This is a genomic window from Bacteroides sp. CAG:633, from assembly GCF_000435115.1.
Lineage (GTDB): Bacteria > Bacteroidota > Bacteroidia > Bacteroidales > Bacteroidaceae > Bacteroides > Bacteroides ndongoniae.
Genome location: NZ_FR883109.1, coordinates 19,870 through 77,540, shown reverse-complemented (window position 1 = coordinate 77,540; position 57,671 = coordinate 19,870). Strand labels below are relative to the sequence as shown.

Annotated in this window: 61 protein-coding genes (1 of these 61 running past the window's edge); 30 read left to right on the top strand and 31 right to left on the bottom strand. The window is 36.4% G+C overall.

Features of this window, described 5'->3' with window-relative positions; all coding sequences use genetic code 11:
- From nrdD to QVP67_RS11265, 30 genes are all read right to left on the bottom strand, one after another.
- A protein-coding gene (gene nrdD, locus QVP67_RS11405) for an anaerobic ribonucleoside-triphosphate reductase (RefSeq protein WP_022163692.1) crosses the window boundary here: on the bottom strand, window positions 1–1,440 show its 5' portion. It extends 762 nt beyond the left edge of the window; 1,440 of the gene's 2,202 nt are visible here — the first part of the coding sequence; its start codon is at window positions 1,438–1,440; the stop codon falls past the left edge of the window.
- 8 nt (window positions 1,441–1,448) lie between these two features.
- A complete protein-coding gene (locus QVP67_RS11400) occupies window positions 1,449–2,312 on the bottom strand; it encodes an FAD-dependent thymidylate synthase (RefSeq protein ID WP_022163691.1) in 864 nt (287 codons plus the stop codon).
- A 7-nt stretch (window positions 2,313–2,319) separates the two neighbouring features.
- A complete protein-coding gene (locus QVP67_RS15690) occupies window positions 2,320–2,676 on the bottom strand; it encodes a GIY-YIG nuclease family protein (RefSeq protein ID WP_022163690.1) in 357 nt (118 codons plus the stop codon).
- A 127-nt stretch (window positions 2,677–2,803) separates the two neighbouring features.
- Complete coding sequence (locus QVP67_RS11395; protein ID WP_288180145.1) at window positions 2,804–3,154, bottom strand: hypothetical protein; 351 nt, start codon at window positions 3,152–3,154, stop codon at window positions 2,804–2,806.
- 80 nt (window positions 3,155–3,234) lie between these two features.
- Window positions 3,235–5,334, bottom strand: coding sequence for a hypothetical protein (locus tag QVP67_RS11390; protein WP_022163688.1), 2,100 nt, complete (start codon window positions 5,332–5,334; stop codon window positions 3,235–3,237).
- Between the two features lies 1 nt (window position 5,335).
- Window positions 5,336–5,863, bottom strand: a complete 528-nt coding sequence (locus tag QVP67_RS11385) for a hypothetical protein (protein ID WP_288180144.1) — start codon at window positions 5,861–5,863, stop codon at window positions 5,336–5,338.
- The gene (locus QVP67_RS11380; RefSeq protein WP_022163686.1) at window positions 5,860–6,750 is read right to left on the bottom strand and encodes a hypothetical protein; all 891 of its coding nucleotides are present in this window, start codon (window positions 6,748–6,750) and stop codon (window positions 5,860–5,862) included. Before QVP67_RS11380 ends, QVP67_RS11385 begins: the two co-directional genes overlap by 4 nt.
- Window positions 6,751–6,762: 12 nt before the next feature.
- A complete protein-coding gene (locus tag QVP67_RS11375) occupies window positions 6,763–7,725 on the bottom strand; it encodes a hypothetical protein (protein WP_022163685.1) in 963 nt (320 codons plus the stop codon).
- Entirely contained in the window at window positions 7,712–8,392 is a 681-nt protein-coding gene (locus QVP67_RS11370) for a hypothetical protein (protein WP_022163684.1), read from the bottom strand. Before QVP67_RS11370 ends, QVP67_RS11375 begins: the two co-directional genes overlap by 14 nt.
- A gap of 4 nt (window positions 8,393–8,396) precedes the next feature.
- Complete coding sequence (locus QVP67_RS11365) at window positions 8,397–13,031, bottom strand: hypothetical protein (protein ID WP_022163683.1); 4,635 nt, start codon at window positions 13,029–13,031, stop codon at window positions 8,397–8,399.
- Between the two features lie 52 nt (window positions 13,032–13,083).
- Window positions 13,084–13,449, bottom strand: coding sequence for a hypothetical protein (locus QVP67_RS11360; protein ID WP_022163682.1), 366 nt, complete (start codon window positions 13,447–13,449; stop codon window positions 13,084–13,086).
- 81 nt (window positions 13,450–13,530) lie between these two features.
- A complete protein-coding gene (locus QVP67_RS11355) occupies window positions 13,531–14,628 on the bottom strand; it encodes an RNA-directed DNA polymerase (protein ID WP_288180143.1) in 1,098 nt (365 codons plus the stop codon).
- A gap of 368 nt (window positions 14,629–14,996) precedes the next feature.
- Window positions 14,997–16,265 (bottom strand): hypothetical protein, encoded by a 1,269-nt coding sequence (locus QVP67_RS11350; RefSeq protein ID WP_022163680.1) that lies wholly within the window; start codon window positions 16,263–16,265, stop codon window positions 14,997–14,999.
- Window positions 16,266–16,277: 12 nt separating this feature from the next.
- Window positions 16,278–18,578: a hypothetical protein gene (locus QVP67_RS11345; RefSeq protein WP_022163679.1), complete on the bottom strand. Its 2,301-nt coding sequence runs from the start codon at window positions 18,576–18,578 to the stop codon at window positions 16,278–16,280.
- Window positions 18,578–20,335, bottom strand: coding sequence for a hypothetical protein (locus tag QVP67_RS11340; protein WP_022163678.1), 1,758 nt, complete (start codon window positions 20,333–20,335; stop codon window positions 18,578–18,580). Before QVP67_RS11340 ends, QVP67_RS11345 begins: the two co-directional genes overlap by 1 nt.
- 1 nt (window position 20,336) lies before the next feature.
- Complete coding sequence (locus QVP67_RS11335; protein ID WP_022163677.1) at window positions 20,337–21,254, bottom strand: hypothetical protein; 918 nt, start codon at window positions 21,252–21,254, stop codon at window positions 20,337–20,339.
- 12 nt (window positions 21,255–21,266) lie between these two features.
- Entirely contained in the window at window positions 21,267–22,691 is a 1,425-nt protein-coding gene (locus tag QVP67_RS11330) for a hypothetical protein (protein WP_022163676.1), read from the bottom strand.
- A 5-nt stretch (window positions 22,692–22,696) separates the two neighbouring features.
- On the bottom strand, window positions 22,697–23,737 hold the full coding sequence (locus tag QVP67_RS11325) for a DUF6046 domain-containing protein (protein WP_022163675.1): 1,041 nt from the start codon (window positions 23,735–23,737) through the stop codon (window positions 22,697–22,699).
- A 6-nt stretch (window positions 23,738–23,743) separates the two neighbouring features.
- The gene (locus tag QVP67_RS11320) at window positions 23,744–27,520 is read right to left on the bottom strand and encodes a phage tail tape measure protein (protein WP_022163674.1); all 3,777 of its coding nucleotides are present in this window, start codon (window positions 27,518–27,520) and stop codon (window positions 23,744–23,746) included.
- Between the two features lie 108 nt (window positions 27,521–27,628).
- On the bottom strand, window positions 27,629–27,769 hold the full coding sequence (locus QVP67_RS11315) for a hypothetical protein (protein WP_288180142.1): 141 nt from the start codon (window positions 27,767–27,769) through the stop codon (window positions 27,629–27,631).
- A 32-nt stretch (window positions 27,770–27,801) separates the two neighbouring features.
- Complete coding sequence (locus tag QVP67_RS11310) at window positions 27,802–28,188, bottom strand: hypothetical protein (protein WP_288180141.1); 387 nt, start codon at window positions 28,186–28,188, stop codon at window positions 27,802–27,804.
- A 140-nt stretch (window positions 28,189–28,328) separates the two neighbouring features.
- The gene (locus QVP67_RS11305) at window positions 28,329–28,790 is read right to left on the bottom strand and encodes a hypothetical protein (RefSeq protein ID WP_022163672.1); all 462 of its coding nucleotides are present in this window, start codon (window positions 28,788–28,790) and stop codon (window positions 28,329–28,331) included.
- 8 nt (window positions 28,791–28,798) lie between these two features.
- A complete protein-coding gene (locus QVP67_RS11300; RefSeq protein WP_022163671.1) occupies window positions 28,799–30,109 on the bottom strand; it encodes a DUF2586 family protein in 1,311 nt (436 codons plus the stop codon).
- Between the two features lie 13 nt (window positions 30,110–30,122).
- Window positions 30,123–30,488, bottom strand: coding sequence for a hypothetical protein (locus tag QVP67_RS11295; RefSeq protein WP_288180140.1), 366 nt, complete (start codon window positions 30,486–30,488; stop codon window positions 30,123–30,125).
- A gap of 72 nt (window positions 30,489–30,560) precedes the next feature.
- Window positions 30,561–31,634, bottom strand: a complete 1,074-nt coding sequence (locus QVP67_RS11290) for a hypothetical protein (protein ID WP_022163669.1) — start codon at window positions 31,632–31,634, stop codon at window positions 30,561–30,563.
- A 15-nt stretch (window positions 31,635–31,649) separates the two neighbouring features.
- Window positions 31,650–32,921, bottom strand: coding sequence for an ATP-dependent Clp protease proteolytic subunit (locus QVP67_RS11285; RefSeq protein WP_022163668.1), 1,272 nt, complete (start codon window positions 32,919–32,921; stop codon window positions 31,650–31,652).
- Between the two features lie 47 nt (window positions 32,922–32,968).
- Complete coding sequence (locus QVP67_RS11280; RefSeq protein ID WP_288180151.1) at window positions 32,969–33,682, bottom strand: hypothetical protein; 714 nt, start codon at window positions 33,680–33,682, stop codon at window positions 32,969–32,971.
- 80 nt (window positions 33,683–33,762) lie between these two features.
- Window positions 33,763–34,311, bottom strand: a complete 549-nt coding sequence (locus tag QVP67_RS11275; protein ID WP_022163666.1) for a hypothetical protein — start codon at window positions 34,309–34,311, stop codon at window positions 33,763–33,765.
- A complete protein-coding gene (locus tag QVP67_RS11270) occupies window positions 34,293–35,012 on the bottom strand; it encodes a hypothetical protein (RefSeq protein WP_288180139.1) in 720 nt (239 codons plus the stop codon). Before QVP67_RS11270 ends, QVP67_RS11275 begins: the two co-directional genes overlap by 19 nt.
- 149 nt (window positions 35,013–35,161) lie before the next feature.
- Window positions 35,162–36,493: a phage portal protein family protein gene (locus QVP67_RS11265; protein ID WP_369677353.1), complete on the bottom strand. Its 1,332-nt coding sequence runs from the start codon at window positions 36,491–36,493 to the stop codon at window positions 35,162–35,164.
- A gap of 239 nt (window positions 36,494–36,732) precedes the next feature.
- On the opposite strand from QVP67_RS11265, the gene QVP67_RS11260 reads away from it, so the two are divergent.
- From QVP67_RS11260 to QVP67_RS11210, 11 genes are all read left to right on the top strand, one after another.
- On the top strand, window positions 36,733–37,266 hold the full coding sequence (locus QVP67_RS11260; protein ID WP_022163663.1) for a DUF4494 domain-containing protein: 534 nt from the start codon (window positions 36,733–36,735) through the stop codon (window positions 37,264–37,266).
- A gap of 1 nt (window position 37,267) precedes the next feature.
- Window positions 37,268–37,732, top strand: a complete 465-nt coding sequence (locus QVP67_RS11255; protein ID WP_022163662.1) for a hypothetical protein — start codon at window positions 37,268–37,270, stop codon at window positions 37,730–37,732.
- The gene (locus QVP67_RS11250; RefSeq protein ID WP_022163661.1) at window positions 37,710–38,051 is read left to right on the top strand and encodes a hypothetical protein; all 342 of its coding nucleotides are present in this window, start codon (window positions 37,710–37,712) and stop codon (window positions 38,049–38,051) included. The genes QVP67_RS11255 and QVP67_RS11250 overlap by 23 nt, the downstream gene beginning before the upstream one ends.
- On the top strand, window positions 38,032–38,475 hold the full coding sequence (gene dut, locus QVP67_RS11245) for a dUTP diphosphatase (protein WP_022163660.1): 444 nt from the start codon (window positions 38,032–38,034) through the stop codon (window positions 38,473–38,475). Before QVP67_RS11250 ends, dut begins: the two co-directional genes overlap by 20 nt.
- A gap of 65 nt (window positions 38,476–38,540) precedes the next feature.
- Window positions 38,541–40,496, top strand: a complete 1,956-nt coding sequence (locus tag QVP67_RS11240; RefSeq protein WP_022163659.1) for a BRCT domain-containing protein — start codon at window positions 38,541–38,543, stop codon at window positions 40,494–40,496.
- Window positions 40,497–40,613: 117 nt separating this feature from the next.
- Complete coding sequence (locus QVP67_RS11235; protein ID WP_022163658.1) at window positions 40,614–41,201, top strand: tyrosine-type recombinase/integrase; 588 nt, start codon at window positions 40,614–40,616, stop codon at window positions 41,199–41,201.
- Window positions 41,202–41,318: 117 nt separating this feature from the next.
- The gene (locus QVP67_RS11230) at window positions 41,319–41,900 is read left to right on the top strand and encodes a hypothetical protein (protein WP_022163657.1); all 582 of its coding nucleotides are present in this window, start codon (window positions 41,319–41,321) and stop codon (window positions 41,898–41,900) included.
- Complete coding sequence (locus tag QVP67_RS11225; protein ID WP_022163656.1) at window positions 41,897–42,214, top strand: hypothetical protein; 318 nt, start codon at window positions 41,897–41,899, stop codon at window positions 42,212–42,214. The genes QVP67_RS11230 and QVP67_RS11225 overlap by 4 nt, the downstream gene beginning before the upstream one ends.
- On the top strand, window positions 42,201–42,935 hold the full coding sequence (locus QVP67_RS11220) for a TIGR02757 family protein (protein WP_022163655.1): 735 nt from the start codon (window positions 42,201–42,203) through the stop codon (window positions 42,933–42,935). The genes QVP67_RS11225 and QVP67_RS11220 overlap by 14 nt, the downstream gene beginning before the upstream one ends.
- Before the next feature lie 347 nt (window positions 42,936–43,282).
- Window positions 43,283–43,471 (top strand): hypothetical protein, encoded by a 189-nt coding sequence (locus QVP67_RS11215; RefSeq protein ID WP_022163652.1) that lies wholly within the window; start codon window positions 43,283–43,285, stop codon window positions 43,469–43,471.
- 22 nt (window positions 43,472–43,493) lie between these two features.
- Complete coding sequence (locus QVP67_RS11210) at window positions 43,494–45,341, top strand: hypothetical protein (RefSeq protein WP_022163651.1); 1,848 nt, start codon at window positions 43,494–43,496, stop codon at window positions 45,339–45,341.
- A 19-nt stretch (window positions 45,342–45,360) separates the two neighbouring features.
- Here QVP67_RS11210 and QVP67_RS11205 read toward each other — a convergent pair whose 3' ends face one another.
- The gene (locus tag QVP67_RS11205) at window positions 45,361–46,266 is read right to left on the bottom strand and encodes a hypothetical protein (protein WP_022163650.1); all 906 of its coding nucleotides are present in this window, start codon (window positions 46,264–46,266) and stop codon (window positions 45,361–45,363) included.
- 1,751 nt (window positions 46,267–48,017) lie between these two features.
- On the opposite strand from QVP67_RS11205, the gene QVP67_RS11200 reads away from it, so the two are divergent.
- The 19 genes from QVP67_RS11200 to QVP67_RS11110 all read left to right on the top strand — a co-directional run.
- The gene (locus tag QVP67_RS11200; protein ID WP_022163647.1) at window positions 48,018–48,710 is read left to right on the top strand and encodes a J domain-containing protein; all 693 of its coding nucleotides are present in this window, start codon (window positions 48,018–48,020) and stop codon (window positions 48,708–48,710) included.
- Window positions 48,711–48,778: 68 nt separating this feature from the next.
- Window positions 48,779–48,958: a hypothetical protein gene (locus QVP67_RS11195; protein ID WP_022163646.1), complete on the top strand. Its 180-nt coding sequence runs from the start codon at window positions 48,779–48,781 to the stop codon at window positions 48,956–48,958.
- A gap of 384 nt (window positions 48,959–49,342) precedes the next feature.
- Window positions 49,343–49,483 (top strand): hypothetical protein, encoded by a 141-nt coding sequence (locus QVP67_RS11190; RefSeq protein WP_288180138.1) that lies wholly within the window; start codon window positions 49,343–49,345, stop codon window positions 49,481–49,483.
- 8 nt (window positions 49,484–49,491) lie between these two features.
- Window positions 49,492–49,884, top strand: a complete 393-nt coding sequence (locus tag QVP67_RS11185; RefSeq protein ID WP_022163643.1) for a hypothetical protein — start codon at window positions 49,492–49,494, stop codon at window positions 49,882–49,884.
- The gene (locus tag QVP67_RS11180; RefSeq protein WP_022163642.1) at window positions 49,881–50,144 is read left to right on the top strand and encodes a hypothetical protein; all 264 of its coding nucleotides are present in this window, start codon (window positions 49,881–49,883) and stop codon (window positions 50,142–50,144) included. The genes QVP67_RS11185 and QVP67_RS11180 overlap by 4 nt, the downstream gene beginning before the upstream one ends.
- The gene (locus tag QVP67_RS11175) at window positions 50,128–50,409 is read left to right on the top strand and encodes a hypothetical protein (RefSeq protein ID WP_022163641.1); all 282 of its coding nucleotides are present in this window, start codon (window positions 50,128–50,130) and stop codon (window positions 50,407–50,409) included. The genes QVP67_RS11180 and QVP67_RS11175 overlap by 17 nt, the downstream gene beginning before the upstream one ends.
- 4 nt (window positions 50,410–50,413) lie before the next feature.
- Entirely contained in the window at window positions 50,414–50,908 is a 495-nt protein-coding gene (locus tag QVP67_RS11170; protein WP_288180137.1) for a hypothetical protein, read from the top strand.
- Window positions 50,909–50,911: 3 nt separating this feature from the next.
- Window positions 50,912–51,172 carry a hypothetical protein gene (locus tag QVP67_RS11165; RefSeq protein ID WP_022163639.1) on the top strand — a complete coding sequence of 87 codons (261 nt, stop codon included), beginning with the start codon at window positions 50,912–50,914 and terminating at the stop codon, window positions 51,170–51,172.
- A gap of 30 nt (window positions 51,173–51,202) precedes the next feature.
- Entirely contained in the window at window positions 51,203–51,403 is a 201-nt protein-coding gene (locus tag QVP67_RS11160; RefSeq protein WP_288180136.1) for a hypothetical protein, read from the top strand.
- Window positions 51,396–51,791 carry a hypothetical protein gene (locus tag QVP67_RS11155; RefSeq protein ID WP_022163637.1) on the top strand — a complete coding sequence of 132 codons (396 nt, stop codon included), beginning with the start codon at window positions 51,396–51,398 and terminating at the stop codon, window positions 51,789–51,791. The genes QVP67_RS11160 and QVP67_RS11155 overlap by 8 nt, the downstream gene beginning before the upstream one ends.
- A 1-nt stretch (window position 51,792) precedes the next feature.
- The gene (locus QVP67_RS11150) at window positions 51,793–52,413 is read left to right on the top strand and encodes a DUF6926 domain-containing protein (protein ID WP_022163636.1); all 621 of its coding nucleotides are present in this window, start codon (window positions 51,793–51,795) and stop codon (window positions 52,411–52,413) included.
- A 19-nt stretch (window positions 52,414–52,432) separates the two neighbouring features.
- Window positions 52,433–53,569, top strand: coding sequence for a hypothetical protein (locus QVP67_RS11145; RefSeq protein WP_022163635.1), 1,137 nt, complete (start codon window positions 52,433–52,435; stop codon window positions 53,567–53,569).
- A gap of 10 nt (window positions 53,570–53,579) precedes the next feature.
- Window positions 53,580–54,122, top strand: a complete 543-nt coding sequence (locus QVP67_RS11140; protein WP_022163634.1) for a hypothetical protein — start codon at window positions 53,580–53,582, stop codon at window positions 54,120–54,122.
- A gap of 8 nt (window positions 54,123–54,130) precedes the next feature.
- Complete coding sequence (locus tag QVP67_RS11135) at window positions 54,131–54,466, top strand: hypothetical protein (RefSeq protein WP_022163633.1); 336 nt, start codon at window positions 54,131–54,133, stop codon at window positions 54,464–54,466.
- A gap of 1 nt (window position 54,467) precedes the next feature.
- The gene (locus QVP67_RS11130) at window positions 54,468–54,821 is read left to right on the top strand and encodes a hypothetical protein (RefSeq protein WP_022163632.1); all 354 of its coding nucleotides are present in this window, start codon (window positions 54,468–54,470) and stop codon (window positions 54,819–54,821) included.
- Window positions 54,822–54,834: 13 nt separating this feature from the next.
- The gene (locus tag QVP67_RS11125) at window positions 54,835–55,689 is read left to right on the top strand and encodes a hypothetical protein (protein WP_022163631.1); all 855 of its coding nucleotides are present in this window, start codon (window positions 54,835–54,837) and stop codon (window positions 55,687–55,689) included.
- Window positions 55,682–56,365: a hypothetical protein gene (locus tag QVP67_RS11120; protein ID WP_022163630.1), complete on the top strand. Its 684-nt coding sequence runs from the start codon at window positions 55,682–55,684 to the stop codon at window positions 56,363–56,365. Before QVP67_RS11125 ends, QVP67_RS11120 begins: the two co-directional genes overlap by 8 nt.
- Window positions 56,362–56,538, top strand: coding sequence for a hypothetical protein (locus QVP67_RS11115; RefSeq protein WP_022163629.1), 177 nt, complete (start codon window positions 56,362–56,364; stop codon window positions 56,536–56,538). The genes QVP67_RS11120 and QVP67_RS11115 overlap by 4 nt, the downstream gene beginning before the upstream one ends.
- A gap of 140 nt (window positions 56,539–56,678) precedes the next feature.
- Window positions 56,679–57,671, top strand: a 993-nt coding sequence (locus tag QVP67_RS11110) for a hypothetical protein (protein WP_288180135.1), incomplete at its 3' end; no start/stop codon positions are given.

Here is a 57,671-nt window from a genome sequence, read left to right as displayed (position 1 = left end):
GATTGTTGTGAGATACTGCACAAAATCTTGTTCCAAATGGACACAATTCAATGGATTAGTCTGCAATGGCTGTCCTTTAACAAGAGAATGGCCCTCAAACGGATGTTGTAACGCCCAGTCCTGTACAATACGATTGATGTTCAAGGTAATCACATTACAACTTCCGGTCATAACTCCTGTTAATCCTGAAGTGGGGCTAAATGTGTTTTCGGCCAATTCATTGCGTAACCTACAACAACTGGCTAGACTGTCCGCGCTGTCTGAGATATAAGTAAAGAACGAGTGTCCCTCAGCATACATCTCAGCACATAAGTTTTTATACTCTTGGTCAATTATATCGTGATTATTATGCACCATTGCAAAGGTTTCAACTGGGAAAGTCAATACTTGTTTAAGTCGGACTTGATTGAACCATTTCATAAACATTCGTTGCAATGTGTCCACAGCTTTCCACTCCGGGCGAGTGCCATCGGGATAGTAAAATTCACCAAATAATGACTCGAAGTATGTTTTATCGTAATATGAAATATTGGTAAAAGGCGATTGATAACTTCGGTTGCCGGCAGGTTGGTTAACGCCCCACACAAATTGTTTGAATGCCTTTAAAATATGGTCTTTAACGGTTCTACGAATTAAACAATGGGGTGTTGTTGCCTCGCAATCCAACTTGTCATACCATTTTGGACCAAATTCTTTTACCACATAATAATTGAGTGCGATAAAATATTCACCTACAGCTACCGCTCCTTTGCATTGTGCCGACAATAAAAATATCAGATTGGTAATTTGTCCGCTAAACGATTGTAAATCATTCGGTTCTGAAGGAGTAACCCCATCAATGTTGCCTACACCTTCAGTCATCAATGGGTATAAGCTGACCGCCATGCAATATTGTTTAAGCACCGGCGTAGACGCTTCATCGTGCGTATAAACGATATGATGATTCAAATCGGCTTCGTATTGTTTGGCAATTTCTGGGAATAACAGATTCAATTCATCTTTCATCCGTTGACGTTGGATAATGCGATTGGTTACTTTATACACTTCGCCTTCCAGATTTGCTACATTTTTCACAGTCACGTTAGCATTAGCGTCTGTTTCTGAAGAGCTGGCAGCGTTATCTGTTGACAAGCTGTACTGATTCATGTAATCTATTCGTTCTTTAATAAATCTGGATTGCTTGCGTTGTTCACGATATAGAATAAATGCTTTGGCTACATTATAATATCCAAATTGCATCAATGCGTTTTCTACACAATCTTGAATGGCTTCAACTTCAACAGTTCCTTCTGGATAAGAGGTCTGTATCACTTGCTTGATGTGTTCAACTACATTTGAATCATAATTAATTGATTGGCTTTCAAATACTTTTGATATTGCATTTTCAATTTTACAAATGTCAAATGCTACAATTTGACCGTTTCTTTTTTGTACTTTCATACGTTGAATTAAATAAGTTTTTGATTTAAAAATTCGTCATATAAAGGAATAGCCAACTCTCTGGCTTGTGGGTGAGCGTTAGATGCACACCGTAATTCAAAAAAATGTGGCCAATCAGTTGCAAAACCTGTCATTACAAGTTCAGTCTTTAGGGCATTAGGCAATACTGCTCTAGCTTCTTGTGCTTTCCAACCTGATTCAATAAGCGTCAAATAATCTTTTTCAGCATTATTAAGACTACAAATAAATATGCTTTCAGGTGATTTATTTCTGCTGACAAGATGATAAGGCCCGTATTGAGCTAACTCTGCCTCATTTAAATAACAAGGTTGGATAAAGGTTAATTCATTGCCAAATTTATCTTTAGAATAATTGCAATATCTGGTGGATTCCTGAGCAAAACTAAAAACACGATGTCTTACAAATTCATGTGATACACCTCGGTCACAGATAAACCGGACAGTGATTCTTTTTTCGTGATATTTTGTAGGTTCACAAATATATTGCAAATCATCCAACCAGCCGTTTTCCACTAACACTCTAAGATTAGTGGTTATAGCAACTCTTTTTTCACCATTAATAGAGCAAACAACACCTCCTTTAGAGTATTTATTAGATTCATATTTCCCCCAACCATTAGCTTCTATGGGAATAATTGTTTCTATAGGCATACCTAAATATACTGTGCCATGCTCTAACATTGCACCATGTCCGGAATTTATCATTCGTTCTACAAACGCTTTAGCGGAATCTGGTGTAATCTTATCTTCTGACTTATAACAAGTACGGCCAGCCAATTCTATTTGTTTATATACTCCTTCTAATCCAGGAGCTTGATGTAAAATTGTAAAAGATGGTTTGATTAATTTCATATCTTCTTTACGTTAAACTTTCGATAAAAGATTCAATAGTCTTGATAAGACTTGATTCATCACTTGTGTACTGAAACCATTCCAAATGTCCGTTGCGATAAAAAGGATGTGACACTCGAATACGTTCAAATGCTGAAAGAATATATCGTTCGCAAAAGCCGCATTTATCCCAGATTTTGATAATCTCAATAGTACGTTGATCTGTATGACTATTGTAATACAGTTTGCTGATACGGGTTTGAACTTTTTCGTGAGTTGAGCCAATTTTATACAACCCGGTAGATTTACATCGTAAAAGATAAAGACTTTTTGGGGTGGGTGTTGGACATGGTAACGGCTTGAAAAAGCGCGATACCTTACGCATAAAATTACGGTATTAAGTAAATGTTATAGATAGAAATCATCAATTGCAAATGCAAAACTAACAATTATATTCTAAATCACAATGAATTAGAATAGAAAAAGTATCTAATATGATACATATTGATTAATCATAATAGATACTTTTTAATACGTATTCTAATGTAATACAGCTCTTTATTTACATTTGTTTTAATGGCGTATGGCGGTCTTAATCCATATTTTTTATAATCCATCAAACAACGCCAAAATTTTGTTTTGCGAAAAAAAGGGTCATTTGAAGCATAAGCTATAGCTTCGATAAGTTCTGCTGATGGAGAACTTAATTTTAATGATTTTACGGTCTCCATCAGCAGTTTGTATTCAATTGGCACCTCGTGAGCTAACAAAAAACCTATTCGTGTCTGATCAAATCTCTTCAGACTGTACCCTTTTGGTCTTCCTGGTTTTCTTAGATGTTTCTTGCGTTTCTTGTTTTTCACTGGAGGATGATTTGACAAAAGCACGCTGTGCATTGTTTTTTTGACTTTGAATGTCTTTGCTTACATCAATGATTTTCATATTATACAATATAAGTCATTAAAAATCCGATATATTCAGAGCAACCGCTACTGCAATAATCAACTTTACAATCACGTGACCCTCCTTCAATAACACAATGCCATCGCCCTGCTTTGTTGTGAGAATAGCCAATTTCATATTTCGGAGGATCAATAGTATTAGGAAGTGTAAAAATAATGCCACTATGATGAGTATGTAATTGTCCTTGAATAGAAACTACATGCCCCACTTGCCGTACATATAATTTAGTAGTAATACCACAATTTTGGACAGTCATTGCAATCCACCCAGTATCTTTAGGCGGCACTCCTAAATCACTGGCATAAGCCGCTCCAATAGCTGTACACAAAGTACGCTTTCTGGCATCTAGTTTTGTTGAATAAGAAGGATCTCCAACATTGGGTAGTCCGTATGACACAATATCTTGAAATCCCTGAGATTTCAACACTGCGTCAGCAAACGCACTAACCGTACAAGCCCCAATAGTATTGCATACAGAAGCTTGTCCAACAGTACCACCGCCAGCACCAGATACAAATATTGAAATACTGTCAGAACGTTTTATATAGCGTTGGTCAATATCTGTATAGAAAGCGGCCCCCAATGTGTTACATAAGGCACGTTTACGACTTTCTAATTTGGTTGCATAACCAGATTCACTAGAGGCTGGAAGCCCGTATGATACAATATCTTGAAAACCCTGATCTAAATGCAATGCGCCATTAAAATCTGCAATAGAACTGGCTCCTATAGCAGCTCTTACTGCGGCCTTGCCCGGCTCTCCACCTCCGGCTTGTGTAACAAAAACTGTAATACTATCGGTTAATTTGACATAACGTTTGTCTGATTCATTTTTAGTATATACATCAGCAGCGTTAGCTTTTTTATTAATGGCTGTATTAAATGTGCTGTTGCTAACTAAGGATTCCAAGACATTTGTTCCTTTAACATATAAAGAACCGGTAATATATACGTCATTATCAATTTGTACAGAACCGATGTAATTCTTAATATGCCAATGAAAATCAGTATTGGTGGTATAACCCATAACCCCAAGGCTATCCCCACTTTTATCACGCCATAAACAATAATGTGTTAAGGTCTTGTCTGTTTTGCTAAGAGTGGGGTGAGAAAAGGTGAGTGGGATATTAGCATAAGCAATATTGACAGGACCATTAAAAATCACATTTTTATTAGCCCCAGTAACAGACATAATGATGTTACCCTTACCATCACCAATATTAGTATTGCGATAATAAGTCACCCCACCATTATACCCCCATACATTAATATTGATTGCAGCATCATTAGAAGCAAAGCCACCATTATATAAATGATTGTTGGTCAAAACAAGGTTGCCTCCTTTAGTAATGTCAGATGCAATTGCGATTTTAAGCGAAGTGCCCTGCGAATTAATAGTTCCCAGTAAAACATTGTTTGCGTAAAACTGGAATTCTCCGTCTTCAGTAATTGTTAGTTTGTGGGTTTTGTTAGATACTACTGATTGTATGGTTAAAGCTCCAGAAGCGTTATAAGACAATGTGGCTTTAGCGGAACCTCGTATCAAATCAATATTACTTTTAGAACTTACTCCAGCATTGGCAGTTAATATTCCATTGAAAGTAACCGATTTGTTGACAGATTGTGATGTTTTACTGGGATTCAATAAAAGACCATATTTACCAATAAAAGCATCTTGTAAACGTGTGGCACTGCCATCAGAACTAATACTTATAGATTGTGGAGGTACACCGGTCAACGAATCATTAACTGTAGGCACACTGGAAGCAAGGGCGCATCCATACACATTACGCCCTACTTTATCGGCAGAATCTGCATACGGCACCTTTTCAAAGTAATTGCTTTCATATATATACATGGGCCATTTAGACGCACTGGAAATACCAGAACAGTAACGGATCTTACCATTAATATATACATATCCGGCACTGATGGTATTGCCTGTGACTTGACACCCACTAATGATAAAATTGTCACAATCATTAAATATACTTGCAAAAGCTAATGCTAAATCTTGCAAGTTCATCATATCATCAATATAGGTGTATCGGCCACCTGTTTGGGATGTAAACTCTTTCATATTAACTATATATTACAATAAATTTTTTACCTGCAATACGATATAAGCCCACATAATAGCTAATCATAGCTGTCAATTCTTCTTCAGAAATTTTTTGTGTATTAATAGGTGGGCAACTCACTGTAAAACTATAATCAGTTGTAATCATCTTTTCATCTTTCCATCGTAACACGGGGTTTTTGCTCGAATTTTCATTTTTAGCGTATAATATCATATCTGAAATATCAGATAAAGCAGCCTCCCAATACAATGGAACACCAGGCGTATCACCATCAGAAATAACAATGCGCTGGGATGGGTCTAATAAATATTGGTTGAATTTGCGATTCAAAAAATACTCCAGCATAATTACTTGTGAAGTCATAGCAGCTTCAATACGCTTGTTTGTAGCCCAATCTTCCCATATCGTACCTAGACTTTTTAAAGGAGCTAATAAAGATTGTAGAAATAACACCAATCTTCTACCTCCTAAATAATGAGGAACCAACTGATTCACCATTTTATCTGTATCTATTTTATAACTTCTCATTGTTCTGAATCTAATTTTAATGCAATTGCTTCACGAAAAGTAGGCAACAGATTTTCTTCATTTTCTTTGGTGCTTTGTTTAGCATAACCGCTGGATGTATAACATTTTCGTACAATCTTTTGCAATGGGCCTAAGCCATCGTTATCATCATATTGTGCGATAAATATACCTTGCTCAACCGCTGCGTTGGGGTCAATATATACGTCAGTTACATGCTCTACACTTTGAATGGCATCTATCACCTTTTGTGCATAAATCAAAGAATCAAATTTCATATCCGCGATAAATTGAGTCAATGCTTCGTCTATTTTGTCATATAGTTCTTCTTTGCTTACTGCACCATCATAATATACTGTAACACGCGGTACTAATACATCTCCTTTGCGACTAACAACATTACATTTAACTCCAGCAAATTTAATCTGATTAAGATAGGCTCTAGCGGCAATCAATTCTTCATCGGTCAGACGACTTAAATTACTTCCGGTACCAGTAGCTACTTTTAAAATCAGTACATTGTCCTTAAATTCAGAACTATAATATTCCTGATAAGACACATGTGTAATGATACGCTTTGCTTCGTCTATAGTTGGATAATGAAAAGCGGTACCTTCTTCATTTACAACCAAATCATCGCCATATTGCCATTTCAACAAAGCATTGGCATAATACGCTGGAGTGCCATTAATTCGATTGCTAAAAACCGTAGCAATATCCAGCATAAACACATCCATCAGTTTTTCAAATGAAAATATGGCAGCAGACGTAACCCATGTAAAAGCATTGATAATAGACATTTTGGAATTATTGGTTAATTCAGTTAATTCCAAATATTGATTACGGGCTTCGACCGCTTCATTATATATTTCTGTTAATGTTCTACTCATATTTAGTTATCGTTATTCCATAATCAATGATAAAGTATAGTTAAACGTCAAATTGTCAGCAGCATATTCGATACCCTTAATATCAAAAACCCAAGGGCCAGCTTCATTCCAGGCAGGCTCATGGAGAATCACATAAATAGCTTGCATACCGGTTGTAATAATATAATTACCATGCTCATCTTTAGGTGGTTCACCGTATGTGCCGGAAGGCTGTACATCTAACACAATTTTACAATTACGTCTTTGATTATTATGTGTAGCTAAATAAATCAAATAAGCATCTATACAAGATTCATCTGCATATTTGTTATCTGTCAATTGTAAATAACTCAAACTCATATCTTGTATGGGTGTTAGAGATTCAATATCCATACCCGACAAAATCACAGAGTATGTACCCTTAAATAAAAATAGGCCCTGCAAAGAAATTTTGTTCTTCTGAGATATGAATTCATCGACAACGAGTGGCATGGTGGGCATAATTAATCCATTGATAGAAGACACATCCCATGTTTTAAGGTTAAAATCACCATATAACCGAATGTATCTTTCAGATACCACATTATCAAAATAGTGAATATACTGCTGCACATCAGACTGGAGAGTTATAGTTTCTAAAGGCGTATTGTCTCCCCAATCTACAATCATAGAATGGTCTCCAGACACATGTAAAGTTAAAGACACGCTATTATTAGGTATTTGGATATAACAACGTAATTCTGCATCAGTAGATTTGTAGTAAATGTTTCTTGTAGCATTTGCCGGAACAATATGTGTAGTATAGAATTCATTTACAATACTTTGATGTATAATAGTTTGCTCATCCCAATACAATTCGTCTCCTTCTTTTAATTCTGTATCATACGACAATTCAGGATTGTTAGCCATTAATTCAAAAATACCCTCAATGCTGCCAAATAAATATAAGGCAACATCATATATATTTTGATTCTTTTGTACTTTATACACTTGCATCGGCTTCTGTAAAATCTAAATCCAACTCCAGATCTCCTGTATAAGAGTTAAAGGCAGCATTTTTTACTGTTACTTTGTCAGCTTTAAATTCTGATTGCAATCTATCAGCTAAATCTGATTGACTTAAATTACTATGTAAATATCGTACTAACCCCACGCCCGACACTGGATAGCGATAAGCATTAGAGGGAACGCATTGCAACATTAAATTACGATTCTGAAAGTTGGCATTAACATTAATCAAATCAGAATTCTGGTTAGACCATATCCACGCGTCACCATTAATAATTTGGATTAAATAATCCGTGGTACTGACCATAAGTAATTGAGATGCACAAATTTGTTTTTGTGTCTTATTATATAATTTGGTCAATATATTAAACCATTCTGTTCGGTTCACTGGGTTTATCATGGTTTGTAAAGAACCGTTTTCCAATTCTCTTACAATCCGAATAGTTATAGGCTTATAAATTGGGGTATAAGGAATAGACACCCTTACCCCCGTTTCTTCTAACATACGAGTTGACACATATTCTGGTATGGTTATTTGTCCATATAAATATGTATCTCCCTCTTGAACCCATTCAAATGGATAAGTAGCTACTAAGTTTTTATCATGTAGCACTATATCGTGTGTGGAAGTATTTATTTGAATATCTTTACGCATAATTTTATATATACATCCAATCGTTTAGATTGCTAATATAAAACATAAATGAGCCATCATTTCTACTAGAGTCATCACTTGTATCTACAATAATACTAGTAGTGTTTCTACTAGTCAAAGTTGCTTTGATGGGAGCTGTAGACGAACCTGAAGAGTAACCATACCCTGTCAACATAACCAAACAATCTGAAGCACTGGAAAACCAGGTACTTGAAAATGAAATCTGATACCTGCCTTCTGATAAACGAGTTACTGACATTGAGCTGCCGTCAAAAGTTTTATAACTAATACTTGCTCCACTGCTATAACCAGACACCATACCTTGTGCCAACACTTTTAGTCCTCTACCATATCTTTTAGTTGAACCTAAATCAATTCTACGAACGACAATCCAACCATAAAAAGTGCGATCATCTCCATATCCTATTAATTCAACCATTTCTCTTGAAACAGTTAAAGTTGATTTAGAAAGACCATCTTCAAAAAAGTATTTACCAGAAGGGGCTGATACTGTGGCTTTACCGGTAAATGTTTCTCCATTAAACTTCCAGTTAGCTATTCGCATAATACGACCACTATCATTTAACGTCCACGATAGCATACTATTTAAACTACCGTCTTCCCACCCTCCAGATGCACCTCCTGCAACATTATCAAATGTAAGTGTTTCACTAGAATTACCACCAATATTGACATATATTCCAGAACGTGCCCAAGGTTGTCTGACTGTACCGGTTATTTTAACATTTTTCAATACACTAGACTCTATATTGGCTGTTTTTATCGTCATCACGCCAGTATTGGTCCAAGTGATATTACCTTTTGCCACAAAACCGGAACCATCATTTTTCAAAGACCAATATGAGCCATTACTTATTGTCCCATCACTACCTAGCGATACGCTGTTTTTTGTAATACTGTTTGCTCCAATAGTCCAACCGCCAATTTTACCTTTAGTAAATGTACAACTTAAACCATTTATATAGTTGGTATTAATAATGTTAGCTTTAATACTGTCACCATCAATCTGAGCGGACGTAATGGTATTAGCGGCAATCTTATCTGCTGTAATGCTTTTTGCACCAATGCGGTCAGCATCAATTGTACCTGCTGTAATCTGATTAGCATTGAGTGTTGCTGTGTATATACCATTTGCATCAATAGTAGTTGTGTAACGCTCTGATGTTGTTACGTCAAACACGGTGGCATACGCTAAATACCAGGTAACATTATAAGCACCGGTAATTGCAAAAAAATGGGTTGATGAAAAATTGGATGTACCACAATATACTTTACAAATATATTCTTGCCAATCACCAGTACCTTTAGTTGGAGTAAGCCATTTTTGTGTGCCTCCAGTTCCCATACTGTTAGTATGAAAAGTAATATCTCTTCCTACAGGAATTTTAGCAATAATTCTTGTAATAAAGATTTTTCTATATCCACATTGAGTAGTAAATGAAAAACCCCCACAATAAGGCGAAGCTGTACCGGTATTTTTAATAGTCAACATTTTTCCGCTATCATTAGGTACAGTCGAGCTACTGGTACGAGTGATTGTAACTGTACCATTGCCACTATTATTATATACACTAATGCCATTGCCTCCTTCTACAAATGTAGGATCACGATATAACATTTTCCCAAATGCCATTGCAGACGCAAGTTCTTTAGCGGCTGCTTCAGCTGCCTCGGCTGCTTTTTGTGCCTCATCAATAGCCTCATCTTTGGCTGCATCAGCTGCTTCTTGAGCGGCATTGGTCCAATTGAGAATCACACTGGCACCAAAAGTAACATTGCCGGCAGCATCCCATTTAATATTACCATCTGCTAACGATCCTGACCCATCAGAATTAAGCCCCCATTTAAAGCCACGGATTCCTTTTGTTCCAATCGTAATAGATCCAGACGCATTCGTGAATTGCCCTGATGTATTGTTTTTATTTCCCAAATACAAAGATTCAGAATCAAATTTCCATCCGGCAATCAAAGCCCCTTGATTATCTATAGAGAATATAATGGTACTATCTTTATAGCCATAGATACCTGCCTCCGCTTCACTTAAAGTAAATGGAAGGGTTTGGCCTAAATATCCGCTCAGTTTACCTAAATACACACCGGTCAATTTGCCGGCAGAAGTTTTCATACCAGCAAAAATACGAGGGGTCACTACATAATTAGATCCTATTTGAGTGTATGACCCTTCCCATTCATCTAAAAAGGCTAGTTCTTTAGGGTTTCTTACCATTGCAAAGCTAAAGCGCACTGACATTTCAAAATTATCTTGCGTTTTAATAACAATAGTCAGAAAACCAGACTGAACATTAGCTGCAACATTAGTTAATGCTACTCTCCATGAATAATCACCGGCATTTTCATACGAATATTTAATGCCATCCGCACTAGGGAATACATTTAAAATGGTAAATTTGACAGGTGTTTTACCAGACCACACAGAGATTGTTGTATAAGCATCTGACAAATCTGCATTATTGCCATCATTATCAGTAGCACATACTACAGAGGGAGTAGTCATTGATACAGTATAACTACCTACTGCCAACACATCTTTCCATGCTAATATTACATCATTGGAAAATTGCACATTGCCATCTTGGTCCCAAGAAATATTGCCGTTTGCCAACGAACCGGAGCCATCTTGATTTAAGAACCACCTGTTGTTTGCTTGTTTAATATTGGCAGTTGAAATCGTGCCAGAAATAATTTGATCGGCTGCTAAAGTACCGGTATATATACCTTTTTGGTCGATATAAGTTAAATAGGTACCAATCAATTGGCCGTATTTATTGCCAGCCGCCTTCGCCGCTTCCTGTGCTTCGTTTGCAGCAGAAAGGGCAGCGTCAGAATATCCTTTCAGGTTATCCTGGATTTTCTTGTTTGCTGTTTCTACGGCTGTGTTAAAAGCTGACAAAGCGGAATTGAACGCTGTAAATTTAGCATTCACATTATTCTTTTCTTCCGTTGTTACCTTTCCATCAGAAATAGCTGTATTGATACATGCAATTAAATTACTGATAGCTCCAAACAACGATACTTTAGTATTCAGTAGGGTAGTCTTTTCGGTACCGTCTAAATAAGTGTTCGCATACAACTTTGTATAAGTAGCTTCGACACCAGCTTTTGTATTATTGACTATATTGATATATTTCTCTATAGCCTGCGCTTCAGTGCTGGAAATGATTCCGTCTGAGAATGCTCCATCCACATATCCTTTTAGAGAATCAAAATTACTTTGAGCTAAGTCGGCTGCATCCTTAGCCGCCTTCGCCGCTTCCTGTGCTTCGTTTGCAGCAGAAAGGGCAGCGTTTTGTGCATTTTCAATTCCAACACTCCATTGAAGCGTAACATCTTTAGAAAATGTGACTTTACCAGTTTCGTCCCATACAATATTGCCTCCGGCCAACGCACCGGCACCATTTTTGTCCAAATAAAATTTATAGCCGCGAATACCATTAGTACCAATCGTAATACTGGAAGCGTCTTTGGTAAATTGCCCCATATTATTATTCTTGGTGCCAAGCCAAAAAGCAGATTCATCAAAACTCCATCCGGCAATATAATTTTTAGAACCGGCTGAAAACATAAGTTTATCTCCTTTATATCCGATAAACCCATAATCGGCGTTACTGATATAATACATTGCAGCACCGCCATATTGTTTTACCCAATCAAACTGATCACCTTCTAATTCTGAAGTTATGACATTTGCGGCAGCAATAAATCGTCTGGAAGAATTGATGGCTACACCTACTTTATAAATACTTTGTTCACCGATAGTCCAACCAGCTAATTCTCCAGAACGTGCAATAATATGTCCGTCAAAAGACGCATTGCCTTTTGCGTCCATCGTTACCTTTCCATTGGCAAACGAGGCACTTCCGTCTTTTTTCAAAGCCCAATGTTCTATTCCGTCACTTTGCGAAGAAATAGCACCTTCAGACTTAATGGTTAAAGTACCATCAAGACACTGGATAGAATCTGGGGTAATATCCCACCCTCCAATCCTGGCTCCATTATTGTCGATGTAAAATACTATTTTGTTGTCTCGATAACCGTACAAACCTTCTTCAGCATCCGACAATGTAAATGGAAAAACTTCACCGATAAATCCTTTGAGTTTTCCTAAATAAATACCTGTAATTTTACCTTCACTAGTCTTATGTCCAGCAAATAATTTGGGGGTAATAACATAGTTAGAGCCAATCTGGGTGTGCGTACCGTTCCATTCTTCAATCCAATCAAGATTGGTAGTATTACGAACAACAGAAAAATTAAATCTTGCTGATGTTTGATACCCATCGGGTGTACGCACAATAATATCCAAAGACCCAGAAGTAATATCAGAAGCTAATCCAATAATAGAAACTTTCCAATTATATGGACCAGCAGGCACATAAGTATATTGAATACCATTAGTGCTGGGAATGACATTAATTATTTCAATGGGTTGGCTTACATTGCCTTTAGACAATGACACATTGGTATAAGCACAACTCAAATCTGGGTCAGAACCATCGTGATTGGCAGGTATAGATACAGAAGAGGTGGTAAGCGATAGGCTGTACCCATCGTTTACCACCGCAATTGTTATATATCCTTGTGCTAATAAATCTGCCATATTCTCAATTTTTTAATTAAGAATAGGCTTTCTCGAACAGGAGTGTTGCTATTTATACGACTTTTCCCAATGCCTTCATTACTTGCGAAGCCACATTACGGGCCATAGATCTCCAAGCTACCAAATCATCATATTCATCCTCAATACGACCTTCAACATGATTACATAAAATAGCTTCTACATCGTCTTGCGAATATTTACTGCGTACAATGCTGGAGATAATATGACTATAATCTGGGGTTACATCTACATGCCAAGCTGTATATTCTGTAGCTTGCTGAGGCTCTGCGTCTTCATCCATTAAAGGCACAGTTACTTCTTTTGATTGCTCATTAAAATACACCTTGATTAACCCCTGTCCTAAATCTGCATACAAAGGTGCTGGAGTATAAGCCCGATACAATTCTACTTCGTTCATACTAAAACAATTAAACAATATCAGTATAATAACTAAGTCGAGCGTGATTAATCGCCGAAATCATTATGTCTTCACATTCATCTAAACGTGCAAAGTAAGCACGTCTACGCTTGATAGCGCGAGATGAAGCTGATGTTGATTGACATTGAGTTGTAGTTTGTGTAGGCTTAGGTGATTGTAATTGAGATGGCAATTGGTATGTTTTAAGACCGGTTTGTAAAAACCATAAACGACGACAATTACCATGTTGACACCATCCTTTAATGCAGCTAACACCTCTTGTTTACGTTGAGGGGTCATCGCTCGCTTCATGTATCGGCAAAATTGTTTTTTGATAGATTTACGCAATAATCTGTGTTTATGATAAAAGCGATAACCTAAAAAATCTATGCCGACTTTTTCAACTTCAAAAAGTTGTACAGTGTCTTTTACAACTAAATTTAAACGTTCTGATGCAAATTTTTTAATCTCACGTAGAATCCATTTCAAATACCCCTTATGGTCGCTAAGTACCACTATATCATCACAATATCTGTAATAAAATTTTACACCTAATTGATCTTTGACATAATGGTCTAATGGAGATAAATAAACATTGCTCATTAATTGACTAGTTAAAGAGCCGATCGGTAATCCTTTTGGCGTACTAAAAATAATGTCATCCATGAGTGCTAAAAACGCTTTGTCCTTATACAATCTATGGAATTCACGACTCATAATTGCCGGAGTTACAGACGGAAAGAACTTCTTTAAATCAATTTTTAAACAAAATTTAGTTGCATCAGGGTACCGCCTCAAAGCTCTTTGCAATCGGTTGGTACCGTCCATCAAACCACGCCCTTTAATACAACAAAATGTATCACGTATGAAGCTACGTACACGTCTAGGCTCGATAACGTTAACGATTGCGTGATGCACAATACGATCAGGAAAATAAGGCAATTTAGAAATATCGCGCAATTTGCCCTGATCTGCACGAATGGTAAATGTTTTATACGGACTTGTATGAAAAGTTCCGTTCACTAACATTTCTTTTAATGCCAAAAAATTTTCTTTACGGTGTTTATTGTATTTAATACAACCGTATTTCTTCTTTTTACCTAATTGCGATTTATGCACCGCTTTTTTGAGATTTTTCACCGAATGAATTCGGCACATCACATGACCTTCTTTTTTCACAATTTTAATTGTTTTTAATACTTAAAGTCTCCTTTAAGCCGCATACAGCTACTTCGGATTAACAAATCCTACCATACCATTGTACACTGTTAGACATCTTCTCCAAGTAAGTATTTCGTTACTCAGAAATGGTGTGAGATTCCTTCAAACAGAAATATTTTAGCTTGTAGGCCATAAAGGTTAGCTGAGGCACGATGTTCCAATTCGAGTTCCCGAAAGAGTTATTCGCGTTCACGTAACCGGGGGCGCAATTCGAGCCGTTGTTCGCGTTCCCACCACCGTGCAGAAGGTTTTTAGAAACCTCACCACCATAATTTACTTATTCACTATACAAGATTAGTATTCCCTAATAAAAAGAGTTTGGAAAATTAGCCAGCAGCAGCTACTAATTCTTTTCCATTAACAAAATTCAACTTACCGTAGTAGGAGAGCCGAGGCACGACGGACCAATGCGAGTCCCCGAAAGAGTAACCCGCGTCCACGTAACCGGGGGCGCAATTCGAGCCGTGGTTCGCGCACCCACCACCGCGCAGAATTTCACCACCACCATTCATATACCACATTGCAGCATAATTTAAGGTAGTATTATTAGTTGTTTGAAAAGCTGTAGGTAACAAATCTGCTTTCTCTCCAAAAGCCATCTTGGTAGGGCATTTACCATTACTATTGGTATCATTGTTAAAATAGGCAGTGCGATAATTAACTCCAGATGGAGGGTTGCCATTCACTACTTTATTATCATCCCAAATATAAATGGTACTACCATTATGGATATTTCCGGCAATAAATTGCCACTTTTTGCCCCAAGCTGACTCTTTACCAAATAAAGAAACTTCCGAGAATTGTTCAGAAGTATCAGGCGCAGTAACCGAAACTTTACCGCTTGCATTGCCTAAAGACAAAGTACATCCAGACGGAATTGTATAAGCTACACCTGATGCTGACCCTGAGTTGGTGCCTCCAATAATACCAGAGCCTAAAGTGGGGCGTACATTACGATTTTTACAAAAATCGTGAGCAAGTAAATTGTCCGCATTCCAAGCGGTCCAATTCATTAACCCCCAATCTTTACCATAATTTTGTGCATATCCCCAGGCTGTTGACATGCTAATACTATCTTTAGGTAAAGTATTGGCCAAACTCATTAAACAGATTTGCCCATCAATAGTTTCTACAGAACCCAAAAACGCCCCCTCAACAATAGTATCATACAATAAAGTAAATCCCTGCATAGGGGTTGGGCTTTTATAAACTCGTACAACAGTAGATGACAAACGAACTACTTTGCCATACAAAGGTGGTCTGTATGCCATTGTTTGTCCATAACTACCATCATGTTTTGCAGCTGTACCATCTTCAAAATAGTTACTGTCTGTGGCATTAAGCCTAGCAGCATCACCATTTCGATTAACAATGATACGGCCACACATATCAAAATAATTCTGGCGAACTTCCATATTTCCACCAACAGCTAATGCAGTATTGTTGCCTTCATCGTAATCAACAAACCAATACATCATGCTACTGCGCAATTCTGCAATATCATTAGTATTTTGGTCGATAGCTGCTCCAATCTGATTAACTTCTGCGGCTGTAAATGTATCGCCGGTCTTTTTGTTTAAATTTAATAATCCCATAATAAACAATGATTAATCTTTAGCAACTTTACAGCCAAATTTGGCTGTATTAATCAAATCGGTTAATCGGACGGTTAAATTTCTTCCGTACCCCTCATGTTGCTGGGCAAATTCTGTGTCGCTTTCACTGTTGCCACTTTCCTTTACCCAACTAAACATATTGTCGGGAATTAAATTTGTCACCTCTTCATTGCCATAATATACGCTGGCTGTCAATGTGGTTTCTTCAACACCGTCCTTTAAAATAGTGCCACGCGAAGCAGTTATCAACACGCTATATACGTTTTCACCATTTTTTGTTTTTTGTATAGTAATAGTATCTGAGTATTCTGAAGAGTTTATTGTAACAACACATTTTATAGTTAATATTGTTTTTTCCTGCCAATAACTTGCTGTAGGTAAAATTGTTAAAGTGCGTCCGTTCTCACCTTCTAACAATACATAATCCCCTGAAGAAGAGAGATAATACCATTTTCTACCACTTGATGTGGACACAAAATTGGTTTCGCTTATCTGAAGAGTAATACTGGTGGGGGCATAAGTGTCATTTTCTTGCACAAATACGGTAGGTCCAAGAATCCTGATTGATTTTGGTTTAATAGCCTCTTGGGTGGTTTCATCCAAATCCTCCCACTTGATTGTGACATCTTGTAATAATATTTTATCTTTTGTCCATTTAAACCGTCCATTGGCAAACTGTCCTGTCCCGTCATTATTAATAATAAACGAATTGTCTCTACTGGAGATGGAGCCGTCATCATTCAGTTTAAGTAATGGATTCTGAATAGTTCCACCGATGCCCCCTTTGTTAAACCAGGCTCCATAATCTTCTACGTATGACAACACATCATCAGTTGGTTGGTATTGGGTGGCGTATTTGCCTTTTTCAATTTGCGGTGCGGTAAAATAAATAGTGCCTTCAGACTGTTGCAAAGACATTTGTAGAGGCACATCTTGATTGGGGTCTTGTATGATAAAAGCCACAGAATAGCGTTGCCATGTCCCGTTTCCTTCCACAATAATAGTACGGATGGAATATCCGTTTTGTGAGATTAGAATATCGCAATCGGTATCTGTTTTCAACCAAAAAGAAAAACAATATTGTTTACCTAATTTCCCCAATATCCAAGCATTTGTTTGGGCATTTAATATAATGGTACGGTCTGAACTATATACTTCACCCACGCCGACAGGATTGTCACTAGTAGCGACAATACTGGTTGCAGAATCAAAGTCGCACGCAACACTATTTATAACCACGTTTTTATGTATCTTTCCGGCATAGAATGTACATCCGAACCCGTTCTCGTCACCGGCTGTTAACGTACCGGAAATGTTGACTTGCTGGGTGGCGTACAAACGTTGCATATAGGCTCCATAATTATCCAACGTGCCGAAAACCGGGTCGTTGATACCGTTAAGCTTTCCTAAACGCATCTTTAAACCTCCGGCAAAATTGGCGACAGAGGACAACAATACAATATTCAAATCAGAAATTTCCACTGTATCTCCTTCAGATAGATTATCGTTCACGTTCAAAGAAAACATACGTTGATAGCGGTCTGAAAAATCTACAGTAATAGCATGAAGTTGATAAGTCCATTCGGTTGTTGAGGTAACATTTAAAGTACCGTCTATTCTGGAACCGTCTGTATATCCCAACGAAGCGATAATATTGTTTAATGTGCGGTTGGACTTTATTTTATAGGAAATCAATACACGATCTGGATTGCCCAAAGTTTTTTCAATGTGTTGTTGCAAACCGATAAAAGTACCGGTGTTGGCTGTAACCGAATTACGTACAAATGAGCATATTCGGTAATTATCCAGATAACTTTTTTGATAAGTCGCTGTCACATACGCACGACCGACTATTGTATATTGGGAAAAATAATCAGTCCACGACACATTGTTAATACTGGATGGATAGCATAAACTCTGTTCAACAGGAATACCGTCTATAACATCTATATATGGTGACTGTTCATCGCTGGCGGTCATATAAATGGCTCCCAATCGGTTGGCGTCCCATAAATTAGTAACACGTACAAAATCTAACAATTCTCCGGACATTGGGGCATCGCCTTCCAGCAATGCTCCAATAAACCACGGACGTTCTTTTTGCACAGATTCTCCATTTTCAATTACAGTAACAGTATCTGTTCCGGTTTCTAACACACACATGAGCGAATAAATAAGATTAGGAGAATCGAAATACTGCCTACGTACAATATCTCCTACATGTAACCCTTGTGTTTTTTTAGAATCTTCACTAATACTGACTTTAAATTTTCGATATGAATATACTGCCATTATAATATTTCTTCTACAATATCTCCACTACAAGAATCGCTAACCCACATAGAGCCATTTGTAGCAGAATTTTTTTGAACTTCTAATTCGTATATGCGCATTTTTTTACGCACGGTTACTTCATCAAATGTTGCACAAATATTTCCGGTTAATCCATTTTTATAGATTTTCCACCCACTACCGGCAAAGCCAGCAGAAAAAGTAACGGAGCCTATATCATCTACAAAATAAGCATGGCCATAATGTTTTACACCATCACTGATAGCTAACCAATAAATATTGTCATTAAAGAATAGCGTATTCTCCAAGATACGGGTTTTGCTACCGGAAATTCCAAGAGATGTTTTTCCTTCTAACGGTTTGTCAAAAACGTAAAAATCTGCATCTGTGGCAAACATCAAGCTGGCAGATACACGATTGGCCGGCGCATATAAACTAGTCGAAACCTTATATCCAAACGAAGTATTATATCTTTCAGTTAATTGTACTGTACTGGCTTCACTGGTATCGTTATATCGGAATGGTCCTTCAAAAATAACTAATTCACCATCGCTATAAAATCCAGGTCCTCCTGTATCTACAAATTTCAAATAACGATGAAAAACCACGCCGGAATTTTCAGTAGATACTTTATAGGTGGTCATTAGTGTGTTACCTAATCCATGACCAGCTTTAAATGATTCTGGGAAATAAGCGGATCCGAATTTAGAGATGAGTTCATATTCGCCATCATCATCATATAATCCTGATTGTAAGGTGATTTTTTGTGTGCCGTCATCTCCCAAATTCAAAATCTTATTTGCAGCAGAAAAAGAAATCACATTGTCATTTTTAACATGAATAATATAATTCCCATCAAATTGTACGCCGCCTGTAATAATATTAAGGTCTCCGGTAAGTTGTGCTAATTTGGCTTTAGTAATGGCAAATACACCTGTATTGTTATAACCTAAAGTCACACCATTTAATGCGGAAACAGTTGATTTAAAAGTGCTGGAATTTTCTACTGTAAATGTGCCATATACATGGCTATTACGCATTGTCCAATCTACTTCTTTTCTATTTGCATTTCCGGAATGATAAAACTCCAGACCGTTATAATTGATACCATCTTTAGAAATAGTCAAATCACCTAAACGGATCACTCCAGAACAAGTTACGTCACCATTTAAAGCAATATTGCTGGCATCAAGTGATAAAATATCATTGTCATAGCTAATAACATTATAGCCATTAATATATAAACCATGTGCATTAAGGTGTAATTCACCATCTATGCTGACTATGCTTTTTCTGGCAGCCGGATCTTCTTCTGTAGTCTGATAAACATCTAAGATTTTAATTCCATTAGCTCCGGATGAAAATCCATACAAAGTATTTAATTTGCCCAACATGGAGTCACCGTTTAATGAAACGGCACCGCTAATTCCACCACTATCTCCAACTCCTAAGCTAGTCACTGTAGCGTTGGCAAATAAATAAGCAGCGTTTTTACGGGTAATGTCTTCATGCTCTTTAATAGTAGCGTTAATTTTAGCCTCATCAACAATGCTAGTTTCAAAAGTAATGGGAAAAACAGCTTTATCGAGTTGTAATAAACCGCTTCCGTCTTCTGACACATGTACATAATCCGGTCCGGTCAGGTCTGGAAGAGTTTCTTTAGAAGCTTCCTCCAGACCTGCTACCAAACGATTATACATATCTTCTAAAGCACTGCCTTCAGGGATATTAGCGATACCTTCATTTAATTGCGCCATATTATTCTGCAACTTTTACAGTTTTTGATAAGATACCGGATGTAGCAGCTTTATATGATTGCACCTTTGCTTGCAAAGAAATAAATTGAGCTACATTGGCCGGCGGTTGAGGTCCCATCATAGTGGGAGTCATCATTTGTGACAATGCACTTAACCAATCTATTAACAGTGTAGCCAATTGATTGCCCAACACAGCAGGTTCTTTGGCATTTCCACTACCTAAATACACGCCATCGCTTTTAATAATAATTTCTTTTGCGTCATACTTTGCTAATAACTGTTGTGCATCCAATAATAGCTCGGTCTTATCATGTTTTGATAATATTTGGTCAGCAGTAACTTCTATACTGCTCTTGTCTGCATCGCTTTCGCCTTTTGCAACTTCCGTTAATGCAGACTTGGGGGTATAAACAGTATGTGCATATACACCTGTTTTTTCAAGCTCATGGACATCTGGGCCATCTTCAGAGTCTTCCCATTCTTTTGTTTCAGTAGCACCGATTGTAACCTGATTATGAGCATCAATCTGTACTGTATCTGCGTGAGAATATTGAATCACATATTCACGTAATGTATCAGGGTCCGTAGTAATGACCACATCTGAATACAAATAAGGAATAATCACTAATCCGTTTTCATTATTTTGAATAGCCGAAAGATATACTCCTTCATGCAAACCTACTGGTAAACCATTGTCTAAATATTGTTTTTCAGACAAATCTGATAAATATTCCTGCACATCTACTGTACCACATAACTCATCGCTGGCATCTGTATGTACTTTAACTACAAATCCAGAAACTTTAGAAGTATTTTTAATCACATTAGTATGTGGATTGACCAGTTTATGTAATGCAATTTGCCTGATTGCTTCATAAATGGTTTCGTTTGCATTTAAATTGCTTATATCCTTTTTCATACTCATACGTTTTTAATCTTGTTCGGGTTTTGCGATACAATAAGGTAGTTTTAAAGTTTGTCGAAAACCATTGACTCCAAATTGAGTGTTCACTTCTTCTACGCGATACCAACCGTTTTTTTCTGGGTTTCGTAAACTTAACAATTCAACTTTTGCAGCAGATCGGATATGTAAATCTCCGAATATGGTTAAAGTGCCTTCAACGCCATTACGGTTATAATTTTCAAAATACTCTTCTGCTTCTTCTACCAATTCGTCTTCCGAAATATCAATTTTTCTGGATATGTAAGGTATAATGTGGTATTGACTTAAATCAACCTTATCACTAGATTTTGATTTGCTGACTGCGCCCATCTTCATTGCTTTTCTGCTCAATTTGGTTTCATTCAACAATTGAAATTTTTTATGCTCTGTATCGCTTGTGCCGGTCCATTGAGGGTTCAAACGAATAGTAACACTATATTTGATTTGTTTGTCTCCTTCCATCTTAAATCCCTCTGCTGAAACCGCTAAATATGCAGGGTCTACATTCATTAAAGTGAGATTGTCAGTCGCTACATGATAATCGAATTGAATAAGTGTGCCGTTAGCTGGTTCATTGCTATTAGCTATAGCCATTGTCTTTTTTTTAGAATATGGCATACCTACTTTAATATATGGCTTATTATCTTCGTAACATATAAAACAATATAATCCATACTTACTCCATTCTGTTAAAACATCAGCAACAGTTAAATCATCACTTAACTTGATTTTCCCTATATCGGTTTGTTCTTTAAGCGTATCTGGATGAATTTCTAACCCAGTGCCATCCAACAATTTATATTTGCCGTCTGATTTTAACAAATCTACAACTGTAGCCTTATTAATAATCACATTTGGACACGTCTTCCTTTTTAAATTACTGGCTATATTTTCACATTTGATTTCTAAGGGTGTGGACACACTGCATTTTACAATATAACCATCAAAATTAGCGGTATGATTTAACGCCTCTTCTTCCATAACCTTTCTGCGTTCTTCAGCGTTAGCAAACACCCGCCCCTTATCATGATAATACCCTAAATAAATCCGAATACGTTGACCAACTTTAAAATCTGAAGGTTGGGCTAAAGAAGATCCGGAACGGGCCTCTGTAATTGTTCCGTCATTTAAACGTTCTGTATAAACAATAGAGGCTCCATTCTTTTCTAAATCTTCTGCGGTTTGTGTGCGCTTGATGATAGTTCCTTTTGGAAATTTAACTAATGCTGTTCCTATTAGCTTTTTATATGATTCTTCTATCTCAATACTTGCGCACTCTCTAATAACCAAACACTTATCTTCAGATGGGTCATCTGTATCAATTGTATTTTTATCGGCTGGTTCCCAAATCAGTATTTTGCAAACCAATATATCTAATCCATCTGGATATACTACCGGAGTCGAACTTTTCATATTAACTAAATTACATTAGAAGTAAGTGATTCCAACATTTGTGCAGCCTGTGAAGCAGCTGCTTTTTTAACATTGTCTAACAATACTTTTGCCCAACCCTTTTTCTGCATTTGAGCAATTTCCAAATTAGTAGCGTTAATAGTATCTTCAACTACTGTAACGGCATCATCAGGTTCAACAGCTACACAAGTAAAACTATAAGGTTGTACATTTTTAAAACCTTCATTTTGACCCATTTGAAAATCCTTTATTAAGATCTGGGTCACGTTAAACTGTTGAAATAACAGATTACATACCTGAATAACTCCTTTATGTTGCATTAACGTAATGAATTTAGATACTTCCGCATAAGGATATACATCTGGGTAATTGCTCACAATTTTCCCTGTTACAGTAAAATTAACATCACCGCCAGAAATTAATTCTTTACGAGAATAGTCACGTCCTTGTACTTTGGTTAATACCAAATTATTAGAACTTTGTGCTTGTACAATAGCTCCTAAATCTAAGAACACGGGGTCTCCCGGCACCTTTACTTCTGTAGATGAATTAAGCAAAGAAGCGGATGCTGCTTCATTGCTTAACCCTTTAATTTTATCCCAATATGTATTAAAGGTCACGGATTGTGCTTGCCCACTTTCGTTTTTAATCCATAACAACAACCCCTCGTTGGCTGGTTTTCCTTGATATTTTAATACAACCCCTTGCTTATTGAAAGTGTCTGCATCAGCATTTTGCCCATCTTTAATGATTGTTTGTAATTCTTTTCCCTGATTGGCTTGATAAGCTGCGGCAGTATTTTTTTGATCCAACTGCCTTAAATATTTAGGATAAAGATCATTGATAGTTGCAAATGTCATTTGCATCATAGTACGTTTAGCTGCATACACAAACACACTTTCATATCCACGAGGGGAATAAAATTTCAATTTTCCATCTCTTTTTCTATAGTTTGCCGTAGAAAAGACTGCGTTAACTCCAGTATTAGCCAGCCCTTTGTACGTATTCATCGTTAAATTAGAAAATGCAGAACTTATAAAACTCATAATTGTTTACGCCATATTTGCATTAAAATCTTGAACTACATCTAACAAAGCTGTGGCCAATTCTTGCTTAATATTATTAATAGCTGCCACTTGCTTATCATCTGTCATATCAATTGTTTGGTGGTCCACGCGCATAAGGTTTTCAATACGTACAATCACCTGTTTAGGGGCCGCTGTAGTATTGTCATAATGGCTACGATAACGAGATTGGTCAGAACCATTATGTAAATTAGTAGACAAATCATTGTTGGTTGTAGTTGGAGTCCACTTGAAGGTATTTTTTGCATCCATAGGAGTATAAATGCGTCCCTCTTTATCTCTCCAATGTGGAGTTAATTCTGGAGCTAATTGACTCCATGTATAGGTAACTCCATTAACAGTCATTTGATCGCCTATCTTTTTGCCCCCATCTACACCACCATCAGGTAAATTATATCCCATTGGAAGCACACTGCTATATGCAGAACGATTTAAAAATGAAGCAAATAATGGTTTATATCGTGAGTCTAATAAATTATACCATGAAATTAATTGGTCAAATGTATTAGTAATATATCCAGTTGCTTCTTTTACAGAATCAAATTTATATTTAGTAGGATTATCTACTATATCTTGCATATATGCCAGCCAACTATTTGTACCAAACAAACCATGTGCGGTATCAAACAAAAGTCCAAATCGCTCTTGTAAAATTTGTTGCAATCTAATTGGTGCTATGTCCTTTCCAGCGTCTGCATCCGCAAGTATCTGAGAGAAAACCTTCCATTCATTAAACACCTGTTCCATATTTTGTCTAAGAGCCAAAACATACGCTTGTGATGATTGAATGTCTTTCAAAGTCATCTCTTCCGCTGTCTCACTACTAATATTATTCCATTTGGAATTAAAAGTAGAAGGCATATAATTTTTACGGGCACCCGACAAAATATTAAGATAATCTTGATAACTATGTGCAGACGTTAAAGCTGTTTGAAGATATTTTTCTAACGCAATACGCTGTTTATTATTAGGATCTGCGCCCATTTGTGCTAAGATTAATTGCACTGCTGCATTTTCATTTAATTGTCCACCAGACGCAATTGAGATAGAACGGCCATTTAATTGTAAATAATTTGACAATGAAGACGTGCCATCTGCAAACACAGTACGGTTACTAGTGAATTGTCCACCTAAACTATTCACCAAAGGCATAAAGGCTCTATGTACACCAAACCAAGCATCGGCAGCTTGTAACTGTTGTTTCCATACTTTACCTTCAGAGGTTTCAATATATTTGGTTTGGTCTTCCTGTTGAGGTTGTGGTCCATTTTTTTCTATCCAATAACGATGCCATAATTCAGCAGATTGAGCAATACGTTCATTTTGAGTCAACAACTCATTATTAAACGCTCGCATATTGCCAATCATTAGAGCATCAGGGTCAGTTAAATTCAATTTATCTAAACCTAATTGTCTATAGCTTTCTCCCCAAGCTTCATTTGCTAATCTGGCAACTTCTGTAATTTTATAGGTTTGATACACTTGATAACCAATATATCCAATAGCACTTGCGGCCATTACCCCCCAACCAATTGGATTAGTTAACAAGAACGATCCGATAGAACCTAATACACCAACTAAGGTGGTACCGCCTGTTGCGCCGCCTGCGGTAATTGTTTGAGCAGCGGTAGATACACCTGCACCAGCCCCTAATAAACCTGTACTACTAAAAATACCACGTCCTACAGCCTGGCCAATTGAGGCCATTCGTCCTAATCCGGCAAATCGACTAAAAGCATATAATTGAGTTACATATTGTACAGCCTTGCTTAATGTTGATACATATTTGCTAATACCTACCAACCAGCTACCAAATAATATACCTCTAATCATAATAAAGGTACTCATAATGCTTTGTAAAATACTAGAAATTATGCCTAAGTGCATTTGTAGCTTTACAAATCCAACCAAACCATCTTTGGCCCATTGTGGCAACAAATTCCATATTCCTATAATATTTTTAAAAGCTCCAACAATTGAGTCAACCACTCGGACAAACACATCCAACATGTCTTTTAATGCGGTAGCAAAATCTGGCGATTGCATAAGTTGAATCATACGCTGCAAGAAATCTCTAATTACTCCCTGCATCTGCTCAAACCCTTGCATTCCCGTCTCTGTAAAAGCAGAAGTCATTTGATACCATAATCCTTGTATAGTATTCTTTTTTTCACCTGCTAAATCAGAAGACAATCCCATTGAAGAATAATTCTTATCTACAACGTCTTTGAGTTTATCCACATGACTTATCAAAGCTAAAGCACCTGGAGCAGCTGTAATACGGAACATTTGTCCAACCAAAGTGGTAAAGTCTCCGTTACTCATTCGTTTGCTAGCTTCATTCAAATCTGAAAGAATATCAGCAAAATTGCGCAAATTTCCATATTCGTCTTTAGTTTTAATACCCATTGCCTCCCAAGCAGCAGATTGCTTCTTGGTGGGGTTCATCATGTTGTTAATCATCATACGCAAAGTGGTACCGGCATGTGATCCTTTGATACCAGCATCTCCAAGCACACCAAACGCTGCGGATGAAGTTTCAAAAGACAATCCGGCCTGATGAGCAATAGTACCTGCATATTTAAAGGATTCTGCCAATTCCATCAATGTAGTATTGGTTTTGGTAAACGTCATAGTTAAAACATCAGCTGCATTATTCATTCGATTGGCTGGAATTTCATAAGCAGTCATAATGTTGGTTACAACATCGGCAGTCTCACCTAAATCAGTATCACCAACCAAAGCAATATCGGCAATAGGACGAATAGAATGCTTGATTTGATCTACATTCATACCAGCCATTGCTAAAAATTTTCCTGCTTCAGCAACTTGTGGTGCAGTATATTTGGTTTCAACACCTACTTGACGCATCAAATTATTCATCTCGTTAAATCTGGCATCAAAACCAACACCATGATCGTGAGTTGCCAAAATATTGCGTGTGGTCTGCGCTATATTGTTATAATCTGAGGCATCTCTAAATACACTGGTTACTCCAGTAAACAATGAACTCAATCCATACGCAATACCCATTCCCTTAATCATCTCACCGGCTACATTAGCACCAGTATTTGCATACGTTGGACCTAACACTTGACGAGTCGAAGGGTATAAATAAGTGCTATGACCGGCACCACCACTTGTACGGGACGTTCTAGAACTTGTACCAGCAGGAACAGCGGCTGGATTAACTGTTCTGGAAGCTCCAGAAGCGGTAGCGGTTATGGTAATATTACTTTGAGATTTTACTTGCTGTATCTTACGGATTAAAGCATCAAGACTATTAATAGCGGTTTTAGTATTGGCTTTCGGATGAATATATCGTTTATTGATATTATCAATAGAAGTCTGTGTACTCTTTATTTTTTTCGCCAAATTAGTCAAATCTACTGCTGCACTCCTGGTGTTTAATGTAGAGGTTCCACCAATAGTTGTTGCGCCACGCCCAACCTGTACCCGGTTATTAGACATGGTGGTTTGTGCTTGTGCTTTTACTTGCGATAATAGATTTAACACACGTCTTAAACCTGCCTCTGCACGAGAAGTATCAAGCCTAATTTCCACTCGCCCCTTATTCAATGAAGCCAATGCAGAATTAACCCTGCCGATACCTTTAGTAATCGTATCAAAACGCCTGGAGAGTGCTTCCATTTGTGCGGTTGCCTCTTGAAACTTTCTGATAGACTCTAAAGCTGGGTCAGAATTAACATTTATTTGATAATTAACTACATAATTTTCTGCCATCCTTTTAAAAATTTATTTTTAAAGAATAGCCTTTTGATTAGTCTAAAGATTGAAAAAGCCCCTTATCCTTAACTGGATAAAGGGCTAAAAACGGAAAGAGAAGAAATTTTATGCAAGCATTCCCAAAGCATTAGCTTGCTGGGTAATTAACATTTTGCTATGCAGCCAATAAGCTTCTTCCGAGAGCATAGCAAAACTTTCATCATCTAATTCATCTAAATTTACGCCGGGAAAATAATGGCGAATCATTATTAAACGATGTCTAAAATATTGATCGTCTTTTACTTCCCAGCTTTTGATAAATTTACGACTTTACCCTGTCGCATTTCAATCAATTGGGCCAGATGAGGCATTAGACCATACAGAAACAAAGATTCATCTTTAATAAGCTCTTTGTCTCCATCCAAAAAACAATCTTTAGCCAACTCACGCATGGCACCGGCCTGGTCTTTTTGAGAAAGCGACAAATATTTACTAAACGCCGGAAATGGCGGCTGCTTGAAATATCCAATATAATACGGCTTTTCCCCGGCTTCTACATCTCCAAGCACCATAATGGGGTAAATACGTTTCAACTTATGGTCGTTTTGTTTCAATGTTGTAATCTTGTTTTCAATCTCACTCTGGACCTTCTCAGAAGAGAAATAATCTTCGTTCATATTTTCCATAACTTTAATATTAATGTTTTATCAAGAATAGCGTTTGATAGTAATTGAAGTTTTGTGTTGACTGTATTTTATATGTTAAATTGATAAGAAAAAAAGAGGTGGATATATTACCCACCTCTCAAAACACACCATATTAGAAGTTATAGCCACGAACTAGTACCTTCACCGGTAATAATATCAAAAGGATTCAATTGGAATTCTTTTGTGATATTGGTGTCATCTTGTTTACTTTCAAAACCATCTTCATTAAAAATACAGCCTTTTAAAGTGACGGTCTCGGCAGTCCAATCTTCCCCGGCATACGCATTGGTAAATGAGATAATCAAGTCAAATTCTCCCAAATCCATTAATGAACCTGCCAATGCTCGAAGTTGAGATACAGTATTGTAATCCATAACAATAGATGCTGTACAAGTTTTGTTTCCAAAACCGCGATTAATAGGATTACCACCAATACCATAATTGTTTTCTACTTTACGTGTCTTGTTCCATTTGATTTCCGATACTCCCTGCATAATAGTAGAATCTTCCGACACATCTAATGCAGGAATGGAAATACGAATCATGGACCAACTATACGCGACATTATTAATTATAGCCATTTTGTCGATTATTTGTTAGTTAATGCCAAACCTTCAACTACTTCAATACGCGCTGCTACACCTACAGGAACTAACGAGTATTTAATAATCAATGTGTCGTTTTTCAACACATTTTGATTCTTGTCAATTGTTACTGAGAATCCAGAAATTTCTTCATTATTCTGCATTGTGGTCAGAATATCAGAAACAATATTCTGGAACATGGTAATTTTTGCAGTAGACAAATATCCCGTACTAGGATCAACTTTTAATGGCGAGTTAACATAAGGCAACAAAGCGTTACGAACAGCACGTCTTGACTTATGAATAGTACGGTTACGAGCAATGGTACGATAATCACCATCCGAACAAGTTTGGTCTTTCGAGAAATACACTCCGCTTTCTAAACCGGAATATTTACACAAAAAGACATATCCTTTGTCATCCAAATCATCCAACTGGATTTTATTCAGTGAAGAATATTTTAATGAACTGGTCAGTTTATCATCTGCAACAGTTGCGTCACCGAATCCCATTTCAATATCAGGGAAATAACCAATCAAATTAAATTTATTAACCCACGCGATTGATTCTTGCACATTAGCATTTGCCAAACATCCCAAAGCTGCGCCAATATTACCAACTGGTGTCACATTAGGGTTGGCTACCTGCATGGCTGTAACATCTGCATCAAGCCCTTGACCTAACAAAACTGTCACAAAACGTGCGCCAATTATACAAGATGGAATCTTGCTTAACTCAACTTGTTTTTTAGGTTCATCAGCAGTTGCAATAACGGCAGGGTTTGCACTAAGCACGATAGAGAGTGGAGCGTTTTCATCTGCCAATGATGCTGCTTTAGATTGTAATCCTGTAACCAAATCAATGCTGTATGTTTCTGCCATCTCATCGGTTTGCTTCCACAAAGACTGTTCGGTCCACACACCAAGCTGATTAATCATACCATGTGCTGCTCGCTGCATCTGGTCGATTGCACTCCAGTCTGTACTACAGTCAGCAAACATAATAAATAGTCTGCCACTATCACCTTGAATACCAAAGAAATGCTTGATATGATAATACGGAATACCAAACAACAAATCTACATTGCTATCAGCACTATATGGGGTAATACCCAAATCTTTTAAATCATCCATTGAGTTAATCTCAATAACTGTGCCTTGCAATTTATCTTTAGCTGCAAGTCCTGCGCCTTCATCAAAGAAACTTTCTTGTTTGGAAATATCAAACAGCAATCCGGTAACTTTTTCAGTTGAGGTTGTTGAGCTACTGCCAATATTGCCATCAGTATCGCTCATAAAAACACCACCTAATGCCATATTTTGTTATCGTTTATTGTTTATAATACGGATTTTGATAAAGAATAGCATCTGAAACCAAATTAGGTTGTGTATGTTCTGGGTACACGCCACCTTTTACGTCAATATATAGGCAGGGATAATTCGGATAGGATGCCAATATCTTTTTTACATTTTCAGGAATTTCCACAGATATATCAGGAGCAGTGTCTGATTGATGGTTCGTTGTATCTGTTGGCTCTTCTGTTGTCTTAGTCGGTTCTTCTATTGTTTGATCCGGCTTTTCTGTTGCGGTCTCTTCACTCTGTGTTGTTATGTCAGAGGCTGCTTGTTCTGCAACTTGACCAACTTCCTGTGCCTGAACTTCTTCAGGAGTTTCTGTATTTTTACGTCTTGCCATAACTTTTAAATTTAAAAAGGGGAATGGAGCACTACCTCCACTCCCCAAGAAATACATGTGATATAATTTGGCTTAATCTGCTGCATTGGTATAAGCAGTCCAACATACAATCTCAGCAGGGCGAACGATGTTGACATCCATTTTCATACGCATCTGGAAGAAATACAACTCGCTGTTTGCCTGTAAACGTTCTACTTTCACAACTTCCGTGTCGTTAGCGTAATCTACACCCATCCACAAGTTAGAATTCATACCAGTAGTAAATTCACCAAGAACAATGGTATGTTCGGGAATACCCACAATAGGCACAATACGCTTACCCTTAAAACGGTATTCATTTACCTTGGTGTTGTCCGAATACTTCACCTGTTTATCGCTCAGATACTGGTCATACAAATCCCAAATATCCCAACCACAGATAAAGACCAAACCGGCTTTTTTACGAATCTGCTTTGGACATTTTTTCCACATAGCGTTGAAAGCGGCTTCTACGTTTTCGCCTGTAGATAACTCAGTGGTTCCTGCAATAACAACTTGTCCACCGGCCTTTTCTTCTGCACTGGCACCTGTAGCTGTATTTGCCAAAATACGCTTGATGACACCATCAAAATATTTCATCGGACCGCCAGCATTTTCACCACCAATTTCTGTACCGCCTGAAGGGGCTGTAATTTTAGCAGCAGATGTACCGCCTTTAGCTGAACACCAGATAGATTCACCGATATACTCATTCTTCTTATCCATCAGCAAACGCAACATAGTTGCCTGAATCTTCGGATCAAGCTCGCGGAACACCAAATTACCATCCGGCTGAGCGAATTTCCAATACTTTTCATAATCGCGCGGATTGAACTCCAGATATACCATGAACTCTTTGGGTTCCAGATAACGTTCTGTGAATGTGTACTGGTTCAAACCTCCAGCTGTTCCTGCACCGGCCCCCTGTGTAGATGTCGGAGTTGGAACATTATCTTGGATAATTTTACCCAACTGAACAGATGGAATAGTGTATTTGTGCTGAATGCCAGATTTAATATGAATCAAACCTTCTTGATAAGTATCATTTCCTTGGGCGGTATAGGTTAACAAATCTTCTAAAACCTCACCGGCATAAGTGTTTTGTGCAAAATTTACTGAACTTGCCATATCTTATTACTTGTTTTAGTCAAGTTTCTTAAACTGGAAGTCTTTGCCTACTGCGGCTTCAACTTTCTGAGCCAACTCTTTTTCAGCATCGGTCATACCGGTTGCTGCATTGTCGATGTTGGAAGGATCATTTGCGATTTGAGCAGAGATTTTATCACGTTTTGCAATTGAATTCAAAGTAGCTTGAACCATTTCAAAATTACCTTGCGCCATTTCTACCCATTTAGATTTTGCGCTTGCGTCAATTTTTCCATCAGAAATAGCATCATCAACAAATTGTTCAATAGCTGCATTGCGCTGCGCTTGCTCTGCATCTTTATAAACCTTCAATTCGTTCTTTACTGACGCTAATTCGTTTTGTACATTGGTCAATTGTGCATCCAGCCCTTCTTTTTGAATTTTCAAAGTATCATAAGAGTTTTGAATCTCTTTGACTTTCTTCTCAGCTTCAATCAAGGCATTGATACGAGTAATGACTGAATTAACTTCAGTACCCTTATCCATACCAAGCTGGGCACATACAGAACCAAATGCAAAATTCTGTTCTTCGTTCATAATTTTTTGTGAATTTGAATTTTCTATATGATTTTGATTAGGAATAGAACTGGAATTGTCAAGTGGTTTAAAATTGCCCAGTTCGGTATTGATAGAAGCCATTATTTTTTGTAACGCATTTGCTTCTACCACCCCTTCAATTTGATTTTTAACTTTATTGCAAATCTGCTTAGAAGTTTTTAACACACATTCCGGAGAGATAATGCCGGCCTCAACTGCGGATTTAGCATCAAAATAAGTACCATCACATCCTTCTGGCCCATCCATAATCTCGCGTACTTTGGCTTTTGACAATCCGAAACGTTTGTGATAAATAGTCTCAATTTGTTTTTGGAATGCGTTTATCGTTTGTTCATTGTCGGGATTTGTCTCGCCTTCTTCGCGAATAAATGGATTGTGAATCATCAAAATGGAATAATCGCGCATATAAGAACGGGTGCCGGCAGCCCATAATACTGAAGCCATTGAAGCGGCTAACCCTTCAATAATCGTTTCAACTTCGATAGGGCATTGCTGAATGATAGCGAAAGTTCCCATGCCATACAGAACACTTCCACCTTCACTATTAATGCTGATAATAATCTTGGAAGGTTTGATATAATCCTGTACCCATAAAAACTCATCGTTAAAACAGCGTGTGCTTTCTTCATCAATACGACCATAAAAGCGCATGTAAACAGGTTTAGACTCTTGGACTTCACCCACTACATATTTCAATTCATCTGCTTTCATTAGAACTTTTTTCACAAGAATAGATGTCTGCAAATGATATGGTTGCATTATTCGTCTTCTGTATCGTCTGTTTCTGGAGTTTCTGGTTGTTCTATCTCAACAGAAGGCTCAAACTTAGCCACCTCTTCAATTGTAGGAGTTTTATGGTCTCCATGATTATCTGTATCGTGTTCTGTAGCATCACTATGATTAGTAAACGGCGGCATAACCAAATATCTATCAACCCAATTACGATACTGAAATGCAGAACTGGTGCGGAACCATACTTCATAGTCTATCCAATAAGGCTGTAATCCGTTATCCAAAGATTCTGGCATATCAAAATAAGTAAGGTTGCATCGTTCGTTTAATGCCGGCTCTTTGTCTTTTGCGTCTTGAATAGCCGTGTTGATTTGATTAAAAACACGAAAACCATGTGTTTCCACATAATCGTCACTATTATTTAAATCATTCAATACAAACCGAATACGCATTGTGGCCCGTCCCTCACCAATTCTTTGCTGAGCCACTAAATAACGTACATTGACAAATCGAATAAAAGCTGCTGGAAAAGCAATGGCATATTCAGTGTTTTCTTTTGATCGAACAATACGTTCAAATTGGCCATTATCAATTTTTATTGTTTGAAATAATAAAGGTGATGTGTCATCTTCTGGGTTCACATGCAGAGACTCCAATACCCTTCTGACCGCGTAATAGATTTGCTCTAAAGGGTTGTCTTCCACCTCTTCTATTGTTACATTGTCATCATCTGGCAGCATAGGTAAGTCTTCGTGCAAATCATTACCAACAACTTGCTTAGACTGCTCTGTATGAACAAGCTTATTTTTTTTATCGACTATCATTTGGGAAATCCATCAAAAATACGAATACTAAGAGATGACAATCTATCTGCAATTACAGTAGAATACCCAATAAATTGTCTTTGTGGTATAAAAGCTGCTCCCTGAGTAGCACCTACTTTTGCACCACCTTCATTGTGTATGGCGGCATAACAGAAATTTCGTCCGTATTGACGTTTGCTAAATTTAAACATATCCGGGTCAGTAAAAATCTGTACACCGCGTTGTTTACCTGAACTAACTCTATCCCATACAATTGAATGCTTTAAAGTGCCGGTTTCCTCTAACAAAGGGTGTGTTTTGGGTTTACGCTTTTTCTTCACCGAAGCCTGTAAAAATTTGTGCGACCAGTAATACGATTCTTTTCTGGGCTGCCAGGCAAAAGTTCCGGCAGAATTAAAACGTCTCAGATAAAACGAATCTTTAAATACTTGTTTAGCCGCATTTCCAATCAGCGTCTCAAAATTGAATATATTAACTTCAAATTTATTTGGCAATCTGAGCCATTGCTGAGCCAATTGTTTAGGAGTTATTTGCTTTCCAACCATTTGTCTTTGATATTTTGTGCTATCTTTTTAAGACGTTGTTTATATTTATTTGGAATAACAAAGTAAGAATGGGCATCACTAAATATGCGCCCACCAGTAGCTACGCTTTCTTTAAATACCGGATTTACAAAATCTGGCATTTCTGTAACTTGTCCCATCACTTGTGTAACTTTATGTTGATGATTAATAACGTTCCCACTTTCTTCAACCAAAAAACATCTGCATCCATGTTCAATTGGGGGTATTAACCATGCTGGAAAAGAAGATTTGGGGTAACTTGTGCCTTCTAAAGCCATGTGCCAAGGGCGTACCTTATTATCTCCTTGTGTCATATAAGTTAAAACACTGTTAGAAGCAAAATGAATCCATCCAGCAGCAATTCCCATTGCATATTCAATGTCTTTATTCTCAATATTGGCATAAATGTCATTGTATCTGTCAAAAACATCAATACAATCTGCCATATCATTTTCATCCTCAATATCAAAATCATCTGGCAGTGCCTGGCTCATTTGGAATTCTTCAGCTACAGCAAAATCTACCAGATTATCTAATGCGGCCAACAATATTGTACGTTGCTCATTCTCCAATTGGGTTAAGCTTTCATTATGATTACGCAATAATTCCAATGCTTTTTCAAAGTCTATATTAAATCCCTTGATTGCATGATTGAAAGCAAATTCTGCACGCAAACTCATCATTTCTTCTAATAAATCCCATCGGTCTTCTAAATTTCCATAATTACGTAAGAATTTTTTAAATATCTTGTAGATAGCTAAATACTCGGCTTTATCTTCATCTTCTTTTATGGAATCTGATGTAGCTTGAACGGAAGAAGAACCGCTATCTTTTATTCTTCTTCCGTCAGAAAATTTACCTTATTCGTCACGCGGCGTTCTCCACGTCCATGACCATATCGTTTGTAATATTCTTCATCCGACATAATACCACGATCATTAGAACTGCCCCCAACCATGCCACTGGTACCACCAACTATGCCTGAAGTAGCATTGAACTGTTTGCCAACTATAATACCAAACTCTTTTTCTATCTCATCAGCAGATACTTCATATTTATCTGTAATAAATGAATATAGATTGATTTTATCTTTATTGCTCATCTCTACACGATTGGCATATTTAAATTCTAATCCGGGTTTGATATATCCCATAGCAACCAACCTCGGCAATACCTCTTCATTCATTACATTTTCAATGTATTCTCGATATACTTCTATACGTTCTCGAAAAATGTCTTGATGAGCATTGGTGGAACCAACATAAGACTGGGTTTCACCAGCCATAGATTCGCTACCTACAATCAAATTAGACACTTCTTTGTTTACAAAATCTATTAAACTACTGTAGATATGCTCAGAATTTGACATGGTAAACGTTTTTATATCCACATCATCATTCAAGCCGGTAACAATGATTTTGTTTTGAGCCGCATTAGCTATGTTTTGCGCTAATCGCTGTCTATCTTGTATAGATTCTGACTCTGTTTTTCCATGAATAATGGGTTGTCCGTATGTATGGCTAAAATTCACATAATTAGCTAACGTAAATTTTTTGGCTAAAATCAAAGGGGTTGTAGCTGAAAATAATCCAAGTGTCCCAGTATTTATCAATATATAATTAGTTGTATATTGAGCAGCATCAATATCCCATCCGGGCATCCATTGGCCTTGGTGTTGCACGACACGTCTTTGGTTGGGTAACACATTACGCCGCTCAATGATATTTACTTCTGCCAATTTACCCGTCAAAGGATTTATTTCTGGCATAATTTCCAATAAAGTATATCCATACCACTTAGACTCTACAATACCCTTAATAATTTTAGTAAATTGAGAACCTAATATTTTCTTTGTTTCTTCAACATCTTTAATGTATTTGCCACGTTCATTTTGTTTGGCTAACATATATCGTTCTCCAATAATCTGAGACTCTACGGTTTCCAATACTGCACTTAAATGCGCGTCTTGTTGCACACATGCGTCATATAAATCCATCAAAGCTCCACGATCATCTAGCACAACACCTCTCGATACCTGTGATTGTACAGATTTATATCGACAATGACGATCAATCTCCCTCACATATTCTTGTATTGTTTTTTTGCTTGTTCTGAATATGCTTTCTAATGGAGTGCCATGAAATGTAACATTTGAGTTTATTATATCCATCTTCTAAAGTTTTTGAAAGAATAGATTGCCCGTGAATACTTGGTTTCTCAAATGCCCATATCTATATATTCCACCTGCTTTTAAATAAAATATATTGTATTGTATAACATTCTGTATTATAGTGATATAGCTATAAAATATATGTTAAACTTATGTATTTATTATGTCATTATAGGTAATTGTTATATATTTGTAGCGATATTTTTTAAGTTAAACTATAATTTGTTTTAAACATGAGTAAAGATTTTAAGTATTTTCGTATCAAAATGTCCTATCAAGGAACAGATGCAACAGGAGCCATAGTGCCTATCAAAACTGAAGATATAGTAATGGCTGTTTGTTACTCAGATGCTGAAGCGATTGCGTATAAATTAGCTGAAGGTAAAAACGAGTATGGTGAAGTCGATATTGAAATCGTAAAAACCAAAATCTCAGAAATTGCTTATAACGACACATTCGCAACTGACACAGAATTAATCGGAGGATTAATTAGTTACTATTTTGAAGAATCAGAAGACACTGAAGTTGGACTATATCAAGTTTCTTTGGTTTACTTCAATTTGGATGAAAAAACGGGCAAAATCAAAAATGAAAAAAGTACGATTTATGTGCCGGCATATTCATCTTCTGAAGCAATAGAAAATGTACGAGATTATCTTAAACAGGTTGGTGAAACACGGGAATATACAATTCGCAATGTCAAATACGACAAAGCTCAATCTGTAATGGTAACTCCAGAAACTCACAAAAACAATACCCAAATTTAATATGATTCCGGTAAAAGGGACTGGAAGCATCATAAATGTTCAATGTACAGAAATAGCTCTTCCGGAATTCCCAGAACTCCTATTTGGAACTCATGTTGATAATAGCAGATTTTTTGATGCTACTCACTATCTTTCAATAAAAGACCCAAATCACAAATTGAGTGTCGAAGACTTTTTCAAAAAATTTGATTTTCAAATTAATGCAATTGCAAAAACTTACCAAATCTCAGAAAAAGAATTGGCCATTATCAATACTGTGGGGCACCAATTGATTAACGGATGTTTATGTTATCCGTTCCTATCTTATGTTGATCCGCAATTCTGCGTTTATATCAATGAAATCATAGACGAATTATTTACTGTCGGCATTGTCGTGTCAGACACCCATTTATTGACTCTTGTCAAAAAGAGGTTAACGCCAGAATTGTTAAAACAAATCTGGAATGACGGAGAAGAAATGGCGTAAGGCTCAGCCTGTACTAATCTTTAATCGAAGGAAATTATTATCGTTAATTGCGTCTTCAGTTAATGAAGCTGCTAAATTCAGTGGGTTACGCCCAGGAAATATATCAAAAGCTTGTACTGGAGCACTCATTTCTAACGGTATGTATTATTTCCGATATATAGATAACAGTGTTGAAGTGGATTTGTCTGATATTGGATCTCTCAAACTTGAAGAATATGATAAATTATGTGGCGTGCAGCGTACGGTGTACGCTACAATGGCTATGAATAGAAAAAATTGGACCTATAAAAATAAAAAATATGAAAATCAAAATTTTTAGCACATCAAAACATCAACTTCCTGCTTATGCCACTGCTCAATCAGCAGGATTAGATTTACGAGCAAACATCGAATCTACTGTTATATTAAATCCGGGCCAACGAATATTAATCCCAACAGGATTGCATATTCAATTACCTGAAGGATATGAAGCAAGAATACAACCGCGTAGTGGACTAGCTCTTAAAAAAGGCATTACTTGTTTAAATACTCCTGGATGTGTAGATGCCGATTATCGTGGAGATATAGGAGTAATATTAATTAATCATGGGACAGAGCCTTTTAAAATTGAAGACGGAGACCGTATTGCTCAAATGATTATTTCTAAGTATGAACAAGCTGAATGGGAACCCGTGTTGTCCTTGGATGATTTGGAACACACTGAAAGAGGTGAACAAGGATTTGGGCATACTGAAATAAAATAAAATCTCTTCATAACAAAAGAGGGTGAGCCACTACTATTGACTCACCCTTTAAAAATTTATATCAAATGGAAAATTTTTCAACTCAAAATAAAGATGTTTTGATAAATAGAATTAAATACTACAATCAAACATATAGAATTGGACACCCGGAGATTTCTGATGCAGAATACGATCAATTGGTTGATCAATTAAAACGCATTGATCCAAACAATGAATGGTTCCAGCACATTGAACCTGCCATCATACCTAATAATCGAAAACGAACCTTACCTGTTCCCATGAAATCACTTAATAAAGTGAAAAGCATGTCAGAATTAAAAAAATGGTATCAATCTTTAGGATTAACCCAAACTACAGGGTTGGTATGTATGCCTAAATTCGATGGCTTATCGTTGCTATGTAATGAAATAACTGGAGAGGCATTCTCACGAGGTGGCGCGGAAAACGAAGGTCAAGATTGTACGGCACATTACCAAGATATGCTACATATAAAACACAAAAATGGTTTTCAATACACGTATGGAGAATTTGTGATTAGTAGAGCCAATTGGCATCAATACTTTCAAGGTAAAAATTCAGAATTAACCGGAGAACCATTCAAATCACCTAGAAATACAGCAGCTGGACTGCTAAACCGTGATAATCCATGCCGATACTTGCAATACGCTACTTTTTTTCGTTATGGTATAAACACACCCTTATTGAAAAATTATACTACATTTTACACATTGATTGAAGACATTTGTACAATTTTCAATCAAGAACATCTTTATGGTTTTTATCATTTAGATGAGTTGACAGAAGATGTATTAGCTAATTTGTTTAAGGAGTGGAGCGCATTATATCCGATAGACGGAATTGTTGTTTATTTAAATGACTTATATTTGTGGGAAGCAATTGGTCGTCACCAAACAACTGGAAACCCATTATATGCGATTGCGTATAAGCATCCGGATTTTACAGAGACTTTTGAAACAACCGTTAAAGATATTACATGGAAAGCAAGTAAATCTGGTGCCTTAAAGCCTGTAGTAAATATTGAAATGGTCGATACTGGAGACTGCAATATGGAAAATCCAACAGGATATAATGCCGGATGGATTAATGACCACGAAATCGCTAAAGGAGCAAAAATTTTAGTTACACGTTCCGGAGGGGTAATACCTAAAATCCTCTCTGTAATAGAACCTGCAAATGAAACTGAGCAAAACGATCTATGGGACGATCTAACTGAATGCCCACATTGCCAATCTCCTACACGATGGAACGAAAATGGTATAGAATTATGCTGTACCAATCCTCAGTGCGATGGAAGGTTGTTGGCAAAAGCCGTGTTCTTTTATACTACTTGCGGAGCTGAAAATATAGGTGAAGAAACATTGGCCAAAATATTTAAAGCCGGATATACCACAATTCCACAAATGCTCAATGTAACTTATGGCCAATTAATCCATATTGATGGCTTTGGAGACGGTATTGCTAATATTATTTTGGATAACAATCAACGAATCATGCAAGGTGTGGATGCCGCTACACTCATGCAAGCCAGTGATTGCTTTACAGGTGTGGGCAAAATTAAAGCTCAAAAATGGCTAGATGAAATAGGGCAGGAAAATATAGATTTGTTTTATAAACAACAATACATATTAGCTTCTCCGGATTCAGAACAATTCAAACAATTAAATAAGACCCAACAAGCTTTTGCCATAGGATTGCCATTATTTTATCAATTCGTAGATGATACACAAATCCCAATACTGCTTCCACAACCAGCACAAGATAATCAAAATGGGGTATGCGCAAACATGTCTGTTTGTATGTCTGGATTTAGAGATGCAAAAATAGAGCAATATATTAAATCAGAAGGTGGCACAATCGTTAGTGGTGTCTCTAAAAAGACCACACATCTAATCGTCAAAGACAAAGCTGCCACATCTTCAAAAATAAATAAAGCTTTGGAATTGGGGGTTCAAATTATAGATATAGATGAGTTTAGCCAAAAATATGGATTTTGTATATAATTGGTTTACAGTGACATATATAAAATAATTATATCTAATTGACAATAATCGTATATATATTTTGATAATTAAATAATTTCATATACCTTTGCTGTACATATTTAAAATGATATAGTAATGGCAAAGAAAAATCAATTAACAAAAAGCGATTATTTACCGATGGATGAGCTTAAAAAATTACTCAACAAACTCCATCAAAATAAAAAATACATCTGGGAGCTTTATGTGCGCGTATCGTTTTGTACAGCACTCAGAGCCTCAGATGTATTGTCATTAACATGGGCCGACATCTTAAATAGAAGTTATTTGGTAAAAACCGAAAAGAAAACTGGGAAAACCAGAAAGATACCGTTTAATGATAGAGTGCAACGGTATATTGAAGAACTGTACCTTCTGCTCAAACGGCCTAATCCTAATGAGTTAATTTTCAGAAGTAGAGTAACAGGCCAGCCATTTACCATTCAATATGTAAACCAAACAATAAAAAAATGGAAAGAGTCATATCAGATTAAAATAGACAATTTCTCAACACACACATTCCGGAAAACATTTGGTAGGTATGTTTATGACAACCACAAAGATAAAGGTGCGGCATTGATATTACTGAACCAAATATTCAAACACTCATCTTTGGAAATCACAAAAGTTTATTTGGGTATCAGAGAAGATGAGGTTAACAATATCTTCGATTCTATTTCTATCTAAAAATTTTTAAGTCTTCAAATTAAATTGAAGGCCCATCATCTCAATTGATTGCACTTACAGTGCCCTTATCTGTTTATTATTTCATGCGGATTACCCCCGCACAAAACTGATTTTTACATGAACCAAAAACAAGATGAAGGACTGTACAATGTGCATCCTGCTCCATTTACATGTAGTCTCTGTGGAAAAACAGACGATCTTTCAAATTATGACCCATCTGAGTATCTGTTACTCATGCACAAGCATCATGTATGTTTTCATTGCGCTTTCTGGATGGATAAAATTCAAAATCCTCCAGTTAATCGGGAAATTATAAATGGACACCATTATATTATTCATCCATTCGCAAAACGACCTCACAATGTGATTTTAGGATTCGGGGGGCATGAATTTTATATACGGAGATTTGATGGCACATTGATTAAATCCAACAACGTATGGCATCAGGGGAAAATCCCGGAACACTTTCGTAAAGACTTGCCTGACACTGCCGACTTCCTGACTTTAATGGATTTCCAGAAATTAAAAAACGACCCATACAAATGTATGGCCAAAGGTTGCTGGGATCGTTATCACTGTTTACGTTATGACCAATCTTGTGAAAAGGATGGGCCATTCAATATTATCCCCGATTCACATATCCCAGGAAATGAACATTGTCCTTCTTTTGTTAAACCATACAACGCCATAGAACCATGATATATGTAATAAGTATTTTGTCATTAGCTCAAATTATTTTCATCTCAATTTTAATGTATCAACAACGTGTCCAGAGAAAACGCCTTCAGTTGATACTGCAATACCAACAGTTGTTATTGATTCATTCTCAATTCGGAAATGATGCGCACGAAATGTTGTTATGGAAAGACAGGTGCGACATCATCAAATGGCAGAAAGAATTAATATTAATGGAAAACTATGAAATGGCCAATGAAACGAAAAAGGCTACAGAGCGAATCGCAAATATGATTAATTATTATCGTGATAATTTACAAGCACATGAAAACAACTAAAGACATATTAAACCAACAGTGGGAACAGTTTGATGCCCAGTCATTCTTGAAAAACGACCCACTGCAAGTGGTCAAGTCTATGATAGAGAAGAAACCAAACTCTATCGGAGATATAGAGATTTGCGCTATATTGACTACAACTATTGCCTGGGGGCAACGCGAACAAATCATCAAAACAGCCAACTCAATAATGAATTACTGTAATTGGCAACCTTTAGAATTTATAAAATACGGAGATTTTTATGATATTCCGGACGAACAAAATATATATCGCACATTAAAAGGTAAAGCCTTTAAAGAAATGTGTCATAAAATGAGATTGTTCTATAATAAATACGATTCTATACAAAACGCAATCATTCAGAAAAAAGCAAGCGTTGGTGATTTAATAGACTTATTGTCAAATTGGGGAGAGTCTGCAAGATTAGGTAGTCCATCACGTAATTCAGCTTGCAAACGTATTAACATGCTGCTTCGATGGATGGTCCGAAAAGATGATATAGATTTAGGATTATGGCAAACCGACCTGATTACTCCAGCAACTTTATATGCAATTTTAGATACACATGTTGCTCAACAGGCTACACGGATGGGGTTAATTTCTTATCCGAAAGAAAGCTGGAAGGCTGTACTTGAACTGACTGACGTTTATCGCTCATGGGACTCTAAAGACCCGATAAAATATGATTTTGTATTAATGACTAATAATTTGCAAAGATGACTGTAGTATTATTTATATTTTTAATCTTGATCGTTGGATTCGTAATTTTTTTAGGCGTAATTATTCAATATCAGGCATGTCAACAATGCCCTTTTCACGATAAATGCGAACAATTAATGAACGAGGGCAAACCGAACTTGTGCGAACAAAATAATATAGACCGAAATGTATGGAACAATCAAACAAGCTGCCTGTAGGATTAGAATATATTGACGGCCAACTTTATTTATATAGATGTCCCAAATGTGGTCGAGAAAACTATATTTTGAATGTTTCACTTGGAATATGTACCTGGTGTGGATATAATGCCAATTTGAACTATCCTAAAACTCTAAATGACAACCAAAATGAACAAGATAACAGATAAACAACGTGTCTCTGTACAAGAGATGAAAGAATATTATGCTCAGAATTATCCGTTTGAACCGAACAATCGGCGCGTAGGACGATTGGCCAAACAACTGGGCTTTAAACTGGTCAAGCAAATGATTAATCGCAAATATGAATATTTTTATATTAAAGCAAATCAAGATTAATGAACATGTTTAAATAAATAATATGAAGCATAGTCTTGCAGATTTTAAAGGCAGATACCATTCTATGCCGTCCACTATCATGGATTTATTAACTGGCGATGCGTTTCTTATATTTTCCAGAATATATGCTCATAGTAAAAAAACAATATGTGAAGATGAAATTCAAATCTCAGCAAAAACATTAAGTAAACTTACAAGACGAAGCGAAAGAAAAGTCGCCCAAAGCATCAAAGAACTGGAAGATATTGGATTCATTTTTGTCAAAGGAAGTGAACGTGGAAAACGAACATATATCATCAATTGGGATGAAATTTACAAACTCAATCAATTTACATCTGGAATTTCGTATGAGGGAATTGCCAAACTAAATGAAATATGTCATTCAGATAATGGTATCACTCCATTTTCTCAAATACCTAAAAATATATTAGATGAAATATCAGCAGATTTTAAATACGATTCCAAATCTGCTGCAAATCCTGCATTAAATACCGAAAATGCAGCAGATTTGGAAACATCCGACAATCAATCTGCTGACATTTCTGCATTAAATACCAAAATGTCAGCAGATGGTCAAACAAGAATAGTTCAATCTGTTGCAAATCCTGCATTAAAGGACGAAATTGCAGCAGATGAAAATAAAACTGCTGACATTTCTGCATTAAACGCCGAATTTGCAGCAGTTTCTCCGGTTACAATGCAAAAATTGCAGCAGATTTATGGTCTAGATACAGCAATTGCAGCAGATTCATCGCATATTATCTTGGAACAGGATGGAGAAATTCATCTTTATGTCAAATTATCTGGTGCAGAACAAATAATCGCGCGAAAAATAGGGATAAATAGTGTAAAACTCGTTTTTTCATCTGCTGCAAATCCTGCATTAAATACCGAAATGTCAGCAGATGAAAAAAAATCTGCTGCAATTTCTGCATTAAAGGACAAAAATCTGCTGACATTTGGTACATCAGTAAATATATATAATAAATATAATAATAAAAATATATATAAAGGGGAAGAAATACAACAAGATTTAAATTTAAGCTTAGGCAATGACTCAGGAGAAGACCCTCAGCTTCCTTCAAAAAATGATTTTGTCCGAACATGGTTTGATTCACGTGAACTTTCTCTTCCAGTTCTTTCATCATCCGATTTTGAACAGATAATCTCCCAGCCTAAATTTCGGGATGGGGATGAGGATGAAATAATCAGGTATGTTTGGGATAGTATCAGTTTCTCAGAAATAGAAGAAGCAGATAATTATCGTTTCCCAGCGATGGAATTAAAACGTATCATTGAAAATGCTTGGGTCGAACAAAAAGAAATCAAGGGAGATGATATGACCCTTTCAGAACAGGATGCTAAAAATATCTTCGGGTTCGATTTGGAAGAACAGGACGGAGAACTTTTCTGCATCATAACCCCCAGTAAGCTCCGTGATATTTCTTGCACTACAAAAGAAAGCTCAGTTCACACAAGGGTTAGAAACGAACAAGATAGAAAAAGCCGAATATCGTTTATTGACTCAATTCAAGAAATTGCAGATATTGATATTGAAAAATTATCGGCGGCAGAATATGCAACCCTGTTAATGGTAGATTATGTCAAAGAACGGGCCGAAAACGGACAAGCACGTCCGGATGAAATAACGAAAACGCAATATCGGGAATTATTAAAAGATTGGGCACAAACAGCAAACGTGCCTGAGAACGATCTAAAATTACTCTGGAAAGAAATTCCGCAAAAAGGACGCGTGCGTTTGAGTTATATGCAATTGCTTCCAGATAAAATTTTTAAATACAACCATGAACATGATGATTGTATGGATGTAGAAGAACTTTATAACAAAAAGATGGCTGAAGAGGGTTGACTCCCAGCCATCTTTCGTTTTATTCAGCTTTAGCTAAAAAATCACGTCTTATTTCCATTTCTGCCTCTAATATTGCCACAGCATCTTCCTCTCTTTTAAAATAATTGCCGGCTAAATATCTTTTATTGCTTGTTGCTTTGTCCTTTTCAATATCTGATGTAACTTGCATTTTGTCGGTTATATACCAATACCGTTCATTTAGACCAACGCGCATATTTAATGGCTCAATACGTTTTAAATAATGATTCCATGATTTTCCAGCTTTATTTAGCTCTGTCTCTAAGGCTTTTCTTGGATAATCAGTAGGCTTAAAGGAAGTAAAAGAGAAATCATTGATATGGCCTAAATATTCGTGCATATTGAATTTAACAGTTTCGCCTTTGTAACAATAGCAATACATGATAATTTCTCCAGTCTTTTGAATTTGACGGACTACACCATACCCATCTTTGCCTGTTTGATGGTCTTGAAAACAAACTAAACTGCCAGATCCAGGAATAAATTTATCGGTTATAACGAAAAATGGGTTGCCAAATTCTTTGCCCATTTCATCAAGAACGTGATTTATGCGTTTTAAGGCGTTTTCGTCAGCGTGGGTAATATCTTGTATAGGAATTGTAATTGAATCGAAATTAGGGCCATTTCTGTCAATTCTGAGGCATATTTTTACATCTTCTATATTCGAGTCTTGAACTAATCCAATACACTCGCCCCATTTTACCACATCTCCAGCCCCATACCCAGATTCTAACCAATTGGCAAATGCAGCATAATCTAACGCATGGTCTGTTGTGGAATAACTGGAAGGAACATGCAACTTGATTCCATATTTGTTTTTACAGTACAAGCTAATTCCTTCAAAGTCGATTTCAGATTTATATTTCCTCTTTCTGAGAAAATGGTCAATTTGCTTTTTCGTTTTCATATTCAGATGAAATAATTAATTGTTTCTGCAAAAATACAATGATTTTCTAATAAACATCAATATGCGATAAAAATTTTGTTTATTCTACAGAAAATGAGACTTGTAAATTTAGCTCCGGAAAAAATTAGAAATTTGAGATATTGAAAATTGTATAGGAGGTCATTTTGAATATATTAGTTTTGGCAAACAATAATTAGTAGCTGTTATAAATTGAGATACACTATTTAAAGCGTTGATAAACCATATATTAAGATACACTTCCAGTAAATTGGATATAATAATAATATTAGAAAGATGGTTTGGCATTTGTATAATGTATTGAAATTAGAAATTTCTGGAAGAGGCGTTATTTTTGTTTGTATTGTGATTTGAAAAAACGAGATTGAAAAAAATGGCCGGACTATATATACGGTATGCGTCCCCGATGGGACTGGCTCTCCCTTATTTTTTTTCATTTTTTGGTGCAAACATGCTGAAAATCAATGATTTATATTGTTTCACTTTGTGCAAAAGTGAAACAAACGGCAAAAGTATTTGTTTTGTGTGTGTTTTTGGTTTTTATCCTTTGTTGTAATTATTACAAATTTATGCTTTTTGTGTGTGTTTGTTGCCGCATCCAGGACCACGCGCGTGCGTGTGTGCGTGCGTATGTGTGCCGGTACATTTGCCGCAAATAAGTACCACGCACGCGCACACATATGTATATGGCTTGTAAATCATTGATTTTCAACTACTTATATTTATTCATAAAAATATTCAATTATAAATAACTGAAAATCAATACTTTATAAAAAATTTTATGTCTGTATGCAAATTTGTTGCTAAAATGTTTGTGTATATCAAATATTTGCTATACCTTTGCAATGTCAAGTTAAGAAAACGGCTACTTGACAAAGTGTTAACTTTCCGTTTTGGTTAAGTCTGTAAACCTACCAAAAGCGAAAACCGCAAACAGACAAAAAAGTGATTAATAACATATTGTTTCACCTGTAAAAACGAAAGTACAAAACAGACAGGAAATTTTAACATTTAGCCAAAGGAGTGCGAAAGCGAAAGCAAAAGCGCACGCCCAAACGAAACCGATAGGTTTACGTACTGGGGAAAGAATACCCATAACTGTAATGGTCAGTTATTAAAGATTGTCATGCAAACCGTCGCTGGCACTATGGGGGAGCTATATACATAAGTCTGCCACAAAAGCGTGCTATTAGTGCGTAGCTCCAGGCAGCAAAAGGGAAAAGCGTGGACTTTGTGCCATAAGTGTGCCCAGTTGCCACTTGCATACCGAAAAACGGATGCCCACGCAAAGGTGTGAAAATCTGCCCCTAATGCGAACTGAGAAAAATGGTCTGCCCTTAGTGTGTCCATATAATCACCAACGCAACGCAACCCTAACAGTATAAAAGTGTATGCCCAGAGTGTGCTTTAACGGTAACGATGGAAATTACCTACCACATAAGCGCAAAACTTATGTAAAGTATTGCAATTCAATCGGTTTGGTTGCAGTTGGTGAGCACTCATACACAAGGCGCACGGTACCGTTGCGCTACTGAGTGACGGACAAATTGTATGCCTGGAGCATGTCATAAGGTGAAATAGTGGCGTGTTCCAGTTTTGGGCTTTGACACAGATTGGCTGCTGCGTATAAACGTGGTGGCTTTTGGTGTGTCCCTACTTTGGTGGGTCGAGGTTCAATTCCTCGACTGCCCACAATGGCGATATTGCCAGAAAACTCCAAAAAATAGTAAATCATGGGAGCAATTACAAGATTAAACAGCGTGCAATTTGAAGCAATGAATGTGAATGAAATGGTTGGTGTAACACTGGTGTATAAAAGCGTAAATCGTGATGGGGAAACGCATTTTAGCGGATTGAATTTTGCCGGTGATGAGTACACACCAAAGGATAAAACACAAGACGAAATTTTCCGTGTGTGGAAAAATGTGGTGGCAACATTCTGGACCGTGAAAGCAATAGAGGCTGGTCTGCGTGTGGATAATGGTGGAATAGCGTCTAAATTACGTGCCGGAACACCTGCTGAAATCATAGTGCGTACAAGTGATGGAAAAACGTCTAAAAGATGGGACGTTGAAAATAGCGTGTGGTCTCGAATTGGTTTGATACCGACAAAAAAAGACCTGGAGTGTGCCGGACGTGATTTTAAGAAGAAAATACATGTTGCTACAAAAGCATCTTTTGACGTATTAAAGTTCCGTTTGAATTTTGAAGAAGTAGCTGCCAAAGCTGCAAATTATTACGAAATATTGGGCGTAAATCGTGATGCAAGCACTGAAGAGATTAAGAAAGCGTACAAAGAAGCTGCTAAAGCTGCGCATCCTGATAATGGTGGGGATAATGTGAAAATGCAGATGGTTAATGAAGCGTGGGATATTCTGGGCAATGCACAAAAACGTGCTGAGTATGACGCTAAGATGGCTGCGTAAAATATACAGGTTATATAATTGGGAGAGCGTGCTAAAATATTTAGTGCGCTCTTTTTATATCATAAGCTATGAAACAAGTGCAATTAAAAGATGTGCGTAAAGGAGATTTCTTTCGCTTTACACCAACCGGAAATTTGTTTGTGCGTGGATATTATGAGCGTAGCATAAAAAAGTATGAGTATTATGCGTATGATGACATAAACCATGAAGGATTTGCCAAAGGTACAAGAAAAGTGTTGGTGGATTGATTGAGATGCTTTTGGAATATGGTGTGCCATAGAGAGTTCGATTCTCTCAGCATCACTTTGAAGGCACGTACTAAATCAGTGCGTGCCATTTTTATATCAAATAGGGAACAATAAAAAGTATTAAAAGTATGAAACGAGCAAGAATTTCAAGAACGAGCGTGAAAATTGTGTCTATTTCTAATATGAGTATGACATTCTTTGTGCCTAAATCGCAAAATGTATCTGTGAGACGCAAAACTGTGTATGACCTTTTTAAGAATTGATAATATGAAGCGTAAACGTATTACTAAGCGTGTAGAAAAGATATTGTCATGCAGTGGTATGAAAATCATAAAATATGTGCAATTAATATTGGTTATGACATGCCTATTTAGTTGTAAGAACATGGAATATACCGAAAGCTGGTGTAAATATTGTGAAAAATACAATGTAAGCGTAGACAATCCTACAGAAGAACAAGAAAATTATTATTTGGATTGCTATGTAGGGAGTGTAGAAGAAGAAAGTGATTTAAACAAAAAATGATTAGCCTTATGAGAAATTTTGAATTGGGGTTTGTTCTAAGAAGTGCTGGAAGTGATTGCAGTAATAATGGCCCAACTTCTAAATATGATTTTCTGTATGTGTTTAGAGAAAGCGTGTCAAAAGAACAAATCCGCGAATGGTTAAAAGAAAAATCTGCTAAAAATACAGGCGATAGATTTGACGCATTGGAAGACAAATGTGTGTATCTCAAAAAATCCAATAATTATGTATGGGCAGAAATGGTGTTTAAACGCCCTGATAATGAAGGCCATTATTGTGCCGGTGGAAATTATATTTGTTCTAGTGACGCTTCATTTATTGATATGGTGGGACACTCGTACCCTATCAGTGTACATGATAGATTTGAAACATGGCCTGAATATAATGCACTAAGTATATGAAACGTAATGATATAGCCAGTTTTTTCTACTATATGTGGAATACCTGGAATAAACAAGAATGCCAAATTGTGTTTGCACAGTCTAATTGTGGATGGCAACATATTTGGAATAAGTGGTGCTCATACTGTCATAATCATATACAATATGGTGCTACTGAAGAATTTTTTGCGAATCTGAGCGATGTTAATCAGGATTTGTTGGTTAAGCGTGCTTTAGAATTGTATGATAGAAAACGAAAAATCAATGAAACAGATTTGTAAAATAGTGTTGGGTATAGTATTGGTTGTAATGATAATACGTGCCTGTCAAATGGAATATGTGTGTGATGTCGCAGATTCTATACCACATGATATTAAAGAACGTATTTTAAATGACCATCCTGAATGTGTGGATATTGATGTTCTGGCAGATTTTTGGGTTAACAAAGGTGATTCTATTGTGGCTGAAATAGTTGCAGAGCAAGAATATGAAAAAGAGTTAAGAGAATATTTGCAACAACACCCTGAAGAATGGGATAATAATTAATATTATGGAACAACTAATAATTGACAAAATGCGATCTGAACTGTTTGACACACGATTGTGTAAACAGGATTTTGAGAAATATGATGTGGCTCAATTGCAGGATACCGATGAGCCGTTTTTATGGATGGTGCGTGAACATGGCACGTCCCTTGCTCTTATTGGACCTACACAAATGGATAAAATGTTTCGTTCAGAATCATGGCGTATTGCATTGATGAGAAACCCATTAGATGCTATTGCCAACATTTTGTATTGGAACGATGAAACAGCGAAATGTTTTTATTGGTCAGGATTTGAGTTATGTAGAATTGAGAAAGATGAATTAGGCATCATATACCAAAGAATTTGGTCCGGCAGAATTAAAAAATTGCAAGAAAGTCAAAACGATAAAGTTGTTGTTTTTGAACATATAATTTCATGTCAAGGACAAAGAACAGTTAATAAAATACCAGTATTGAGTGAGTTTATTCAATTAATTATCAAACACTTAAACAGATAGGTTATGAATACAAGAAATGTAAATATCCCAGACATTGATGATTTGGATGCTTTGTGTAGAGCGATAGATTGGACGCAATATCAATCAATGCTGGAGCAATCTCTTGCCAATGAAAAGACTTGGGAGTTCGGATGTATGGATGAATATAACCCTCACACAGATAATATTGCTCAAATTGAGGAAGAATTAAATTTTTTGTCTGCCGGCGAATATGAAGCTATTGTGAGAATGCACGATGCAGAATATTTTCAAGATTTTGTGTAAAATATAAAATGGCACGAAGGGAGAATGGTTATGCAAAAAGAATTTGTAGTTTGCGTCCTTTCGAGGGACGACCTGAAGGAAATAGGGTTAAACCCAGATAGTTTAAGTGATTCAGCTATGAAAAAGATAGCGTCTAAAATGGGAGAATCGTATTGTAACAATGGTTTTTGGGAAGATTTAAGATTTTATACTGGAGTGTTTGAAGAAACCAAAATTGACAAAAATGAATAAAGAGAACAATATAAAAGAGCCTAAACGATTGGTTACAATCGAATTGAGATATGAAGATAGGCCCGTCAATGAAGATGTGGGTGGATATACAACACGTACCATCACAATTGGTATTTATGATACTTTAGATGAAGCTATCGAGCAGGGTAATAAAGCAATTGAGCTATTATCTAAATATTTTGAAGTAAGAAGTGATGACTATTTCGTTAAAAACGCCTTGTTTGGTATGCCCAGAACTTTGGTGAGTAATTGTTGTTATCGAACTCAACAGATAGCATATTTTGCTAAGATAACTCCTTTACATTTCGATGATTTGGAAGCCGCTGTTAAAGAAGCGTTTGCGGCCCGTGAAAGATATAAAAAGTACCAACAAGAAAATCAAGAATAATATGAAAAAGGAATTAAAAATAGGCGATAAAGTACAAATTAAAGATGCACAGTGGGACGATATAGAAAGAACTTTAGATGAGGTTTATCCAGAGGGTATGACCGACACCCAACTCAATGATTTGTTCTGGTTTGATTTTGATACTGTAAAATCATGGGCTGGCATATCTGATTATCCTAAATATTTTAAGATTGTAGGGCCTCGTAAAAATGAGTGTGTTATTGCTGTGGATGATGAAGATGAAGAAAGACAATTAAAGGACGTTACCCACGATTGTGAAGTTACAGAACTTAATGAAAACCAACCTGTTGAAGCTGATGAAGATTTTTGTTTTTGGAATGTAGAATCATTCATATATGACGAAGACAATATGTATGATTCATATAGTATTCCAAATTATGCGATATGTGCTATTGAAAATGGAGATTTTTCAGGACTTGAAAATGAAGATATAGATAATATCAACAAGTTTTTGGCAGATCTGGACGAAGCTATCCCTAATGGGTATGTTTTTGATTGGGATAAAGAATCTTTAGAATCTCCATACTTTTCCAGTAATCCTAAATTTGGATTACCAGCTGATTGCGTGTTATTAAGAGTGTATGAATTAAAACAAGATTAATCAAAAATCAAACGATATTATGTATAAACGTACAGTCATCTTTAGAGATACAACCCACACTAGATGGGTTGTTAATTTTGAATTGCGTAACAATTCTTTAAATATTCAACGAAGTAGAGCCACATTGCAGGAATTGAATAATAAATACGAATTGTCTGTTACTGGTGAAGGTGGTTGCTCATGTGGACAATGTTATGAATATATAGCTCCAAGAACACCAGGTCAAAAACAGTTATTGGATATTTGGCATAAATATCATTTGAACAATATGTCTGCCGGAACTGTGAAACAAGATGACTATTTGAATAGTCAAGAGTATAGAAATGATTACAATAAATTCGTTGATTTATTTATTGGTTACGATAAAGAGCACAGACAACGGTTTGATAAAACTAATTGGGATATTTTCTGCAAATCACTCCAAATATATCCTGATTATATTGAGGGTGTCAAGACAATTATATTGAAATATATGAGTGACAACCCTATTGTATATATTTTGGGACTTACCGCTCATGGGCTATCACATCAAATTGATGACCTTTATGTTAAGTATTTGTTTTTAGCAATACATGGATTATACAATGACCGTGGTTATAAATATGGGTCTGGATGGTTGCATGATGAGCTGCCAGTTGATATAGAGCAACAAATTGATTCACTATGCGACCTTATTGAACAAGAAGAAAAGTCATTATCCTCAGAATTAAACCCTGTATTCGATATGGGGAATGAAGATTTTGTGGCAGATGAATGTATTATTCAACAGGTTATGGATTTACGTCAATGTGACAGGTCTGAAGCAATGCGTTTTATCGCTTTGGGGATGCACTTGAAATATACATTTGGTGACTTGAATGACACTTTTAATATTGAAGATTCCGATTTACAACTATACACAGCCAACGGTACTCAATATTATTTGGGAACCGAAGATGAATTAATACAAATCGCTGAAGACACAGTTCATAACGATAGTGAATATGAATATTTTTGGAGAGAAGCTGTTTCTGCTGGTAGAACACAAGAATCTTTAAAAGAATGGTTGGATTCCATTGTTCCTATGGATGGGTGGTGTTCAGTATTAAACCATTGGAATGGCGAATACCATGAGTATGAAGTTGGAAATGAATGTATTTGTGTAAGTTTAACGTAAATATATAAAGATGAAAATAGCGGTTTTAGATTTCAATTGCAATTCTGTTGATATTATTACAGTTGATGAAGCTTTTATAGAAGAAAAATATAATGGAGAAATTGAAGATTTTTTGACCGAACATTGCCAATATAATTTGGATATGATTCAATGGATGGGGCCAATTGCAGAATTAAACTTGGATATGACGGAGCAGTCATTTGAAGCAGATGATTTTGTATGGACTCCAACTGAACAACATATAGAACACTTTAAAACTAAAAAATCGGATTGTAGTCAGATTTTAGAAATCTTATTGGTTGATGAGCGTATATTCGGAAATGATGAAGAACATTTAGTTGTTATGGATTTTTATGATGGGTGTGCTATCGAACGCCGGTATGATAATCATCCGCGATTGATTTTGCTTTATCCTACAACCGAAGAAGCAAAGCGATGGAGTTGTGTGGAAGAAAAGGTATTGTCTTATACGTCTTGCAAAACAGAAGAAGATATTACCCCATACGATATTGCACTGGCTCATGGAGTTTTGTATTGGGAAACTGAATTATAAATTAAATTATGGGAAAAGATTTAGATAAAACTAGATACTGTACTAATTGCGGAAGTACAAATGTAAGAGCACAAATGTGGGTTAATCCTAATACACACGAAGTTTATAATCATTGTACGGGATTTGATGAAGAATACGACAATTATTGTGATTGTTGCAAAGAATTTGTAGAATTATATACTTTACGACAACTTTGGAAGGCTTTTGAAAATTACCCTGTCAACAATGATGATGAAATTGAAGCGGATTTTTTATCTTTTCCTGCTGGCACTTCAAAGTTTGATGTATGGCATTGGTTTGATGAACGATGCCCTAATAATTTACATGATGATTTAATGTATTGATATGATAACCTCTCAGATAATATTACAACGTTTGTCAAACGCTGTCAATGGTTCTGAAAAAGAACTTTATACAGATGGAGAATTGCAGGAATTTGCGGAATTCTATTTAGACAAATGGGATGACAATACTAGTAAAGATGTGATTGCTGAAGCTTTTGTAGATTATTGGTGGAATTCCTCTCATCCTTGTAGAAGGTGTTCTGAATGTGGATCGTTAATGTGTGAAGGGTATTGTGTAAGTATGGGAGTGGCATATTATTGTTGTGACCAATGTTTATATAAACATTTTACACCATCCGAATGGCAACAGGAATGTGAAGATGATGACCAGAGTTATTATACTGAATGGAGATAATATTAAAAAAACAATGAAAACAAAAATATACAATAATATATTACACGGAGATTGGGTAAAATGTTCGCAATGTGGCGCAATTATGTTGTTGCCATGTGGTGCTGATCAATGCCCGGAATGTTGTGGTTGTGGAACATTATCTTGGATAGATGAAGCCCGTCAAGAAATGAATGTAGATGATTTAGGTGCCGATGCCTTTAATACGAATCACACCTTAAAACCGGAAGATTATTTGGATCCAGAAACGCTTGCTATGGAGTTTCCTGAATATTACAAACAATTAAAAACACCGATGATGGAACATACTGATTTTTATTGTTTAGTTAAAAGAATTAAACAAATGGAATATAAAGAAGTGTTTGAAGCAATTCAAGCACATGGAGGCTTTTACGAATGGGATGTAAATAGTGATAGCTATCCTATTATTGCTGTGAATATAGATAGTATTTGCCCTAATCCGATGGATGTTGTGATTACCAAAGCTTATGTTAAAAACAATATATTGTGTTTGGAAGGAGAAGATAAGGAATATGGTAATCCGGTACAATTTTCATGTGATGAAGTTTTTGCTGGACACTTGTCATATATCTTGGATTATTTGCCTGCCACAAGCACTGTTGATTCTGTTAAATCAGATTTTTCTACTAATGTTTTGTTTGGACAAGATGCAGTTAGAGCGTACGAAAACGGCAGTTTTCAAGAATTTGTAGATAGTTATGAAGGGTATAGCCACATTGTTAGGAGTTTTGATACACCGGAAGAACAGCAAGCGTATTTGACAGGTTTGAATGATATGGATGGATGGCATGAATATCGGCAGTTGGAATCACATGAATTATTAGAAGACCCCAATATTAGTTATGAATAGAAAAACAATTAAAGTAAATAAAGATGGCTTTGTATGGCGCATCGTTTCAAAAAAAGAAGCTCAATTTATTTGGGAACATCAACTGATGGAGTTATATGTTTTATATGACGATGATAGTGAAGGGCTGATTGAATCTAAAGACGCATTAGAACAAGCTTTACAAGATAGCTTTGTAGGCATAGAAGTAGGTCATTTAACAGGTTCTGAATCGGACTACTTATTGAACCTTCAGGAAATATCTACGCAAACTGTATTACGTATTACTGATTTGTTGGATTGTAGCAGACAGGAGGCGTTTAAAATAATACAAAACTGGACAAGTGAGTTTGGGGATATTTATGGACCATACCAATATACCGAGAACAATGACTACTATGAGTTATTGGATCATTTTATTGAAGAAAAATTGGAGTTGTTGGCCAAGAAATACAATACAGTTGCGCCTTCAGATATAGAACATGAACGTTCTGTATGGTTAAGGGCTGGAATCGTTTTATCCGGCACTAAACAAGAAATTGATGCAATAGTGTCTGGTGATGGTGATATAAAAGCCTTATTAGATAAACAACAATTTGAATTTCAAGGTGATTCTTATATTCCTGAATGTAGTGTAGAAGAATACAATCGCCAGTATAACACTGATTTTAATGTTAATGAAATTAGTTACAATTTATGAATAAAGAAAAAACAACAATTGAGTATTGGAGACACCCGACTGAAGCTGAAATTAAGTTTGGCGAAGGTGCTATTCATTGGTTAACAGTTGATATAGAAAAAGTCAAAAAGCCAAATGGAAAATTGAAGAAGTGGTTTATCCATACGGATGGATTAAGATATAATCGTCCATAACAGTTGTTTGTTATCATCCTTTATAAAAGGGCTGTCCTAGTTTTCTGGGATGGCCCTTTTATGTTAAACAAGGGTAAAAATGGACAACTATTCACACCATATAAAACAACATTATCTATTCATTTAAAAGCGTAACAATTATGAGAACAGTTTTTTCAGATATACACCAAGTCGCTCATTTATGGGCACATCAAGCTCAGGAAGAAGCGCGTAATTCCCAGGATAATTTTTATTTTCATAACAATACAATATATTCTTATGGAGCACATTTTATATGTGGTCAAATAGTATTTAATAAACGTGGAGAGAAAGCGTATGTCTTAAACGATAACTCATATTCTAACACCACATCAAAACATCAAGGGGTTGTCAAATCATCCATTCCTTTTGGTTCAACAATTTTCAGTACAAGTGGTGCTGATACACCCAACACTATTGGTGACAAATACCAATATGGATATTCCCAGGCAATTAAAGCTGTTTGTAATAAGATAGTCAAGATTGAGACTTTGATGCAAAAAGAAGTGAAGGCTATATCCAGAGACTATAAACCTCAGATATTAAGCCTGATTAAAGAAATTGACAGATGGATTAAATTTTGGGAATTGAATAAAAAACAAAAATGGGGTGTTAATTCTTATCTGCCTCCTGTATGGCAGCCTGATATTGATACATATCTGAACGCTTCTAAAAGAGCGATTGACGCTTGTTTTAACTGTACCAAAACTCCTGAAAAGGCAGCGAGTTATTTGTATTTATTCAATTTGATTAGAGCTTTAGACGAAATCAATTATGAAAATATCGAGAATATTATATCTCAATTCTATGGATCTGATGTGGTAAAGCAAGAACCGGAAAGGCTCGAAAAAATCAACAAGGCAAAAGCTAAACAAGCACTTGCAAACAAGAAGAAATTGCTTCAGGAAGATGCTAAGAATCTGAAAAAATGGAAAGCAAACGATAAACAGACATGGAACCCAAGCTCTGAATTTTGGGTCAAATTTGGGTGGGACACATCATTGAGAATTAAAAACGATCTGATTGAAACTTCAAAACATATTAAAATCAGTTTGGAGGAAGGCAAACGGTTATGGGCATTAGTACAGGCTTTTCATAATGGGCATGAGTTCAGA

What these genes read in the sequence shown, in the direction of transcription:
- QVP67_RS15690 (WP_022163690.1), bottom strand. Translation starts at nt 2,676, where the DNA reads ATGCGTAAGGTATCGCGCTTTTTCAAGCCGTTACCATGTCCAACACCC.
- QVP67_RS11230 (WP_022163657.1), top strand. Translation starts at nt 41,319, where the DNA reads ATGAACCAAAAACAAGATGAAGGACTGTACAATGTGCATCCTGCTCCA.
- QVP67_RS11400 (WP_022163691.1), bottom strand. Translation starts at nt 2,312, where the DNA reads ATGAAATTAATCAAACCATCTTTTACAATTTTACATCAAGCTCCTGGA.
- QVP67_RS11200 (WP_022163647.1), top strand. Translation starts at nt 48,018, where the DNA reads ATGGGAGCAATTACAAGATTAAACAGCGTGCAATTTGAAGCAATGAAT.
- QVP67_RS11340 (WP_022163678.1), bottom strand. Translation starts at nt 20,335, where the DNA reads ATGGCGCAATTAAATGAAGGTATCGCTAATATCCCTGAAGGCAGTGCT.
- QVP67_RS11220 (WP_022163655.1), top strand. Translation starts at nt 42,201, where the DNA reads ATGAAAACAACTAAAGACATATTAAACCAACAGTGGGAACAGTTTGAT.
- QVP67_RS11180 (WP_022163642.1), top strand. Translation starts at nt 49,881, where the DNA reads ATGAAACGTAATGATATAGCCAGTTTTTTCTACTATATGTGGAATACC.
- QVP67_RS11350 (WP_022163680.1), bottom strand. Translation starts at nt 16,265, where the DNA reads ATGGGATTATTAAATTTAAACAAAAAGACCGGCGATACATTTACAGCC.
- QVP67_RS11185 (WP_022163643.1), top strand. Translation starts at nt 49,492, where the DNA reads ATGAGAAATTTTGAATTGGGGTTTGTTCTAAGAAGTGCTGGAAGTGAT.
- QVP67_RS11225 (WP_022163656.1), top strand. Translation starts at nt 41,897, where the DNA reads ATGATATATGTAATAAGTATTTTGTCATTAGCTCAAATTATTTTCATC.
- QVP67_RS11190 (WP_288180138.1), top strand. Translation starts at nt 49,343, where the DNA reads ATGGAATATACCGAAAGCTGGTGTAAATATTGTGAAAAATACAATGTA.
- QVP67_RS11160 (WP_288180136.1), top strand. Translation starts at nt 51,203, where the DNA reads ATGCAAAAAGAATTTGTAGTTTGCGTCCTTTCGAGGGACGACCTGAAG.
- QVP67_RS11165 (WP_022163639.1), top strand. Translation starts at nt 50,912, where the DNA reads ATGAATACAAGAAATGTAAATATCCCAGACATTGATGATTTGGATGCT.
- QVP67_RS11175 (WP_022163641.1), top strand. Translation starts at nt 50,128, where the DNA reads ATGAAACAGATTTGTAAAATAGTGTTGGGTATAGTATTGGTTGTAATG.
- QVP67_RS11150 (WP_022163636.1), top strand. Translation starts at nt 51,793, where the DNA reads ATGAAAAAGGAATTAAAAATAGGCGATAAAGTACAAATTAAAGATGCA.
- QVP67_RS11335 (WP_022163677.1), bottom strand. Translation starts at nt 21,254, where the DNA reads ATGAAAAAGGATATAAGCAATTTAAATGCAAACGAAACCATTTATGAA.
- QVP67_RS11135 (WP_022163633.1), top strand. Translation starts at nt 54,131, where the DNA reads ATGGGAAAAGATTTAGATAAAACTAGATACTGTACTAATTGCGGAAGT.
- QVP67_RS11375 (WP_022163685.1), bottom strand. Translation starts at nt 7,725, where the DNA reads ATGCAAGTGTATAAAGTACAAAAGAATCAAAATATATATGATGTTGCC.
- QVP67_RS11345 (WP_022163679.1), bottom strand. Translation starts at nt 18,578, where the DNA reads ATGGCAGTATATTCATATCGAAAATTTAAAGTCAGTATTAGTGAAGAT.
- QVP67_RS11255 (WP_022163662.1), top strand. Translation starts at nt 37,268, where the DNA reads ATGATTCCGGTAAAAGGGACTGGAAGCATCATAAATGTTCAATGTACA.
- QVP67_RS11295 (WP_288180140.1), bottom strand. Translation starts at nt 30,488, where the DNA reads ATGGCAAGACGTAAAAATACAGAAACTCCTGAAGAAGTTCAGGCACAG.
- QVP67_RS11205 (WP_022163650.1), bottom strand. Translation starts at nt 46,266, where the DNA reads ATGAAAACGAAAAAGCAAATTGACCATTTTCTCAGAAAGAGGAAATAT.
- QVP67_RS11250 (WP_022163661.1), top strand. Translation starts at nt 37,710, where the DNA reads ATGACGGAGAAGAAATGGCGTAAGGCTCAGCCTGTACTAATCTTTAAT.
- QVP67_RS11370 (WP_022163684.1), bottom strand. Translation starts at nt 8,392, where the DNA reads ATGCGTAAAGATATTCAAATAAATACTTCCACACACGATATAGTGCTA.
- QVP67_RS11275 (WP_022163666.1), bottom strand. Translation starts at nt 34,311, where the DNA reads ATGGTTGGAAAGCAAATAACTCCTAAACAATTGGCTCAGCAATGGCTC.
- QVP67_RS11270 (WP_288180139.1), bottom strand. Translation starts at nt 35,012, where the DNA reads ATGATGAGTTTGCGTGCAGAATTTGCTTTCAATCATGCAATCAAGGGA.
- QVP67_RS11125 (WP_022163631.1), top strand. Translation starts at nt 54,835, where the DNA reads ATGAAAACAAAAATATACAATAATATATTACACGGAGATTGGGTAAAA.
- QVP67_RS11320 (WP_022163674.1), bottom strand. Translation starts at nt 27,520, where the DNA reads ATGGCAGAAAATTATGTAGTTAATTATCAAATAAATGTTAATTCTGAC.
- QVP67_RS11145 (WP_022163635.1), top strand. Translation starts at nt 52,433, where the DNA reads ATGTATAAACGTACAGTCATCTTTAGAGATACAACCCACACTAGATGG.
- QVP67_RS11260 (WP_022163663.1), top strand. Translation starts at nt 36,733, where the DNA reads ATGAGTAAAGATTTTAAGTATTTTCGTATCAAAATGTCCTATCAAGGA.
- QVP67_RS11240 (WP_022163659.1), top strand. Translation starts at nt 38,541, where the DNA reads ATGGAAAATTTTTCAACTCAAAATAAAGATGTTTTGATAAATAGAATT.
- QVP67_RS11360 (WP_022163682.1), bottom strand. Translation starts at nt 13,449, where the DNA reads ATGAACGAAGTAGAATTGTATCGGGCTTATACTCCAGCACCTTTGTAT.
- QVP67_RS11290 (WP_022163669.1), bottom strand. Translation starts at nt 31,634, where the DNA reads ATGGCAAGTTCAGTAAATTTTGCACAAAACACTTATGCCGGTGAGGTT.
- QVP67_RS11390 (WP_022163688.1), bottom strand. Translation starts at nt 5,334, where the DNA reads ATGAAAGAGTTTACATCCCAAACAGGTGGCCGATACACCTATATTGAT.
- QVP67_RS11195 (WP_022163646.1), top strand. Translation starts at nt 48,779, where the DNA reads ATGAAACAAGTGCAATTAAAAGATGTGCGTAAAGGAGATTTCTTTCGC.
- QVP67_RS11120 (WP_022163630.1), top strand. Translation starts at nt 55,682, where the DNA reads ATGAATAGAAAAACAATTAAAGTAAATAAAGATGGCTTTGTATGGCGC.
- QVP67_RS11280 (WP_288180151.1), bottom strand. Translation starts at nt 33,682, where the DNA reads ATGCTGCCAGATGATGACAATGTAACAATAGAAGAGGTGGAAGACAAC.
- QVP67_RS11300 (WP_022163671.1), bottom strand. Translation starts at nt 30,109, where the DNA reads ATGGCATTAGGTGGTGTTTTTATGAGCGATACTGATGGCAATATTGGC.
- QVP67_RS11170 (WP_288180137.1), top strand. Translation starts at nt 50,414, where the DNA reads ATGGAACAACTAATAATTGACAAAATGCGATCTGAACTGTTTGACACA.
- QVP67_RS11285 (WP_022163668.1), bottom strand. Translation starts at nt 32,921, where the DNA reads ATGAAAGCAGATGAATTGAAATATGTAGTGGGTGAAGTCCAAGAGTCT.
- QVP67_RS11215 (WP_022163652.1), top strand. Translation starts at nt 43,283, where the DNA reads ATGAACAAGATAACAGATAAACAACGTGTCTCTGTACAAGAGATGAAA.
- QVP67_RS11235 (WP_022163658.1), top strand. Translation starts at nt 40,614, where the DNA reads ATGGCAAAGAAAAATCAATTAACAAAAAGCGATTATTTACCGATGGAT.
- QVP67_RS11325 (WP_022163675.1), bottom strand. Translation starts at nt 23,737, where the DNA reads ATGAGTTTTATAAGTTCTGCATTTTCTAATTTAACGATGAATACGTAC.
- QVP67_RS11210 (WP_022163651.1), top strand. Translation starts at nt 43,494, where the DNA reads ATGAAGCATAGTCTTGCAGATTTTAAAGGCAGATACCATTCTATGCCG.
- QVP67_RS11115 (WP_022163629.1), top strand. Translation starts at nt 56,362, where the DNA reads ATGAATAAAGAAAAAACAACAATTGAGTATTGGAGACACCCGACTGAA.
- QVP67_RS11315 (WP_288180142.1), bottom strand. Translation starts at nt 27,769, where the DNA reads ATGATTCGCCATTATTTTCCCGGCGTAAATTTAGATGAATTAGATGAT.
- QVP67_RS11155 (WP_022163637.1), top strand. Translation starts at nt 51,396, where the DNA reads ATGAATAAAGAGAACAATATAAAAGAGCCTAAACGATTGGTTACAATC.
- QVP67_RS11130 (WP_022163632.1), top strand. Translation starts at nt 54,468, where the DNA reads ATGATAACCTCTCAGATAATATTACAACGTTTGTCAAACGCTGTCAAT.
- QVP67_RS11140 (WP_022163634.1), top strand. Translation starts at nt 53,580, where the DNA reads ATGAAAATAGCGGTTTTAGATTTCAATTGCAATTCTGTTGATATTATT.
- QVP67_RS11330 (WP_022163676.1), bottom strand. Translation starts at nt 22,691, where the DNA reads ATGAAAAGTTCGACTCCGGTAGTATATCCAGATGGATTAGATATATTG.
- QVP67_RS11365 (WP_022163683.1), bottom strand. Translation starts at nt 13,031, where the DNA reads ATGGCAGATTTATTAGCACAAGGATATATAACAATTGCGGTGGTAAAC.
- QVP67_RS11380 (WP_022163686.1), bottom strand. Translation starts at nt 6,750, where the DNA reads ATGAGTAGAACATTAACAGAAATATATAATGAAGCGGTCGAAGCCCGT.
- QVP67_RS11385 (WP_288180144.1), bottom strand. Translation starts at nt 5,863, where the DNA reads ATGAGAAGTTATAAAATAGATACAGATAAAATGGTGAATCAGTTGGTT.
- QVP67_RS11310 (WP_288180141.1), bottom strand. Translation starts at nt 28,188, where the DNA reads ATGGAAAATATGAACGAAGATTATTTCTCTTCTGAGAAGGTCCAGAGT.
- QVP67_RS11305 (WP_022163672.1), bottom strand. Translation starts at nt 28,790, where the DNA reads ATGGCTATAATTAATAATGTCGCGTATAGTTGGTCCATGATTCGTATT.
- dut (WP_022163660.1), top strand. Translation starts at nt 38,032, where the DNA reads ATGAAAATCAAAATTTTTAGCACATCAAAACATCAACTTCCTGCTTAT.